We start from the raw sequence: 56662 nt of genomic DNA on the forward strand, positions 1-56662 counted from the left end.
TCACCGTTGCCGGTCATGATCGCCTGCGCGGCGGTGTGCAGCGCGCTCATCGACGAGCCACACAGACGGCTGACGGTCTGGCCGGCCGAGGTGTGCGGGATCTGGGTCATCAGCGACGCCATGCGCGCGATGTTCCAGCCCTGCTCCAGGGTCTGGTTCACACAGCCCCAGATCACGTCCTCGACTTCCGCCGGATCGACCTTGGCGTTGCGTTCCAGCAATTTGCTGATCAGGTGCGCCGACATGTCTTCGGCGCGGGTGTTGCGGTGCATGCCGCCCTTGGAGCGGCCCATCGGAGTACGACCGAAGTCGACAATCACGACGTCTCTAGGATTCAAGCTCATATATTCACTCTCGCTCTAGTAGGGGGCGCTTAACCGAAGAAGCTCTGGCCGTTCTTGGCCATCTCGCGCAGCTTCGCGGTCGGGTGGTACAGCGCGCCCAGATCGGCGTACTGGTCGGCCAGGGCAACGAACTCGGCAACACCGATCGAGTCGATGTAGCGCAGCGCACCACCACGGAATGGAGGGAAACCAATACCGTATACCAGGCCCATGTCGGCTTCGGCCGCGGTTTCGACGATGCCGTCTTCCAGGCAACGAACGGTTTCCAGGCACAGCGGGATCATCATCCAGTTGACGATATCCTCGTCAGTGACTTCACGCTGCTCGTACACGATAGGCTTGAGCACTTCCAGCACCGACGGGTCGGCCACCTTCTTCTGCTTGCCTTTCTTGTCGGCCTCGTAGGCGTAGAAACCCTTGCCGTTCTTCTGACCCAGGCGCTTGGCTTCGTAGAGCACATCGATAGCCGAACGACGGTCGTCTTTCATACGATCCGGGAAACCTTCGGCCATCACGTCACGACCGTGGTGACCGGTGTCGATACCGACCACGTCCATCAGGTACGCCGGGCCCATCGGCCAGCCGAATTTTTCCATGACCTTGTCGATGCGCACGAAGTCCACGCCGGCGCTGACCAGCTTGGCGAAACCGCCGAAGTACGGGAACAGCACGCGGTTGACCAGGAAGCCCGGGCAGTCGTTGACCACGATCGGGTTCTTGCCCATTTTCTTGGCGTAGGCAACGGTGGTGGCCACGGCCAGCTCGCTGGACTTCTCGCCACGGATGACTTCGACCAGCGGCATCATGTGCACCGGGTTGAAGAAGTGCATGCCGACGAAGTTTTCCGGACGCTTGAGGGCCTTGGCCAGCAGGCTGATGGAAATGGTCGAGGTGTTCGAAGCGAGGATAGTGTCCTCCTTGACCTGGTCTTCGACTTCGGCCAGAACCGCTTGCTTGACCTTAGGGTTCTCGACGACCGCCTCGACCACCAGGTCGACGTGGCCGAAGTCACCGTAGGACAGCGTTGGACGAATGCCGTTGAGCACTTCGGCCATCTTCGCCGCGGTCATGCGACCTTTATCGACACGGCCGACCAGCAGCTTGGCGGCTTCCGCCAGGCCTTGCTCGATACCGTGTTCGTTGATGTCTTTCATCAGGATCGGCGTGCCTTTGGACGCCGACTGGTAGGCGATTCCGCCCCCCATGATGCCGGCACCGAGTACGGCGGCCTGCTTCACATCGTGGGCGATTTCGTCGTAGGCCTTGGCCTTTTTCTTCAGTTCCTGGTCATTCAGGAACAGGCCGATCAGGCTCTGCGCAGCAGAGGTCTTGGCCAGTTTGACGAAGCCTGTTGCCTCGACTTCCAGCGCCTTGTCACGACCGAAGTTGGCGGCTTTCTGGATGGTCTTGATGGCTTCGACCGGCGCCGGGTAGTTCGGGCCAGCCTGGCCGGCGACAAAACCCTTGGCGGTTTCGAAGGACATCATCTGTTCGATGGCGTTGAGCTTGAGCTTTTCCAGCTTCGGCTGACGCTTGGCCTTGTAGTCGAACTCGCCGGAGATGGCGCGCTTGACGGTGGCCAGGGCCGCTTCATGCAGTTTTTCCGGAGCGACGACAGCGTCGACCGCACCGACTTTCAGTGCGTCTTCAGCACGGTTTTCCTTGCCGGCGGCAATCCATTCGATGGCGTTGTCGGCACCGATGATGCGTGGCAGGCGAACGGTACCGCCGAAGCCCGGGTAGATGCCCAGCTTGACTTCCGGCAGGCCGATCTTGGCGCTGGAGGACATGACGCGATAGTCAGCTGCCAGGCACATTTCCAGACCGCCGCCCAGCGCGATGCCATTGATCGCGGCAACGGTCGGAACGTTGAGGTCTTCGAAATCGCTGAAAATCTTGTTGGCTTCGAGGTTGCCTGCGACAAGCTCTGCATCCGGCAGCTTGAAGTTGTCGACAAATTCGGTGATGTCGGCGCCGACGATGAAGACGTCCTTGCCACTGCTGACGATCACACCCTTGACCGACGCATCTGCCTTGATGGCGTCCACGGCCGAACGCAATTCGTTCAGGGTAAGACGGTTGAACTTGTTGACGGACTCACCCTTGAGGTCGAAATTCAATTCGACGATGCCACTTTCAAGAGCCTTAACCGTGATGGCTTTACCTTCGTAAATCATCAACTGATCTCCACGATATGGAAGCTGAACAGTACACGTCGGACGCTAACTTCTGACTCGGCAACGACGTTTCCATCGATGCTACGCCAATCCGCCAGGCACACCCGCCAACGCGATAGTCGGGATTCTGGAAGAGCCGTCTGGTAATACAAACGCTCAATTCATACGCCCGTTTGATTTGGGTACGCCACATTCAGGCAAAATCCGACAATTGTCAATCGCCCAAAAGGTTGTTTGAAACGCGACTTCTTAGTCATTCCAGACGGGCACGCACCATCAACAAGCCTGCTCATCTCAGGACATTCATAGAATCAATCTTTAGAAAAGTCGCCCTAATACGTCGCCCCCATAACCGATTCGCGGCTACGCTGGCACAATCCTGGAGCAAAAATATGGATGCCTGGCCGAAAACCAGGCGTAAGATCAGCGACAACTCTCATCCCCCGCCGCTCAGAACCAGGGGATCAGAAAGGATTTACCGGCCTGCCTGGCCAACCCAGCCCGACCTTGTCGGGCTTTTTATTGCCTGCCTTTCAATAACCTGTGCCATTGCGGCGCAGGTCATGCTTCACGCCAGCGCCTTGAGCACCGCGGCAATGTCTTGCAAAACACTGGCTTCGCCACGTTCGCCCCAATACAAGACGATCATCTGCCGGTCGGCCTCGACCTTGAACACGTTGGCCGGCAGCGTGCGAAAGTGCTCGAGCAAGGCAGGATCCGCACAGGCTTCCCGCCATTGGTTGACCCACACGCCCGACGCACTTTGCCAGTAGGCCCAGCAGGCCGGTTGTGTGCCGCGCCGCGGCCGATGGTATTGCGCACAGGGGCTTGGAGGCTGCGGATCCATCCAGTGCGGCCACTCCTGAGGCGCCAGTTGCATGCCCAGGCCCATGCGGCGCGCCTCCATGCGCAGGGCGATCTGCCCGCTCTGGCGGCGCGACGGGCGCAGCCATGCCAGCGGGCTCAACACCACCGCGAGGATTGACACCACTATCCAGACCGTCATATCTGTACTCCCGATTCTTGATGAGCCGATTGATCCAGGTCGGAACCAATCCGCTTGAAACCAGCCATACTTGAAGCTATTGCAATCCTCAGGAGGAGCACCTCATGCCCTACCACCATATTCTGGTCGCCGTAGATCTAACCGAAGAGTGCGATCCTGTTATCCACCGGGCTCGCGAGCTGTCGGTCAGCAACAGCGCCAAATTGTCCCTGGTGCATATCGTCGAGCCGATGGCCATGGCGTTCGGCGGCGACGTACCGATGGACCTGTCCCAATTGCAACAGCAGCAGTTCGACCAGGCCAAGGAACGCCTCGATCGCCTCATCACCAAATACCCTGAGCTGTCCAAGGAATACAGCCACCTGACCTATGGCCAGCCACGCCAGGAAATCCATCATCTGGCCAAGGAACAGGAATGCGACCTGATCGTGGTCGGCAGCCATGGCCGGCACGGCCTGGCGCTGCTGCTGGGCTCGACCGCCAACGACGTGCTGCACGGCGCCCCTTGCGACGTGCTGGCCGTGCACCTGGTCAAACGCTGAGCCCGCCGGCGGAATTCTCCGCCCGCACCGGCCCTGCAAAAAGCCCGACATGAATGTCGGGCTTTTTTATTGCCGCCAGGTCACTCAGGCATCCAGCTCGGCCCAACGCTCGACCATCACATCCAGTTCAGCATTGAGCTGTTCCAACTGGGCGATGACCGCCGTGGTCTCGGCCGCAGGACGCTGATAGAAGCCAGCGTCGGCCATTTCCGCTTCCACGCTGGCGATCTGCTGCTCCATGGCTTCGATCTGGCCAGGCAACGCCTCGAGCTCGCGCTGCAACTTGTAGCTGAGCTTCTTCTTGACCGCAGGTGCTTCCTGTGCCGCGGCAGGTGCCGCCGCCACAGGCGCAACCACCGCCGAGTTCAGCTCGGCCTTGCCCGACTTGTTCTCGGTCACGCCCAGCAGGCGTGGCGAACCGCCTTGGCGCAACCAATCCTGATAACCGCCGACGTATTCGCGAACCTTGCCTTCACCTTCGAACACCAGGGTGCTGGTCACCACGTTATCGAGGAATGCCCGGTCGTGGCTGACCATCAGCACGGTGCCCTGGAAGGTCAGCAGCACTTCTTCCAGCAGCTCGAGGGTTTCCACGTCCAGGTCGTTGGTCGGTTCGTCGAGCACCAGCAGGTTGGCCGGTTTGCTGAACAGCTTGGCCAGCAACAAGCGAGCACGCTCGCCACCGGACAGCGCCTTGACCGGCGTGCGGGCACGCTGCGGGCTGAACAGGAAATCCCCCAGGTAGCTGAGCACGTGGCGGCTCTGGCCATCGATATCGATAAAGTCGCGACCTTCGGCGACGTTGTCGATCACGGTCTTTTCCAGGTCCAGCTGGTGACGCAGTTGGTCGAAGTAGGCCACGTCGATACGCGTCCCCTCCTCCACCTTGCCGCTGCTCGGCACCAGGCCGCCCAGCATCAGTTTGAGCAGCGTGGTCTTGCCGGTACCGTTGGCGCCCAGCAGGCCGATACGGTCGCCGCGCTGCAGGACCATGGAGAAATTCTTGACCAGGAACGGACCGCCCGGATGAGCGAAGCTCACGTCTTCAAGCACCATGACCTGCTTGCCGGACTTGTCGGCGGTTTCCAGCTGGATATTGGCCTTGCCGGTACGCTCGCGACGCTCGCTGCGCTCGACACGCAGGGCCTTGAGGGCACGCACGCGGCCTTCGTTACGGGTACGGCGGGCCTTGATGCCTTGGCGAATCCAGACTTCTTCCTGGGCCAGGCGCTTGTCGAACAGCGCGTTGGCCGTCTCTTCAGCCGCCAGCACGGCCTCCTTGTGCACCAGGAAGCTGGCGTAGTCGCCGTTCCAGTCGATCAGCCCACCACGGTCCAGCTCGAGAATCCGGGTCGCCAGGTTCTGCAGGAAGGAACGGTCGTGGGTAATAAAGAGGACGGCGCCCTGGAAGTCCTTCAGGGCTTCTTCCAGCCAGGCGATGGCGCCGATATCCAGGTGGTTGGTCGGTTCGTCGAGCAGCAGCAGGTCCGGCTCGGACACCAGGGCCTGGGCCAGCAGGACGCGACGACGCCAGCCACCGGACAACTCGGCGAGGGTCTTGTCGGCCGGCAACTGCAGGCGGCTCAGGGTGCTGTCCACCAGGGTCTGCAAGCGCCAGCCATCACGGGCTTCGAGGTCATGCTGGACGTGCATGAGCTTTTCCAGATCGGCATCGGTGACGATGTTCTGGCTCAGGTGGTGATACTGCGCCAGTAATTCGCCAACGCCATCGAGGCCCTGGGCGACCACGTCGAACACCGTCCGCTCGTCGGCCACCGGCAATTCCTGCGGCAATTCGCCGATTTTCAGACCGGGCGCGCGCCATACGGAACCGTCGTCGGGCTTCTGATCGCCCTTGACCAGCTTCAGCATGCTGGATTTGCCAGTGCCGTTGCGGCCGATGATGCACACCCGCTCACCACGGGCGATCTGCCAGGACACCTTGTCCAACAACGGCATAGCGCCGAACGCAAGGGACACATCGCTGAATTTGAGCAGGGTCATGAGCTTCTCCAAAAACCGGGCGCGCATTCTACCTGAGTTGAGGCCTCAGAAGGCCGGCATTTTCACTCCTGAAGCACCCTGAACAACATTTGCAGCGAACTGGCGACAAGAGGCCGGCAAAGCTTTCACCCGCTGCTGGCAAAAGGCTAAGCTAGGGAATAATCAGTGTTGGCATTGTCGGCACTTGTCATGATTTCTCTGCCCGGATGTCTCATGCGCAGTCGCCTTTTCAGCGTTTTATCCTGCCTGCTTCTTTCTGCCTCTGCCGTGCACACCGCTCAGGCCGCGGACCTCTCACTCCAGCGTCAATATTACGATGAAGCCAAGCGCGCCCTGGCCAAGGGCGACTCCGGTCCGTATTTCCGCTACAGCCAGGTCCTGGCCGACTACCCGCTCGAGCCCTATCTGGCCTATGACGAACTGACCGCCCGGCTAAAGACCGCCAGCAACGCCGAGATCGAAAAGTTTCTCCGTGAACACGGCGACCTGCCCCAGGCCAACTGGATGAAACTGCGCTGGTTGCGCTGGCTGGCCGAACGCGGCGACTGGGCCACCTTCGTCAAGTATTACGACCCCAAGCTCAACTTCACCGAGCTGGACTGCCTGAACGCGCAATACCAGCTGGGCCACAACCTCAAGGCCGAAGGTTACGCCGCCACCGACAAGCTCTGGCTCAGCGGCAAATCCCTGCCCGCCACCTGCGACGCGCTGTTCGCCCAGTGGGCCGCCGAAGGCCAATTGACCGAACAGAAGCGCTGGCAGCGCGCCAAGCTGGCCGCCGAGGCCCGCAACTATCCGCTGGCCAATAGCCTGGTCAACAGCATGACCACCCTCGCCCCTCAGGGCCGGCTGCTAGTAGACGTTGCCCAGAAGCCCGAACTGCTCAGCCAGCCGTCGCGCTTCACTCCAGCCAGCGAAGCCATGTCCGACGTGGTCGGCCTGGGTCTGCGCCGCCTGGCCCGCCAGGATCCGGACAGGGCCATGGCCCTGCTCGACGGTTATGCCAGCAGCATGCATTTCTCCCGTGACGAAAAAGTGGCGATCGCCCGGGAAATCGGCCTGACCCTGGCCCGGCGCTTCGACAGCCGAGGCCTTGAAGTGATGACCAAATACGATCCCGAGTTGCGCGACAACACGGTTTCCGAATGGCGCCTGCGCCTGCTGTTGCGTCTGGCTCGCTGGGAAGACGCCTACCAACTGACCCGCAAGCTGCCCCAGGACCTGGCGACCACCAACCGCTGGCGCTACTGGCAAGCGCGCAGCCTGGAACTGGCCCAACCGCAGAACCCCCAGGCCCAGACCCTCTACAAAGGCTTGGCCAACGAGCGCGACTTCTATGGTTTCCTCGCGGCCGACCGTACCCAACTGCCTTATCAGCTGAACAACAAACCGCTGGTGCTCAGCCAGCAAGTGATCAACAAGGTGCGCAATACGCCCGGCGTGCGGCGCGCCCTGGAGTTTCATGCCCGTGGCCAGATCGTCGATGGCCGGCGTGAGTGGTACCACGTCAGCCGTCATTTCAACCGTGACGAAATGGTCGCCCAGGCCAAGCTGGCCTATGACCTGAAATGGTACTTCCCGGCCATTCGCACCATCAGCCAGGCGAAGTACTGGGACGACCTGGACATCCGTTTCCCGATGGCCCACCGCGACACCCTGGTACGCGAAGCCAAGGTCCGTGGCCTGCACTCGAGCTGGGTCTTCGCGATCACCCGCCAGGAAAGCGCGTTCATGGACGACGCTCGTTCAGGCGTCGGCGCGGCCGGTCTGATGCAACTGATGCCCGGCACCGCGAAGGAAACCGCACGCAAGTTCAGCATCCCGCTGGCCTCGCCACAACAAGTGCTGAACCCGGACAAGAACATCCAGCTCGGCGCCGCCTACCTGAGCCAGGTGCACAGCCAGTTCAACGGCAACCGGGTGCTCGCCTCCGCCGCCTACAACGCCGGCCCCGGACGCGTGCGCCAATGGCTCCGTGGCGCCGACCACCTGAGCTTCGACGTCTGGGTGGAGAGCATTCCGTTCGACGAAACCCGCCAGTACGTGCAGAACGTGCTGTCCTATTCGGTGATCTACGGCCAGAAGCTCAATTCGCCACAACCACTGGTGGATTGGCATGAGCGGTATTTCGACGATCAGTAAGCGATAACGCCTCATAAAAATGCCCGCAGCGATGCGGGCATTTTCGTTTCCAGCGCAAGGTCAGGACACAGACTGGCCATCGCTGAACTGCAAGGCTGCCAGGCGCGCATACAGTGGATTGCTGGCGATCAGCTCCTGATGGGTGCCCACCGCCACCAGCCGGCCCTGATCCATCACCGCGATCCGGTCGGCGTTTTTCACCGTGGCCAGGCGATGGGCGATCACCAGGGTGGTGCGATTCTTCATCAGGCTCGGCAAGGCTTGCTGGATCAAATGCTCGCTCTGGGCATCCAGGGCGCTGGTGGCTTCATCCAGCAACAGGATCGGCGCATCCACCAGCAGCGCCCGGGCAATCGCCAGGCGCTGGCGCTGGCCGCCGGACAGTCCCAGCCCCGCGTCGCCGAGATGGGTCCGGTAACCCTCGGGCATGTTCTCGATGAAGTCATGGGCGTAGGCGATCCTTGCCGCCTCCCTGACCTGCTCCGCGGTGGCCGAGGGTTTGCCATAACGAATGTTCTCCTCGATGCTGCCGAAGAACAGCGCCGGGCTTTGCGACACCAGGGCAAAACAGCGACGCACATCCTGCGGGTCGAGCTGGGTCAAGGGCACGCCATCGAGCAGGATGCGCCCCTGCTCCGGGTCGTAGAAGCGCAGCAGCAGATCGTAGAGGGTCGACTTGCCCGCCCCCGACGGCCCGACCAGCGCCAGGGTTTCCCCCTCGTGGATAGTCAGGCTCAAGCCATCGACGGCGTAACTGTCCGGACGCGACGGATAAGAGAAGCGCAAGTTCTCCAGCACCAGCTCGCCCCGCACCCGCTCGGGCAAGCTGGCCGGGCCGTCGCTCGGCGGCTGGATCAGGTTTTCCGAACGCAGCAACTCGGCAATCCGCTCCGCCGCGCCGGCGGCCCGTTGCAGCTCGCCGATCACCTCGCTCAAGGTGCCGAAGGCACTGCCGACGATCAGGCTGTAGAAGACAAAGGCCGCCAGCTCGCCACTGGAAATACGCCCGGCGATCACATCCATGCCGCCGACCCAGAGCATCACCCCGACCGCTCCCAGCACCAGCACGATCACCAGGGTGATCAGCCAGGCGCGCTGGACGATACGCCGGCGCGCGGTGTTGAACGCCTCTTCCACCGTCTGGGCAAAGCGTTGCTCATCCTGGGGCTGGTGGTTATAGGCCTGGACGGTCTTGATCTGGCCCAGGGTTTCCGCCACGTAGCTGCCGACATCGGCAATACGGTCCTGGCTCAAGCGCGACAGGCTGCGCACCCGGCGGCCGAAAATCAGGATCGGCGCCAACACCAGGGGCAAGGCGATCACCACGATGCTGGTGAGCTTGGGGTTGGTGACAAACAGCAGCACGATGCCGCCGATGACCATCAGCGCATTACGCAAAAACAGCGAGAGCGACGAGCCGATCACCGATTGCAGCAAGGTGGTATCGGCGGTCAGCCGCGACTGGATCTCCGAGCTGCGATTGTTCTCATAGAACCCCGGGTGCAGGTAGATCAGATGGTTGAACACCTGCCGACGGATGTCCGCCACGCAACGCTCGCCAATCCATGACACCAGGTAGAAACGCACGAACGTCCCCACCGCCAGCCCCAGCACCAATAACAGAAACAGGCCGATGGACTGGTTGAGCAAATCCGGCGACCCGGTCATGAAGCCCCGGTCCACCAACAGGCGGATGCCCTGCCCCATGGACAAGGTGATGCCCGCGGTCACCACCAGCGCCAGCAACGCCCCCAGGGCCTGCCAGCGATAAGGCGCGATGAAACGACTGGCCAGGCGAATCGCCCGGCGTTGACGCGAAGAAAGCATGAAGTTCATCCGGGAGCACACCTGGGAACGGCCCCGCCCCATTCACCGCCGCGTGACCCAGCAAGGCGATGAGGTTGAGCGCTGTTTGTCGGAACCGATTTTCCTGGAAACTGTTTCTTGGAACCTGCATTTCCTGGAACTTGGGTAAATCAAAATGAGTCAGGTTAATTATGTCCGCCAACACTAGAGCCTAGATGCTATTGGTCTAAGGTCCGAGTGGAAGTCCACAGACATTTCTGTTGGACTGAGGACTCCCCGGATAGAAAACGCCGTAGTGGGACCTTGCAGGGAGTTGTCACAGCTTGGTCACCTGGCGGTTTTAAAGTAAGCGCACAACCTGATGAGGAGACAGGCCATGTCCTTGCAAAACAGCAGCAATGACAAGATTGAAGTGATTCGTACCCACCCCGACCAGTCTCTGGGATGCGCCATCATCGACGCCCAGGGTCGCGAAGTACCGATCACCGAAGACATGATCCAGAACGCCTGCCGCGAACTGGAAAAGCGACTGGTCAAGCCTGCGCAGCAAGATTGACACATAGCCTCACGTCCTCTTGACCCGGCCCTGAAGCCGGGTTTTTTATGCCTGCCGGATTCCTTGTCGCTCCGTCACAAACGACTGGGTTCGAGCCTTCAGCGAACCGACACCGCGCCCAAGGCCGAGACGATCTGCTGCAAGCCTGGCGCTTCGCCCTGGATGCGCACGGCCAACCCATCGATTTCACGGCGCGGCGGATAACCCTTGCGCAACGCATCGAAGGCCGCGCGCTGCTCGGCCACGCTGCCCACCAGGCTGCGGCGGAAATCCGCATCGTCGCGCCGCGGGTCGTAGACCGCTCGGCAGATCATCGCCAGGGACCAGGCCGGGTCGCTATGGGCATCGAGGCTCACCTCCGACAACCATGGCCGGGGCAGCAGGTCGCGCAAATGAATCGCTTGCGGCTGCCCAAGGTAATCGCACAGCGCCTGATAGATCTGCGCCGTCCCGCGCTGCCGACCATCGAGGCTGTAACCGGCGATGTGCGGCGTAGCCAGTACGCACAGCTCGGCCAGGGCCACGTCGACCTGGGGCTCGCCCTCCCAGACATCCAGCACCGCCTGCAAGTCCTCACGCTCGAGCAGCACTTCACGCAGGGCAGTGTTATCCACCACCGCGCCACGGCTGGCGTTGATCAGCCAGGCACCGGGGCGCAGTTGCCGCAGGCGCTGCTTGTCCAGCAGGTGCCAGGTCGGCAGCTCGCCGGCCTTGGTCAAGGGGGTGTGCAGGCTGATGACATCGCACTGGGCGAGGATCTGTTCCAGGCTGACGTAGTCGCCACCTTCCGCCACCTGCCGTGGCGGGTCGCAGACCAGGACCTTCCAGCCCAGGCCGCGCAGCACCTCGATCAGCCGTCCACCGACCTCGCCCGCGCCCACCACGCCGTAAGTGCGTTGCGTCAGGTCGGCGCCTTCGATTTCCGCCAGGGTCAGCAGGCTGCCCAGCACATAGTCGACCACCCCGCGCGCATTACAGCCTGGCGCGCTGGACCAGCGAATGCCCGCCTCCTGGAAATACTCGAGGTCCAGGTGATCGGTGCCAATGGTGCAGGTACCGACAAACCGCACCTGGCTACCTTCGAGCAAGGCGCGGCTGACCTGGGTCACCGAACGCACCAGCAGCACATCGGCGCCCTCGATGGCGGCGCGGTCGATGGCCCGCCCCGGGAAACGGCGGATCTCGCCGAAGCCGGCAAAAAAGGCATCGAGCAGGGGAATATTTTCGTCGGCAACAATCAGCATGGCAGGCTCCTTTCGCGGTGCCGCAGTTTAGGCGTAGAAGGCCATTTTCGGCCAGCGAGCAATCCACTCCGTCAACCGCCGCCGGCACTTACAAATCGACAACAGAGGTTTTTTCCTGACTCATCCGTCAATGCGTAGAATACGCCGCCCTGCGCATCAACCCTGTGGACGCTTCGCCTGTGAATTCCGTGATCAATACTCCCGCCACTTCCCTCAACCGCCCGGCCCGGGTGCGCCTTGAACTGCGCAGCCTGCTGGCCCTGGCCTTGCCGATCATGATCGCGCAGCTGGCGACCACGGCCATGGGCTTCGTCGATGCGGTGATGGCCGGACGGGTCAGCCCACGGGACCTGGCGGCGGTGGCGCTGGGTAACTCGATCTGGATCCCGGTGTTCCTGTTGATGACCGGCACCCTGCTGGCCACCACGCCCAAGGTGGCCCAGCGGGTTGGCGCCGGCACCTATGGCGAGATCGGCCCGATCGTGCGCCAGGCGCTGTGGCTGGCCCTGGCGGTCGGCCTGAGCGCCAGCCTGATTCTGGTCAGTGCCGAGCCGGTGCTGCACCTGATGAAGGTCGACCCGACGCTGATCGGCCCCTGCATGGAATACCTGCACGGCATCGCCAGCGGCCTGCCGGCGGTGGCGCTGTATTACGTGCTGCGTTGCTGCAGCGATGCCCTGGGCCGCACCCGGCCAAGCATGGTCATCGGCCTGTTCGGCCTGGCCCTGAACATCCCCATCAACTACGTGTTCATTTATGGCCACCTCGGCGTGCCGGCCATGGGCGGCGTCGGTTGCGGCTGGGCCACGGCCATCGTGATGTGGGCGATGATGCTGGCCATGGCGGGTTGGACCCGCTGGGCCCCGGCCTACCAGAGCAGCCAGCTGTTCAAGCGTTTCGACTGGCCGCAATGGGCGGTGATCAAGCGTTTGCTGAGCGTCGGCCTGCCGATCGGCATCGCGGTGTTTGCCGAATCGAGCATCTTCGCAGTGATCGCCCTGCTGATCGGCAGCCTCGGCGCCACGGTGGTGGCCGGGCACCAGATCGCCCTCAACATCAGTTCCCTGCTGTTCATGATTCCGTATTCCCTGGGCATGGCGGTCACGGTGCGGGTCGGCCAGGCCCTGGGCGCCGGCAACCCGCATCAGGCACGCTTCGCCGCCGGCGTCGGCCTGGGCGCGGCGCTGGCCTTCGCCCTGTTCTCCGCGAGCCTGATCCTGCTGCTGCGTGAGTCCATCGCCTCGATCTACACTCCGGACACCGCGGTGATCCAGGTGGCGGCGATGTTGATCGTGTATGCCGCGCTCTACCAATTCTCCGACGCGATCCAGGTGATCTGCGCCGGTGCGCTGCGTGGCTACCAGGACACCCGGGTGACCATGGTCCTGACGCTGCTCGCCTATTGGGGCATCGGTTTGCCGGTGGGGTATGTGCTGGGGCTGACCGACTGGTTCGGCCCTGCCAGCGGCCCGAGCGGGTTGTGGGAAGGCTTGATCGCCGGCCTGAGTTGCGCGGCGCTGATGCTGTCGATCCGCCTGGCGCGCAGCGCGCGCAAGCGGATCCGCATCAGCCAGGCGGTGGCTTAACCGGACTTCTTGCGAATCCAGTACAGATAGGTACCGGCCTCTTCCTGCTGGGCGACCAGCTCATGGTCGAGGAATACGCAGAACTTGGGGATGTCGCGGCGGGTCGAGGGATCGGTGGCGATCACCTTGAGCAGGCCGCCGGGCTGCAGGTCACGAATATGCTGGTGCAGCATCATGACCGGCTCCGGGCAATTGAGCCCGGTGGCGTCCAGCGTGCCGTCGACCGGCGTATCGATGATTTGACTCATAACTCACTCCTGAAACTGGCCGGCATTGTCGCGCAATGCCGGCATCGACGCTATCTGTGGCATTGCGCCGCAACCACGATCAACGGGCCTTGGGCTTCTTTTCATCCAGCCGGCGCAGGTGGCAGGTCACTTCTTCGCGGTCGTGGTACAGCTGCTTGCAGCCAATGGCCACACGAATGCCGCGGGCCTTGAAGCCGTCCTCGATCCGCTCGAGCAAGCGCTTCACTTCCGCGTAACGCTGCTTCATCGGCAGCTTCAGGTTGACCACCGCTTCGCGGCAGTGGCCCTCACCGATCCAGGTTTCCAGCAAGGCCGCGTTGCGCGCCGGCTTCTCGACGATGTCGCAGACCATCCAGTCCACCGGCTGCTTGGGCTTGAAGGTGAAACCGTCGGCCATCAGGTGCTGCACCAGGCCGGTGTCCATCAGGCTTTCGGCCATAGGCCCGTTATCGACAGCGGTGACCAGCATGCCGCGGTTGACCAGTTGCCAGGTCCAGCCACCCGGGGCGGCGCCCAGGTCGACGCCAGTCATGTCGCCGTGCAGACGCTCGTCCCACTGATCGCGAGGAATGAAATGGTGCCAGGCCTCCTCCAGCTTCAGGGTCGAACGGCTAGGCGCCTCACGGGGGAACTTCAGGCGCGGAATGCCCATCGGCCACATGGCCGAATTGCCTGCGTCCGCCAGGCCGACAAACACCTCGCGGCCGCTTTTGAAGGTCAGCAGCAAACGCGGCTTGCCGGCATCGTCCACCAGCTTGCCGGCCGCCGTCAGGGCCTTGCGCAGCGGTGCTTCGAATTTCTTGCAGAAGTTCGACAGCTCCTTGCCGTCATTGGTATCCAGCACTTCCAGCCACAGGCTGCCGCAGGTCGGGAAGCTCGCCAGGTGGGCCAGGATCACGCTGATGCGGTCGGTTTCCGGCAGATCGACGAAGACGCCCCGCGCCCATTGCCGCGGGAAGATCAGCTCGGCGAAACGCAGCTCGCGCATCAGGCGCTCGGCGCCGTCTTCCCCGCTGCACACAAACTCGGCACAGGCGGTGCTCGGCTTGGCCTTGGCGTACCCGGCCACGTTCAGGCGCGCGGCATGGTCGGCGATCTCGGAACAGACTTCGCCTTCGAAGCCCGGCCGGCAGTGCATAAAGAGGGTGTTCATCGAATCTCCTGGGCAATGGGCAATGAATCATGCGCAAACCTGCCCGAAGTGCGCGCAAAGCCTGTCACGAAAACCGGCGCATGATAGCCGAGTTCGGAACCTTGGACTTGTCCATAGAGTCCAGTTATTAGCCAGCTACTGAAAACAGGGCTAGGTTAAGAGCTCTGCCCGTCCCGTCAGGTCCGTAGCCGTGCGGACCAAAAGGAGTGATTCAATGCCGTCCCTCGATAGCCTGAAAACCCTTAAAACATTAAAAATCGACGACAAGACCTACCACTACTTCAGCCTGCCGGAAGCCGCCAAGCGCCTTGGCGATCTCGACAAACTGCCGATGTCGTTGAAAGTCCTGCTGGAAAACCTGCTGCGCTGGGAAGACGAAAAGACCGTCACCGGCGCCGACCTCAAGGCCCTCGCCGCCTGGCTCAAGGAGCGCCGCTCGGATCGCGAGATCCAGTACCGCCCGGCGCGGGTGCTGATGCAAGACTTCACCGGCGTGCCGGCGGTGGTCGACCTGGCGGCCATGCGCGCGGCCATGGCCAAGGCCGGCGGCGACCCGCAACGCATCAACCCGCTGTCACCGGTGGACCTGGTAATCGACCACTCGGTGATGGTCGACAAGTTCGGCAGCAACACCGCCTTCGAACAGAACGTCGACATTGAAATGCAGCGCAACGGCGAGCGTTATGCCTTCCTGCGCTGGGGCCAGAACGCCTTCGACAACTTCAGCGTGGTGCCACCGGGCACCGGGATCTGTCACCAGGTCAACCTGGAATACCTGGGCCGTACGGTCTGGACCAAGGACGAAGACGGCCGCACCTATGCCTTCCCCGACACCCTGGTCGGCACCGACTCCCACACCACCATGATCAACGGCCTCGGCGTACTCGGCTGGGGCGTCGGCGGCATCGAGGCCGAGGCGGCGATGCTCGGCCAGCCGGTGTCGATGCTGATCCCGGAAGTCATAGGTTTCAAACTGACCGGCAAGCTCAAGGAAGGCATCACCGCCACCGACCTGGTGCTGACCGTCACCCAGATGCTGCGCAAGAAAGGCGTGGTCGGCAAATTCGTCGAGTTCTATGGCGACGGCCTGGCCGACTTGCCGCTGGCCGACCGCGCCACCATCGCCAACATGGCCCCGGAATACGGCGCCACCTGCGGCTTCTTCCCGGTGGATGACGTCACCCTGGAATACCTGCGCCTGTCCGGCCGCCCGGACGCTGTGGTGAAACTGGTGGAGGCCTACAGCAAGATCCAGGGCCTGTGGCGCCTGCCAGGCAAGGAGCCGGTATTCACCGACAGCCTGGCGCTGGACATGGGCACGGTGGAAGCCAGCCTGGCCGGGCCGAAGCGGCCGCAGGACCGGGTCTCCCTGCCCAACGTCGGCCAGGCCTTCACCGACTTTCTCGATCTGCAGTTCAAGCCCACCAGCAAGGAAGAAGGCCGCCTGGAAAGCGAAGGCGGTGGCGGCGTGGCCGTGGGCAGCGCCGACCTGATAGGCGAAGTCGATTACGCCCACAATGGTCAGACCTACCGCCTGAAAAACGGTGCGGTGGTGATCGCCGCCATTACCTCCTGTACCAACACCTCCAACCCCAGCGTGATGATGGCCGCCGGCCTGGTGGCGAAAAAGGCTGTGGAAAAAGGCCTCAAGCGCAAGCCCTGGGTGAAGAGTTCGCTGGCGCCGGGTTCGAAAGTGGTCACCGACTACTACAAGGCCGCCGGGTTGACCCAATACCTCGACGCCCTCGGCTTCGACCTGGTGGGTTACGGCTGCACCACCTGCATCGGCAACTCCGGCCCCTTGCCGGAGCCGATCGAGAAAGCCATCCAGAAAGCCGACCTGACCGTCGCCTCGGTGCTGTCCGGCAACCGCAACTTCGAAGGCCGGGTGCACCCGCTGGTGAAAACCAACTGGCTGGCCTCGCCGCCGCTGGTGGTGGCCTATGCCCTGGCCGGCAGCGTGCGCATCGATATCAGCAGCGAACCGCTGGGCGAAGGCAAGGACGGCAAGCCGGTCTACCTGCGCGACATTTGGCCGAGCAGCCAGGAAATCGCCGAGGCCGTCACCCAGGTCAACACCCGGATGTTCCACAAGGAATACGCCGAGGTGTTCGCCGGCGATGCCCAGTGGCAAGCCATCGAAGTACCGCAGGCCGCGACCTACGTGTGGCAGGCGGATTCCACCTATATCCAGCATCCACCCTTCTTCGACGACATCGCCGGCCCGCTGCCGGTGATCAAGGATATCGAGGGCGCGCGGGTCCTGGCGCTGCTGGGCGACTCGGTGACCACCGACCACATTTCCCCGGCCGGCAACATCAAGGCCGACAGCCCGGCCGGCCGCTACCTGCGCGAGCAGGGCGTGGAACCGCGGGACTTCAACTCCTACGGCTCGCGTCGCGGCAACCACCAGGTGATGATGCGCGGCACCTTCGCCAACATCCGCATCCGCAACGAAATGCTCGGCGGCGAAGAAGGCGGCAACACGATCTACATCCCCACCGGCGAGAAACTGGCGATCTATGACGCGGCCATGCTGTACCAGCAATCGGCTACACCGCTGGTGGTGATTGCCGGCCAGGAATACGGCACCGGCTCCAGCCGCGACTGGGCCGCCAAGGGCACCAACCTGCTGGGGGTCAAGGCGGTGATCGCCGAGAGCTTCGAGCGCATCCACCGCTCCAACCTGGTGGGCATGGGCGTGCTGCCGCTGCAGTTCAAGCTTGACCAGAACCGCAAGAGCCTGAACCTCACCGGCAAGGAAACCCTGGATATCCAGGGCCTGACCGGTGTCGAGCTGACGCCGCGGATGAACCTGACCCTGGTGATCACCCGCGAGGATGGCAGCCAGGAAAAGGTCGAGGTGCTGTGCCGCATCGACACCCTGAACGAAGTGGAATACTTCAAGTCCGGCGGGATCCTGCACTACGTCCTGCGGCAACTGATCGCCGCGTAACGCCATGCCGCAACACCAACACCGCCTACGGGCGGTGTTTTTGTTTCACTTATTCATCGCCCGCGCCTCGTTATACTGGCCGCCCGCTCGTTCTATCCAGTAACCGCCGACGCAGGTTGCGCGAGCGGCTGATTCCATTCTTTTCGCAACAAGGATTTCACATGACTGTTCTGCCATGGATGTACCTGGCACTTCTCTCCATTGGTTACGCCCTGGCCCTGAGCTACGGCCAACTGGGCCTGCTGGCGGCGGTTTCCGTCGCCTTGCTGCTGTGCGCGGGCTTTGCCGTGCGCCAGCAGAAAAGCCCTTACGCGCGCTACCTGGGACACGGCCTGTTCGTGGTGCTGGCCCTGGCGCTGGCCATGCACTGGCTCCCCGGTTTCTACAATGGCCGGGCGATCGGCCCGCAACGCTTCACCGCCGATGCCGTGCCGTTTTCCATGTACCTGAACCAGGACAAGCCGCTGATCGGCTTCTGGCTGTTGCTGGTCTGCCCCTGGATCATCGGGCGCCGCTCGCTGCGCCTGTCCCTCTATACCACTGCCCTGGCCTTGACCCTGACCGCCCTGGCGGCCCTGGGCGGAGCGGTGTTGCTGGGCATCATCAGTTGGGCGCCGAAATGGCCGGACCAGGCCTGGCTGTGGGTGCTGAACAACCTGCTGCTGGTCACCCTGGTGGAAGAAGCGCTGTTCCGTGGCTACATCCAGGGCGGCCTGAGCCGTCGCCTCAAGCACCTGCCCTATGGTGAAAACCTGGCACTGATGTGCGCGGCCCTGCTGTTCGGCCTGGTGCATGTGGGCGCCGGCTGGCAATGGTGGCTGCTGGCGAGCATCGCCGGGGTCGGCTACGGCCTGGCCTACCGTTTTGGCGGCCTGGGCGCCGCGGTGGCCACCCATTTCGGCTTGAACCTGCTGCACTTCGGGCTGTTCACCTACCCGATGCTCGCGGGGTGACCCTGGCCAGGCCGGGGCTCCCTGGACGGGCCTCGGCTTCGCCGCGCCCCCTCGCCCCTGCTTGCAAAATAAGGCCTCTGTCAATGAGGCACTTCTCAAATTACTGAAAAAAACCTCAATAATTGGCGAAGGCCGCCGACAACCTATCAAAGCCTTGCGGATAGAAAAACCATGCGTAACAACCAGCCCGTCACCCAGCGCGAACGTACCTTTCCGACTCAGCAACGGTTGATCTCCACCACCGATGCCAAAGGCGTGATCACCTACTGCAACGATGCCTTCGTTGAAATCAGCGGGTTTTCTCGTGAGGAACTGGTCCGCGCACCGCACAACCTGGTCCGTCACCCCGACGTCCCGGCCGCGGTGTTCGCGCACATGTGGGCCACCCTGAAACAAGGCTTGCCATGGATGGGCATTGTCAAGAATCGCTGCAAGACCGGTGACCACTACTGGGTCAACGCCTACGTGACACCGGTCTTCGAAGGCCAGCAAGTGGTCGGCTACGAGTCGGTGCGGGTCAAGCCCACCGCCGAGCAGATCCGCCGCGCCGAAGCGCTTTACCAACGCATCAACCAGGGCAAGTCGGCCATTCCGAAACGCGACAAATGGCTGCCGATACTTCAGGACTGGCTGCCATTCATCCTGATCAGCCAGCTGAGCTTCCTGATTGGCGCCTGGCTCAACTCTTCCTGGGGCTTTGCCCTCGCCGCCGGCCTTTGCGTGCCGCTCGGCCTGCTCGGGCTGAGCTGGCAACAGCGCGGCCTCAAGCGTTTGCTGCGCCTGGCCGAGCAGACCACCTCCGACCCGCTGATCGCCCAGATGTACACCGACAGCCGTGGCGCCCAGGCGCGCCTGGAGATGTCGATCCTCAGCCAGGAAGCCCGCCTGAAAACCTGCCTGACCCGCCTGCAGGATACCGCCGAGCACCTCAACGAGCAGGCGCGGCAGTCCGACACCCTGGCGCACAACAGCTCCAGCGGCCTGGAACGCCAGCGCGTGGAAACCGAACAGGTGGCCACCGCGGTCAACCAGATGGCCGCCACCACCCAGGAAGTGGCCAGCCACGTGCAGCGCACCGCCGATGCCACCCAGGAAGCCAACCGCCTCACCGGGCGCGGACGCGACATCGCCGGGGAAACCCGCGAAGCGATCCAGCGCCTGTCGGTGGTGGTGGGCGAAACCGGCCTGACCGTGACCCAACTGGCCAAGGACAGCGACGAAATCGGTGGCGTGGTCGATGTGATCAAGGGCATCGCCGACCAGACCAACCTGCTGGCGCTGAACGCGGCCATCGAAGCGGCTCGCGCCGGGGAAATGGGCCGCGGCTTCGCGGTGGTGGCCGACGAGGTTCGCCAACTGGCGCAACGCACCAGCGAATCCACCGGGCAGATCCACACCCTGATCGCCAAGCTCCAGCAAACCGCCAGCACGGCGGTGCAGACCATGGACGCCGGACACCGTCAGGCCGAGGAAGGCGTGGCCCGGGTGCTGGAAGCCGACCAGGCGCTGGTGGGCATCAGCGAAGCGGTGGCCAACATCACCGACATGACCACCCAGATCGCCGCCGCCACCGAAGAGCAAAGCGCCGTGGCCGAGGAGATCAGCCGCAACATCAGCACCATTGCCCAGCTGGCCGACCAGACCTCGGAGCAGGCGCAGCATTCGGCGCAACTCAGCGAAGAGCTGACCCGCACCGCCAACACCCAGTACTCGTTGGTCGAACGCTTCAACCGCTAAGCCGAAACCAGACAAAAAACCCGGAAGGTTCGCCTTCCGGGTTTTTTATTGCCTGTTTTCCAGCACCACGCGCGTCTTCTGTATCTGTAGGGGCGAAGCTTGCTCGCGATGGAGCTTGGCAGCCGCCACCGTTGTCGCCTTGAAAAACAATCGCGAGCAAGCTTCGCTCCTACAGTCAAAAAAGCGTTCAGCCATTCAACTGGCGCAAGACCTCGGCAACTTTCTGCGCCGCCGCTTCCAGGTGCTGCTCATGGGTGAAGCCTGAGGCCTTGAGCGGTTTCAGGTCATGGTCGGCCGCCGCCAGCCAGAACAGCTCGATAGCCGGCGCCAGCGCATAGGCTTCGACCGCCGCCCGGTTGCCGAGGGCATCGCGCTCGCCCTGGACGATCAGGGTCGTGGTGCGCAATTCGGCCAGGTGGGCGACCCGCGGTTTCTCCGGCTTGCCGGCGGCATAAAACGGATACCCCAGGCACACCAGCGCATCGGCGCCCAGCTCGTCGGCGAGCAAACTGGCCATGCGCCCGCCCATGGACTTGCCGCCAATGGCCAACCGCCCAGCGACATGAGGTCGCACCTGGGCATACACCTCGCGCCAGCACTCCAGCAGCTTCGGCGCCGGGTTAGGCGGCCGTTTGCCACCATCAAGGCGACGCTGGGCCATGTAGGGAAACTCGAAGCGCAGGACGTTGACCCCATGCGCCGCAAGGCGTGCGGCCATATCGCTCATGAAAGCGCTGTCCATCGGCGCGCCGGCGCCATGGGCCAAGATCAGGGTCAGCGGTTCGCCGGCCAGCGACTGCTGCGCGACATCCCAGAGCCAGCCCCGTTCCCGCACGCACTGCACCCATTGATCCCCGTCAATAACAGCCCCTTGCCGTTTGCCCATGCTTACCTCGCTTTTAGTCTGCCTATAACTCCAGAAGAAGTGAGCGCGCCTTGCCGTGCGCAGTCGCTTTCACTTCAGCTGAACCGTGGATGGGGAACCATGAACACTTCTATCAGTACCGCCTACAACTACAAGGTGGTCCGCCAATTCGCCATTATGACGGTGGTGTGGGGCATCGTCGGCATGGGGCTCGGGGTTTTTCTCGCTGCCCAGTTGGTCTGGCCCGAACTCAACTTCAACCTGCCCTGGACCAGTTTCGGTCGCCTGCGCCCGTTGCACACCAACGCGGTGATCTTCGCCTTTGGCGGCTGCGCCTTGTTCGCCAGCTCCTTCTACTCGGTGCAACGCACCTGCCAGACCCAGCTGTTCGCGCCGAAAATCGCCGCGTTCTGCTTCTGGGGCTGGCAGCTGGTAATCCTCCTGGCGGCCATCAGCCTGCCGCTGGGCTACACCAGCTCCAAGGAATACGCCGAGCTGGAATGGCCGATCGACATCCTCATCACCATCGTCTGGGTGGCGTACGCCATCGTGTTCTTCGGCACGGTGATGAAGCGCAACACCAAGCACATCTACGTCGGCAACTGGTTCTTCGGCGGTTTCATCATCACCGTGGCCATCCTGCACATCGTCAACAACCTGGAACTGCCCGTCAGCCTGACCAAGTCCTACTCGGTGTATGCCGGTGCGACCGACGCCATGGTGCAATGGTGGTACGGCCACAACGCGGTGGGCTTCTTCCTGACCGCGGGTTTCCTGGGGATGATGTACTACTTCGTACCCAAGCAGGCCGAGCGTCCGGTGTATTCCTATCGCCTGTCCATCGTGCACTTCTGGGCGCTGATCACCCTGTACATCTGGGCCGGCCCGCACCACCTGCATTACACCGCGCTGCCGGACTGGGCGCAGTCCCTGGGCATGGTGATGTCGCTGATCCTCCTCGCACCGAGCTGGGGCGGCATGATCAACGGCATGATGACTCTGTCGGGTGCCTGGCATAAGTTGCGCAGCGACCCGATCCTGCGGTTCCTGGTGGTGTCCCTGGCGTTCTACGGCATGTCGACCTTCGAAGGTCCGATGATGGCGATCAAGACCGTCAACGCCCTCTCCCACTACACCGACTGGACCATCGGCCACGTCCACGCCGGCGCCCTGGGCTGGGTGGCGATGATTTCCATCGGCGCGCTGTACCACATGATCCCGAAAGTCTTCGGTCGCCAGCAGATGCACAGCATCGGCCTGATCAACGCGCACTTCTGGCTCGCCACCATCGGCACCGTGCTCTACATCGCCTCGATGTGGGTCAACGGCATCGCCCAGGGCCTGATGTGGCGCGCGGTCAACGAAGACGGGACACTGACCTACTCCTTCGTCGAAACCCTGGTGGCCAGCCACCCAGGCTTCATCGTGCGGCTGGTCGGTGGCGCGATCTTCCTCTTCGGCATGTTGCTGATGGCCTACAACACCTGGCGCACCGTGCGCGCGGCCCAGCCTGCCGAAATCACCGCCGCTGCGCAGATGGCCTGAGGAGTCCGCCATGAAACACGAAGTCATCGAGAAAAACGTCGGCCTGCTGATGCTGCTGATGGTATTTGCCGTGAGCATCGGCGGTCTGACCCAGATCGTCCCGCTGTTCTTCCAGGACGTCACCAACAAGCCGGTGGAAGGCATGAAGCCCTACACCGCCCTGCAGCTGGAAGGCCGCGACATCTACATCCGCGAAGGCTGCGTCGGTTGCCACTCGCAGATGATCCGCCCGTTCCGCGCCGAGACCGAACGCTACGGCCACTACTCGGTCGCCGGTGAAAGCGTCTGGGACCACCCGTTCCTGTGGGGTTCCAAGCGTACCGGTCCGGACCTGGCCCGGGTCGGCGCCCGCTACTCCGACGACTGGCACCGCGCGCACCTGTACAACCCACGCAACGTGGTGCCCGAGTCGAAGATGCCGGCCTACCCATGGCTGGTCACCCAACAGGTCGACAGCAGCCACACCGAGACCAAGCTGCGCGCCATGCGCACCCTCGGCGTGCCGTACAACGACGACGATATCGCCGGTGCCGTCGCCTCCCTCAAGGGCAAGACCGAGATGGATGCCCTGGTCGCCTACCTGCAAGTGCTTGGCACTGCGATCAAGAGCAAGAGGTGAGCCATGGTTCTTGAACTCGATAGCGGCATGATCCGCGGGCTCGGCACGCTGGTGGTGATGATTGCCTTCATCGGCCTGTCGATCTGGGTCTTCAACGCCAAGCGCAACCCGGAGTTCGCCCAGGCACGCCTGCTGCCCTTCGCCGACGAACCTTCGCCGCAAGTGCACGGCAATCCATCTGATGACGCTCAATCCGAAGAGCACGCGACAAGGAGCATTCGGCCATGACCACCTTCTGGAGTACGTACATCTGCGTACTGACCATAGGCAGCCTGATCGGCCTGACCTGGCTGTTGATCGGCACGCGCAAGGGCGAGACCAAGGGCAGCGTCGACCAGACCATGGGCCACAGCTTCGACGGCATCGAGGAGTACGACAACCCGCTGCCGCAGTGGTGGTTCATGCTGTTCGCCGGCACCCTGGTGTTTTCCGTCGGCTACCTGATCCTCTACCCGGGCCTGGGCAACTGGAAAGGCATCCTGCCCGGCTATGAGAATGGCTGGACCGGTGTGCACGAGTGGGAAAAGGAAATGGACAAGGCAGACGCCAAGTTCGGCCCGATCTTCGCCAAGTTCGCCGCCATGCCCGTGGAAGAAGTGGCCAAGGATCCGCAGGCGCTGAAAATGGGCGGACGCCTGTTCGCTTCCAACTGCTCGGTGTGCCACGGCTCGGATGCCAAGGGAGCGTTCGGCTTCCCTAACCTGGCCGACAACAACTGGCGCTGGGGCGGCAACGCCGACACCATCAAGGCCACCATCATGGGCGGTCGCATGGCGGCCATGCCGGCCTGGGGTGAAGTGCTGGGCGAGGACGGGGTGAAGAACGTCGCGGCCTATGTGCGTCACGAACTCGCCGGCCTGCCGTTGCCCGCCGACAGCAGCGCCGACCTGGTCGCCGGCAAGCAGGCGTTCAGCACTACTTGCGTCGCCTGTCACGGCGCCAACGGCCAGGGCACGGAAATCATGGGCGCGCCGAACCTGACGCAACCGGCGGGCTTCATCTACGGCACCAGCCTGACCCAGCTGCAACAGACCATTCGCCATGGTCGCCAGGGCCACATGCCGGCGCAGAGCGAACTGCTGGGCAACGACAAGGTGCAGCTGCTCGCGGCCTACGTCTACAGCCTGTCCCACAACGCGGCCAGCCAGCCGCAGACCGAGACCCCAAGCGAGCAATAGCCGCTCCACCCACTGCCGCATCGCTCGATGCGGCAGTTCCCTGCCTCTGCGCGACCAAGTGTCGCACCCTCTCTACCCTCTGCCTTTCCACTCTCCGGATTCAGGTCTAAGCTGCTTCGCAGTGGACTGGCAATGGCCGGTCACAGACCAGAAGTAGCCGTTCCATTCGAAGCCATCGTTCGAGGACAGGCCGCAAAGGCTGGTGTATACCGGCTGTCGTGCCACTTACCGTCTGTCGCTCGTTCAATGGCTTTCCACACACCCGGTTACAACTGACCTGTACCCCTCGCCTTTTTCATCCGCTGCGACATTTTGTCCTGGGCCGATTTTGTCCTTACTCCGCGCATGGAAAGGCCGCAGAATCAGCTTTTGAAAGCATTGACCCAGGTCATGGCGCGTTGCAATGACCCCCTGCTTTCTCCATACTTGCGGCCGATTTTTACTCCTAATAAAACACCCAAACCGTGGAACCTTAGAATGAGCACAGCAATCAGTCCGACTGCTTATAACTATAAGGTAGTCCGCCAGTTCGCCATCATGACGGTGGTCTGGGGGATCCTTGGCATGGGGCTCGGTGTCTTCATCGCCTCGCAACTGGTCTGGCCGGAGTTGAACTTCGGTCTGCCATGGACGACCTTTGGACGCCTGCGCCCGCTGCACACCAACCTGGTGATTTTCGCCTTCGGTGGATGTGCGTTGTTTGCCACTTCTTACTACGTCGTGCAGCGAACCTGCCAAACGCGACTGATTTCCGACAGCCTGGCGGCCTTCACCTTCTGGGGTTGGCAAGCCGTGATCGTCGGCGCGATCGTTACCTTGCCGCTGGGTTACACCACCACCAAGGAATACGCGGAACTGGAATGGCCCCTGGCTATCCTGCTGGCCATCGTCTGGGTCACCTACGGTCTGGTGTTCTTCGGCACCATTGTCAAGCGCAAGACCAAGCACATCTACGTGGGTAACTGGTTCTACGGTGCCTTCATCGTGGTCACCGCGATGCTGCACATCGTCAACCACGCTTCCCTGCCGGTCAGCTTCTTCAAGTCCTACTCGGCCTACTCGGGCGCGACCGACGCCATGATCCAGTGGTGGTACGGCCACAACGCCGTGGGCTTCTTCCTGACCACCGGCTTCCTGGGGATGATGTACTACTTCGTGCCCAAGCAGGCCGAGCGTCCGATCTACTCCTATCGTCTGTCGATCGTGCACTTCTGGGCGCTGATCACCCTGTACATCTGGGCCGGTCCGCACCACCTGCACTACACCGCGCTGCCGGACTGGGCGCAGTCCCTGGGCATGGCCATGTCGATCATCCTGCTGGCGCCAAGCTGGGGCGGCATGATCAACGGCATGATGACCCTCTCGGGCGCCTGGCATAAGCTGCGCACCGACCCGATCCTGCGGTTCCTGGTGGTGTCCCTGGCGTTCTACGGCATGTCGACCTTCGAAGGTCCGATGATGGCGATCAAGACCGTCAACTCGCTGTCGCACTACACCGACTGGACCATCGGCCACGTACACGCCGGCGCTCTGGGCTGGGTAGCGATGATCTCCATCGGCGCCCTGTACCACATGATCCCGAAAGTCTTCGGTCGCCAGCAGATGCACAGCATCGGCCTGATCAACACCCACTTCTGGCTGGCAACCATCGGCACCGTGCTCTACATCGCCTCGATGTGGGTCAACGGCATCACCCAGGGCCTGATGTGGCGTGCAATCAACGATGACGGCACCCTCACCTACTCCTTCGTCGAAGCCCTGCAGGCCAGCCACCCTGGTTTCATCGTGCGCGCCCTGGGCGGTGCGTTCTTTGCCGCCGGCATGCTGTTCATGGCGTACAACGTGTTCCGCACCGTTCGCGCCTCGAACCCGGCTGAAGCTGAAGCCGCCGCTCAGATCTCTGTAGTTGGAGCTCACTGATGAAGCATGAAGCAGTAGAGAAGAATATCGGCCTGCTGGCCTTCTTCATGGTCATCGCCGTCAGCATCGGCGGCCTGACCCAGATCGTCCCGCTGTTCTTCCAGGACGTCACCAACAAGCCGGTGGAAGGCATGAAGCCGCGCACCGCGCTGGAACTGGAAGGCCGCGACGTCTATATCGCCAACGGTTGTGTCGGCTGCCACTCGCAGATGATCCGTCCGTTCCGTGCCGAAACCGAACGCTACGGCCACTACTCGGTCGCCGGCGAAAGCGTCTGGGACCACCCATTCCTGTGGGGTTCCAAGCGTACCGGTCCGGACCTGGCCCGCGTCGGTGGTCGTTACTCCGATGACTGGCAGCGTGCGCACTTGTACAACCCGCGCAACGTTGTACCCGAGTCGAAAATGCCGGCTTACCCGTTCCTCGTAGAAAACAAGCTCGACGGCAAAGACACCGCGAAAAAAATGGAAGTCTTGCGCACGCTCGGCGTCCCTTACACCGACGAAGACATCGCCGGTGCCAAGGATGCCGTGAAGGGCAAAACCGAAATGGACGCGCTGGTGGCCTATCTGCAAGGCCTGGGCACCATCATCAAAAGCAAACGGTGATTTAGATGGATATCGGGATGATTCGTGGCCTGGGCACCGTAGTGGTGATGGTGGCCTTCATCGGCCTGGCGCTGTGGGTATTCAGCCCCAAGCGCAAGTCCGAGTTCGAAGACGCGACCTTGCTGCCGTTCGCGGATGATCCCGAAGCCATCAAGCACGTCGAGCAAGCTTCTAGGAGTAACAAAGAATGACTACGTTCTGGAGTCTGTACGTCACAGTCCTCAGTCTGGGTACCATTTTCGCCCTGACCTGGCTGCTGCTGTCGACCCGCAAGGGCCAGCGCGCCGAGCAGACCGACGAGACGGTCGGCCACTCCTTCGACGGGATCGAGGAGTACGACAACCCGCTGCCGAAATGGTGGTTCATGTTGTTCGTCGGCACCATCGTCTTCGCCCTGGGTTACCTGGTGCTCTACCCGGGCCTGGGTAACTGGAAAGGCCTGCTGCCAGGCTACAACTACCTGGACACCGAAAAGCAGACCCCCTTCGCCAACGGCCAGACCGGCTGGACCGGCGTGCACGAGTGGGAAAAGGAAATGGCCAAGTCGGACGCCAAGTTCGGTCCGATCTTCGCCAAGTTCGCCTCCATGCCGATCGAAGAAGTCGCCAAGGACCCGCAAGCCCTGAAGATGGGTGGCCGCCTGTTCGCCTCCAACTGCTCGGTGTGCCACGGTTCCGACGCCAAGGGCGCCTATGGCTTCCCGAACCTGACCGACGCCGACTGGCGCTGGGGCGGCGAGCCGGAGACCATCAAGACCACCATCATGGGCGGTCGTCACGCGGTGATGCCGGCCTGGGCCGAAGTCATCGGCGAACAAGGCGTCAGCGATGTGGCCGCCTACGTGCTGACCAACCTCGATGGCCGCAAGCTGCCGGAAAGTGCCAAGGCCGACCCGGCCAACGGCCAGAAGATCTTCGCCGCCAACTGCGTGGCGTGCCACGGTCCGGCCGGTAAAGGCACCCCAGCCATGGGCGCGCCTGACCTGACCCACCCGGGCGCGTTCATCTACGGCTCGAGCTTCGCCCAACTGCAGCAGACCATCCGTTACGGCCGTCAGGGCCAGATGCCTGCCCAGGAACAGCTGCAAGGCAACGACAAGGTTCACCTGCTGGCCGCTTACGTCTACAGCCTGTCCCACAGTGACAAGCCGGCGGACGCCGAGTAAGGCAGACACCTTCGGGTAACAGAAAAGGCCCCGCCAATGTCCATTGGCGGGGCCTTTTTATTTTCCTCTCCCCTCACGTCCGTCGCTCTGCCCCCGCTTGAGATTGCCGCCTCCCCGCCAAGAGTAGTAACGTTGCTACATGAAATTTTTGTCGAGGGTATGACGATGCCTACCACCACCATCTCCAGTCGCGAATTCAATCAGGACACAAGTGGTGCCAAAAAAGCCTCAAGAAACGGCCCGGTCATCATCACCGACCGTGGCAGGCCCGCCCATGTGCTGCTAAGCATTGAGGACTACGAAAAACTGAGCGGCCTGAACACCAGCATCGTCGACATGCTGGTCATGCCTGAAGCGCCTGAAATCGATTTCGAAACAGAGCGCGCAACCATCATTCCTCGCGAGATCGATCTGTCCTGATGTTTTTGCTCGATACCAACGTCGTGTCCGAATTACGTAAGCCCAACACTGATCGCAAGGTAGTGGCCTGGGCTCAGACCGTGGCGCCAACCAGCCTGTTTTTGTCAGTCATTACGTTATTGGAACTGGAAACCGGCATCCTGCGATTGGAACGCCGCGATCGCACCCAAGGGGCGCTGCTGCGTGCCTGGCTGGAACTGCACGTGATGCCCGCTTTCAACGGACGAATACTGGCCATTGACCATGCTGTCGCGATGCGCTGCGCCCGATTGCACGTTCCTGATCGCAGTAATGAATGCGATGCCCTGATTGCGGCGACCGCCCTGGAACATGGGCTGACAGTCGTTACCCGCAACATCGCCGACTTCCAGTCCAGCGGTGTGCAACTGCTCAACCCGTGGAACGATTGAACGCGGTCGCGGCGAAAAGCGTCCATAATTCACAAGTCAATTGATTCAAGTCATTACACCATCATTTGATTTCCCCCAACGCGACCAAAGGTCGCACCCTTGAGCTAGAGCGACAGGCGTATCATTGCGCCACTGCAACACCCCTACTTGATCGCGGTCGGCACGTACTGACCGGGGCATTTCTCCACTGCCGTGGGATGCAATGATGAGCAACCAGATTCCGGTACATGACGTCACCCCTCCTGCCAAGAATTCGAACAACAGCGTAGACCTCTACGCCTCTCGGGAAAAAATCTACACACGCGCTTTCACCGGCCTCTTCCGCAACTTGCGGATGGTTGGCGGTGCGGCCCTGTTCCTGCTGTATTTCGGTACGGTGTGGCTCAACTGGGGCGGCCACCAGGCTGTCTGGTGGAACCTGCCGGAGCGCAAGTTCTTCATTTTCGGCGCCACCTTCTGGCCCCAGGATTTCATCCTGCTGTCCGGGCTTTTGATCATCGCCGCCTTCGGCCTGTTCTTCATCACCGTGTATGCCGGGCGCGTCTGGTGCGGCTATACCTGCCCGCAAAGCGTCTGGACCTGGATCTTCATGTGGTGCGAGAAGGTCACCGAAGGCGACCGCAACCAGCGCATCAAGCTCGACAAGGCGCCGATGAGCGCCAACAAATTGCTGCGCAAGTTCAGCAAGCACAGCCTCTGGCTGCTGATCGGCTTCGTCACCGGCATGACCTTCGTCGGTTACTTCTCGCCGATCCGCGAGCTGGTCATCGACTTCTTCACCGGCCAGGCCGATGGCTGGTCGTATTTCTGGGTCGGCTTCTTCACCCTCGCCACCTATGGCAACGCCGGCTGGCTGCGCGAACAGGTGTGCATCTACATGTGCCCGTACGCCCGCTTCCAGAGCGTGATGTTCGACAAGGACACCCTGATCGTCTCCTACGACCCGCGTCGTGGCGAAGGTCGCGGCCCGCGTAAGAAAGGCGCCGACTACAAGGCCATGGGCCTGGGCGATTGCATCGACTGCACCATGTGCGTGCAGGTCTGCCCGACCGGCATCGACATCCGTGACGGCCTGCAGATCGAATGCATCGGCTGCGCTGCCTGTATCGATGCCTGCGACAACATCATGGACAAGATGGACTACCCGCGCGGCCTGATCAGCTACACCACCGAACACAACCTGTCCGGGCAGAAAACCCATAAACTGCGTCCACGCCTGATCGGTTATGCACTGGTGCTGCTGGCGATGATCAGCCTGCTGGTCACGGCCTTCTTCATGCGTTCGCTGGTGGGCTTCGATGTCAGCAAGGACCGCGTGCTCTATCGCGAGAACGCCGAAGGCCGGATCGAGAACGTCTACAGCCTGAAGATCATGAACAAGGACCAGCGCGACCATACCTACGTCCTGGACGCCGCCGGCCTGCCGGACCTCAAGCTGCAAGGCCGGCGCGAGATCAAGGTGGCGGCCGGCGATATCGTCAGCATGCCGGTCGAGCTGTCGAGCTCGCCGGAACAACTGCCGTCGAGCACCAACGAGGTGAAGTTCATCCTCAAGGACGCCGACGACGAAAGCGTCCACGTTGAAGCCAAGAGCCGGTTCATCGGCCCACAAATTCGTTAAGAGAAGTCATCATGCCCGCAGCGACCGCCACAAGCCCCTGGTACAAGCACCTCTGGCCCTGGATCATCATCGGCATCCTGGCCTGCTCGGTGACCTTGACCCTGTCCATGGTGACCATCGCGGTGAACAACCCGGACAACCTGGTCAACGACAACTACTACGAGGCCGGCAAAGGTATCAACCGCTCCCTGGACCGCGAGCTGCTGGCCCAGACCCTGCAACTGCGCGCCAGTGTGCATCTGGATGACCTCACCGGCGAAGTCGACCTGCGCCTGAGCGGCAACAGCGCGCCCGCCACCCTGGAGCTGAACCTGATCTCGCCGACCCAGCCGGAAAAAGACCGCAAGATCACCCTCGCCCGCAGCGAAACCGAACAAGGCCGCTACATTGGCCAGTTGAGCGACAAGGTCGATGGCCGCCGGTTTGTCGAACTGCTGGGTGTCGAGGGCGACAAGACCTGGCGCATGTTCGAAGAGGAACAGGTCAGCCACGACAAGGACCTGCTGCTGGGTGACGAACCGCTGCAAGGTGCGGAACACCTGGACAAGTAAGCGCCCTCCGAACATCGCCGGCAGGCTGCTGCTTCCCAGGCAGCGGCCTGCCGGCGATGAGGTCCGCCCCTGGAACAAAGACCCGCGATGACCACGCCACTGCCCTGCTACCACTGCGCCCTGCCCGTTCCCGCCGGCAGCCGCTTCACCGCCGTCGTGCTCGGCGCCCCCCGCGAGTTCTGCTGCCCGGGCTGCCAGGCGGTGGCCGAAGCCATAGTCGCCGGCGGCCTGGAGAGCTACTACAGCCATCGCAGCGAAGCCTCGGCCAACCCGGAGGCGCTGCCGGTGCAACTGGTGGACGAACTGGCGCTGTACGACCGGGCGGACGTGCAGCAACCCTTCGTCCGGCATGAGGGCGAGCTGGCCGAAACCACCCTGCTGATGGAAGGCATCAGCTGCGCCGCCTGTGGCTGGCTGATCGAGAAACACCTGCGCAGCCTGCCGGCGGTGGCCGAGGCGCGGCTGAACCTGTCCAACCATCGCCTGCATGTGCGCTGGGCCGACAGCCAGTTGCCACTGAGCCAGGTGCTCAGCGAGCTGCGCCTGATCGGCTACGCCGCGCACCCCTATCAGGCCGACCGTGCTGCCGAGCAACTGGCCAGTGAAAACCGCCTGGCCCTGCGCCAACTGGGCGTGGCCGGGCTGCTGTGGTTCCAGGCGATGATGGCGACCATGGCCACCTGGCCGGAATTCAATATCGACCTGAGCCCCGAGCTGCACACCATCCTGCGCTGGGTCGCGCTGTTTCTCACCACGCCGATCGTGTTCTACAGCTGCGCGCCGTTTTTCAAGGGTGCCCTGCGCGACCTGCGCACCCGCCACCTGACCATGGACGTTTCCGTGTCGCTGGCAATTGGCGCCGCCTACATCGCCGGGATCTGGACCTCGATCACTGGCGTCGGCGAGCTGTACTTCGATGCCGTGGGCATGTTCGCCCTGTTCCTGCTGGCCGGGCGCTACCTGGAACGCCGTGCCCGCGAGCGCACCGCCGCCGCCACCGCACAACTGGTGAACCTGCTGCCGGCCTCATGCCTGCGCCTGGGCGCCGACGGCCAGAGCGAACGCATCCTGCTCAGCGAACTGCGCTTGGGGGACAAGGTGCTGGTGCATCCCGGCGCCATCCTGCCGGCCGACGGCAAGATCCTCGATGGCCAGTCGAGCATCGACGAATCCCTGCTCACCGGTGAATACCTGCCGCAACCGCGCAACATCGGCGATGCGGTTACCGCCGGCACCCTCAACGTCGAGGGCGCGCTGACCGTGGAGGTCCTGGCCCTGGGTCAGGACACGCGCCTGTCGGCCATCGTCCGCCTGCTGGACCGGGCCCAGGCGGAAAAACCGCGCCTGGCGGAGATCGCCGACCGCGCCGCCCAATGGTTCCTGCTGTTCTCCCTGATCGCCGCGGCCGCCATCGGCCTGCTCTGGTGGCAGCTGGACGCCTCCCGGGCCTTCTGGATCGTCCTGGCCATGCTGGTCGCCACCTGCCCCTGTGCGCTGTCCCTGGCCACCCCGACCGCGCTCACCGCTGCCACCGGCACCCTGCACAAACTCGGCCTGCTGCTGACCCGCGGCCATGTACTCGAAGGCCTGAACCAGATCGACACGGTGATTTTCGACAAGACCGGCACCCTCACCGAGGGGCGCCTGGCCTTGCGCTCGATTCTTCCTGTGGGCGACCTCGACAGCCAGCAGTGCCTGGGCCTGGCCGCCGCCCTGGAAAACCGCTCCGAACACCCGATTGCCCGAGCCTTCGGCCGTGCGCCGCTGGCCGCGGAAGAAGTGCTGAGCATGCCCGGGCTGGGCCTGGAAGGGCTGGTGGGCGAACAGCGTCTGCGCATCGGCCAGCCCGCCTTCGTCTGCGAGCTCAGCGCCTGTGCGGTCCCGGCGATGCCGGACGAAGCCGGCCAATGGCTGCTGCTGGGCGATAGCCAAGGGCCGCTGGCCTGGCTGGTCCTCGACGATCGCCTGCGCAGCGATGCTCCGGCGCTGCTGGCCGCCTGCAAGGCGCGCGGCTGGAACACCCTGCTGCTCTCGGGCGACAGCTCGCCGATGGTCGCCAGCGTCGCCGCCGAACTGGGCATCGACGAAGCCCGCGGCGGCCTGCGTCCCGACGACAAGCTGCAGGTGCTGCAACAACTGCATCGCCAGGGCCGCAAAGTGCTGATGCTCGGCGACGGGGTCAACGATGTGCCGGTGCTGGCCGCCGCCGATATCAGCGTGGCCATGGGCTCGGCCACCGACCTGGCCAAGACCAGCGCCGATGCGGTGCTGCTGTCCAACCGCCTGGATGCGCTGGTGCAGGCCTTCGGCCTGGCCCGCCGCACGCGTCGGATAATCATCGAGAACCTGCTGTGGGCCGGGCTGTACAATGGCCTCATGCTGCCGTTCGCCGCCCTCGGCTGGATCACTCCGGTATGGGCCGCCATCGGCATGTCCATCAGTTCGTTGACCGTGGTGCTCAATGCCCTGCGCCTGACTCGCCTGCCGGGCCAGCCCCAGGCCGAGGCCACGACCCAAACCCGCCCGCTACCGGCCTGAGCCGCGCGGGCATGGAGCCTACCCATGCCAGCTCTCTACGTGATGATCCCGGCGGCGCTGCTGATCGTGGCCATCGCCATCTACATCTTCTTCTGGGCGGTCGACAGCGGTCAGTACGACGACCTCGACGGCCCCGCCCACAGCATTCTGTTCGACGACCAGGACCCCAAGCACACCGCCGCGATCGATGAGGCCAAAGGCCAACCGACGGCCGAGCAGCCACCACACAAAGACCAGGCGCCGCCCCATGCTTGAGCTGGCACCGCTGCTGGTTTCCGCGGTGATTCTCGGCCTGCTCGGCGGCGGTCACTGCCTGGGCATGTGCGGCGGCCTGATGGGCGCCCTGACCCTGGCCATTCCCCCGGAGCAGCGCAGCCGGCGTTTTCGCCTGCTGCTGGCCTATAACCTGGGGCGCATCCTCAGCTATGCCACCGCGGGCCTGCTGATCGGCCTGGCCGGCTGGGCCGTGGCCAGCAGCCCGGCGGCCATGGCCATGCGCGTGCTGGCCGGCCTGCTGCTGATTGCCATGGGCCTGTACCTGGCCGGCTGGTGGAGCGGCCTGACCCGCATCGAAAGCCTCGGACGCGGCCTATGGCGCCATATACAGCCGGTGGCCAACCGCCTGCTGCCAGTGTCGAGCCTGCCACGCGCCTTGCTGCTGGGCGCGCTCTGGGGCTGGCTGCCGTGCGGCCTGGTCTACAGCACCCTGCTGTGGTCCGCCAGCCAGGGCAATGCCCTCGACAGCGCCTTGCTGATGCTGGCCTTCGGCCTGGGTACCTGGCCGGTGCTGCTGGCGACCGGGCTCGCAGCGGAACGGGTCACCGCGCTGCTGCGTCGGCGCAGCGTGCGCATGGCCGGCGGCCTGCTGGTGATCCTGTTCGGCATCTGGACCTTGCCCGGTCCGCATCAGCATTGGTTGATGGGGCACTGAGGCAACCCTTCCCGCTGCCTCCGGCCTTCGGCAGCGACGACGCAAGACTCGTATGACAAGCTCCGCGCGCCCGCCAGCCTTGATGCAAATCAAGATGGCCCGGGCGCCAACCCCCTAGACTCGCGAACACTGCCTGCCTACCGGGGGAATTCCCGCATGCTCGACGCCATTCGTTGGGACACCGATCTGATCCGCCGTTACGACCTGGCGGGACCGCGCTACACCTCCTACCCCACCGCTGTGCAATTCCACAGCCAGGTGGGCACCTTCGACCTGCTCCACACCCTGCGCGAGAGCCGCAAGGCGCTACGGCCGCTGTCGCTGTACGTGCACGTGCCGTTCTGCGCGAACATCTGCTATTACTGCGCCTGCAACAAGGTCATCACCAAGGACCGCGGGCGCGCCCTGCCCTACCTGCAGCGCCTGGAACAGGAAATCCAGCTGATCGCCTGCCATCTCGACCCCGGGCAAAAGGTCGAGCAACTGCACTTCGGCGGCGGCACCCCGACCTTTCTCAGCCACGATGAACTGCGGCAGCTGATGAGCCACCTGCGCCAGCACTTCAACCTGCTGGACGACGATTCGGGCGACTACGGCATCGAGATCGATCCCCGCGAAGCCGACTGGTCGACCATGGGCCTGCTGCGCGAGCTGGGCTTCAACCGCGTCAGCATCGGCCTGCAGGACCTCGACCCGGCGGTACAGCGCGCGGTCAATCGCCTGCAGAGCCTGGAAGAAACCCGGGCGGTGATCGAAGCGGCGCGCACCCTGCAGTTTCGCTCGATCAACATCGACCTGATCTACGGCCTGCCAAAACAGACGCCGGACAACTTCGCCCGCACCGTCGAGGAAGTCATCAACCTGCAACCGGACCGGCTCTCGGTGTTCAACTACGCGCATCTGCCGGAGCGCTTCATGCCGCAACGGCGGATCAACAGCCACGAGCTGCCGGAGCCGGCGGAAAAACTGCAGATGCTGCAGCGCACCATCGAACAGCTGACGGCCGCGGGCTACCGCTACATCGGCATGGACCATTTCGCCCTGCCCGACGATGAGCTGGCGATCGCCCAGGAAGAGTCGACCCTGCAACGCAATTTCCAGGGCTACACCACCCATGGCCACTGCGACCTGATCGGCCTGGGCGTCTCGGCCATCAGCCAGATCGGCGACCTGTACTGCCAGAACAGCAGCGACCTGACCCAGTACCAGAACCTGTTGGGCGGCGCGCAACTGGCCACCAGTCGCGGCCTGGTATGCAATCAGGACGACCGCGTCAGGCGCGCGGTGATCCAGCAGTTGATCTGCAATTTCAGCCTCGACTTCGAGGCCATCGAGCAGCAGTTCAACATCGACTTTCGCGGTTACTTCGGCGACCTCTGGCCGCAACTGCAAGCCATGGCCGAAGACGGCCTGATCACGCTGAGCAACGAAGGCATTGAAGTGCTGCCGGCCGGGCGCCTGCTGGTGCGTTCGGTGTGCATGGTGTTCGACACGTATCTGGAGCAACAGAATCGACAGCGTTTTTCCCGGGTCATCTAGGGCGTCATGAGCCACGACCCGACCGTTCGGCGCGACAACTTGTCGCAGGTAGCGGACAAAAACTGTCGGGACAGACAAGGCGCAAACAAGCCTGATACTTGACGCTGGGATAATCGGCGGCTGCAAGTGACGGTCAGCGCTGGAAATACCCTGAATGGACTGCACGAGCGCATTTTTCCGCAGTGGCCTGGAAGCTACAAACGGACAGCTTTACGACTAAGCGCCAATACGGCACGGACTGGCCGGAACCTCCTCCCGTGAGTTACCCTTACGGCTTATGTGTGTTTTCCCACAAGGATTCTATTGAATGTCCGAGCCAGTAAAACTGCGCGCTCACAACCAGGCCCATTGCAAGGATTGCAGCCTGGCCCCCCTCTGCCTGCCACTTTCTCTGAATCTGGAAGACATGGATGCGCTGGACGAAATCGTTAAACGCGGCCGCCCCCTGAAAAAAGGCGAGTTCCTGTTTCGCCAGGGCGACGCCTTCGACTCCGTCTATGCAGTGCGCTCCGGTGCCCTGAAGACCTTCAGCCTCAGCGACGGCGGCGAAGAACAGATCACCGGCTTCCACCTGCCCAGCGAACTGGTCGGCCTGTCCGGCATGGACACCGAGATCCACCCGGTTTCCGCCCAGGCCCTGGAAACCACGTCGGTCTGTGAAATCCCCTTCGAACGCCTCGACGAACTGGCCCTGCAGCTGCCCCAACTGCGCCGCCAGCTGATGCGGGTGATGAGCCGCGAGATCCGCGACGACCAGCAGATGATGCTGTTGCTGTCGAAAAAGACCGCCGACGAGCGCATCGCCACCTTCCTGGTCAACCTGTCGGCACGCTTCCGCGCCCGTGGCTTCTCGGCCAACCAGTTCCGCTTGAGCATGTCGCGTAACGAGATCGGCAACTATCTGGGCCTGGCGGTGGAAACCGTGTCCCGGGTGTTCACCCGCTTCCAGCAGAACGCGCTGATCGCCGCTGAAGGCAAAGAGGTGCACATTCTCGACCCGATCCAGCTGTGCGCCCTCGCCGGCGGCTCCCTGGAAGGCTGAAGCAGAGCCCCGCGCCCGAGCCAAGCGGCTCGGGCGGGGCTATACTGGCGCGCTCCACTTCATGCCCGCCAGGACACCGCCACGATGGCCTTCGACTCCTTCGACATCAAATCCCTGATCCGCCCAGTCATCGACTTCCCCAAGCCGGGCGTGATCTTCCGTGACATCACTCCCCTGTTCCAGTCGCCCAAGGCCTTGCGCCTGGTCGCCGACACCTTTGCCCAGCGTTATGTCGAAGAAGACTTCACTCACGTCGGTGCCATGGATGCCCGCGGCTTCCTGATCGGCTCGATCATCGCCTACCAGCTGAACAAACCGCTGATCCTGTTCCGCAAGCAAGGCAAGCTGCCGGCCGATGTGCTTGCCGAGGGTTACCAGACCGAATACGGCGAAGCCTTCCTGGAAGTGCATGCCGACAGCCTGTGCGAAGGCGATTCGGTGCTGATGTTCGATGACCTGATCGCCACCGGCGGTACCTTGATCGCCGCGGCCAACCTGGTGCGCCGCATGGGGGCAAAAGTCTACGAGGCCGCCGCCATCATCGACCTGCCTGAGCTGGGCGGCTCGCAACGCCTGCGAGACATGGACATTCCAACTTTCTGCCTGACGCAGTTCTCGTTGAGCGAGCGGTAAATCACTCCGCCCTTGAGTAGTCAGGCCCGACGCTATCGCGAGCAAGCTCGCTCCTACAGTCGCTTGCATTCCCCTGTAGGAGCGAGCTTGCTCGCGAAGCAATAGCCCTACAGCCCCATCTGCTTGCTGATGATTTCGTTCATCACTTCCCGGGTGCCGCCGCCGATGGACAGGATGCGGTTGTCGCGATACAGCCGCTCCACCAGGCTTTCGCGCATGTAACCCAGCCCGCCGAGAATCTGCACGGCATCGTGGGTGATGCGGTCGGCGGTATCGGTGGCGAAGTTCTTGGCCATGGAAATCTCCTTGATCACGCTCTGGCCCGCCGCCATCTTCGCCGCCTGGCGATAAGTGAATTCGCGGGACACCTCCAGCGCGGTCGCCATCTCCGCCAGGCGATGCTTGATCACCTGGAACTTGCCGATGGGCTTGCCGAAGGCCTCGCGCTCCCGGGCCCACTTCAGGCTCTCCTCCAGCGCCAGCTGCGCGGTCATGTTGGCCATCAGGGCCAGCGCCAGGCGCTCGCTCTGGAAGTTGCCCATGATGCAGGCGAAGCCCAGGTTCTCGACGCCGATCAAGTGGCTGGCCGGCACCCGGCAATCGTCGAAAAACAGCTCGGCGGTATCCGACGCCCACCAGCCCATCTTCTTCAGTTGCCGGCCGACGGTGAATCCCGGCGTGCCCTTGTCGATCAGCAGCAGGCTGATGCCGCCGAAACCGGGCTCGCCGGTACGCACCGCCACCGTGTAGAAATCGGCGCGCACGCCACTGGTGATAAAGGTCTTGCTGCCGCTGACGCGGTAGAAGTCGCCGTCACGCAGCGCCCGGGTCTGCAGATTGGCCACGTCCGAACCGCCGCCGGGCTCGGTGACCGCCAGGGCGCTGATCTTCTCCCCCGCCAGTACCTGTGGCACCACCCGCTCGCGAACCTCGGGCCGCGCCCATTTGACGATCGGCGGCAAACCGATGTCCAGCGAGCCCAGGCCCGCCACCAGGCCTCCGGAGCCACAGCGCATCAGCTCCTCGCTGGCGGCGATCTTGGCGAACAGGTCGCCCTCATGGCTGCCCCCCAGGGCCTCGGGATAGCCGATACCGAGGATGCCGGCCGCGCCAGCCTTGAGGTACAGCTCGCGGGGGAAGCCTTGCGCCTCCTCCCATTGATCGATGTCCGGGAGGATTTCCCGCTCGACGAAACGTCGAACGCTGTCGCGGACCAACTGATGGCTAGGGTCGAAGTATTCCTGGCAGGCAGACATCGGCAAGCTCCTCTGAAGGTTGAGGAAACTTACCTAGCGCTTGCTTGGTTTTCAAGAAGGACCGCGCGAACCGCCCTGTAGGAGCCAGCTTGCTGGCGATGCAAGCGACGCGGCGCGCCAGGTCGGGTGGCCATCGCGAGCAAGCTCGCTCCTACAGTAGTTTTTTGCTCACAGCCGAAACACTTACAGCGCGATCGGCTTGCGCCCGGCAAACGAGTGCGCCAGGGTGCCGCCGTCCACCAGTTCCAGCTCGCCGCCCAGGGGCACGCCATGGGCGATACGCGAGGTGATCAGGCCTTTGTTGGTCAACAGCTGGGCAATGTAATGGGCGGTCGCCTCGCCTTCCACCGTCGGGTTGGTGGCCAGGATCACCTCGGTGAAACTGCCTTGCTCTTCGATCCGCGCCAGCAGCTGGGGAATGCCGATGGCTTCCGGGCCCAGGCCGTCAAGAGGCGACAGGTGGCCTTTGAGCACGAAATAGCGACCGCGATAACCGGTCTGCTCCACCGCGTAGACATCCATCGGCCCTTCGACCACGCACAACAGCGTGTCGTCGCGCCGTGGATCGGCGCATTGCGGGCACAGGTCGTCCTCGGTCAGGGTGCGGCACAGGCGGCAGTGGCCGACGCCCTCCATGGCCTGGCTCAGCGCCTGGGCCAATCGCGTACCGCCGCTGCGGTCGCGCTCCAGCAGCTGCAAGGCCATGCGCTGGGCGGTTTTCTGACCCACGCCCGGCAAAGTGCGCAGGGCATCAATCAGTTGGCGAATCAGGGGGCTGAAGCTCATGGGTAAAGGTCCGACAAAACGACGAGACGCGGTTTATACCCGCGCCTCCGATTAGCGTCAAATGCTCAGTCCGGGGCGACCCGCACCACCAGCTTGCCGAAGTTGCGCCCTTCCAGCAGCCCGATGAAGGCTTGCGGCGCGTGCTCCAGGCCGTCTACCACATCCTCCTTGAACTTGACCTTGCCCTGCAGCACCCAGGGCGCCATGGCGCTGACAAACTCCGGCTGCCGATCGCCGTAGTCGTCGAACACGATAAACCCCTGGATGCGCACGCGCTTGGTCAACAGCTGACGCTGCAACAGTGGCAGGCGATCAGGTCCTGGCGGCAACTCCTGAACGTTGTACTGGGCGATCAGCCCGCACAGCGGAATCCGCGCCTTGGGGTTGAGCAACGGCAACACCGCATCGAACACCTTGCCACCGACGTTTTCAAAGTAGATGTCCACGCCCTCGGAGCAGGCCTGCGCCAGTTCGTCGGCAAAGTCCGGACTGTGATGGTCGATACAGGCATCGAACCCCAGCTCCTCGACCACATAGCGGCACTTGTCGGCACCGCCCGCCACACCGATCACCCGCAGCCCCTTGATCTTGGCCACCTGCCCCACCACCGAGCCCACGGCGCCCGACGCCGCGGCCACCACCAGGGTTTCCCCGGCCTTGGGCTGGCCGATGTCCATCAGGCCCATGTAGGCGGTCATGCCCGGCATACCCAGCACGCCCAGGGCCATCGAAGGGCTGGGCAAACCCGCCGGCACCGGTATCAGGTTACGCCCGTCGCAAATGCTGTGGCTCTGCCATCCGGTGGCGCCCACCACCAGGTCACCCTCCTGGAATTTCGGATTCAGCGAGCGCTCGACCCGGCTGACTGCGCCGCCGGTCATCACTTCGTTGATTTGCACCGGGGCGGCGTAGGACGGCGCATCACTCATGCGCCCGCGCATATAGGGGTCCAGCGACAGGTAAAGGGTCTTGAGCAGCACCTGGCCGTCCGCCAGGTCCGGCAGCGCCACCCGCTCCAGGCGGAAGTTTTCCGGCACGGGCGCGCCCTGGGGCCGGGAGGCCAGAACAATGCGCTGGTTGAGGGTCAATGCTTGCGACATCAGAGCAACTCCTTATCGAGAATTGAATCGGGCCATACAGAGTGCAGACCATCGTACTGCGATCGGCGTTCGATATTTCTCTTCCCTCGCCGCTGCCGCAGGCTGCGATCGATTGCACGGCAACCGCAATCATCCAGCCAGACCCCATCGCCTGAATGACGACCGCTGCGCGCTCGATCGCAGCCCGCGGCAGCGGCTACAGGGGCCACAAACAAAAATGCCAGGCGCGATGCCTGGCATTTTCGAGTCCGACCGATGCGCGGGCGCGAATCAGAACGGCAGTTTCATACCCGGTGGCAGTTGCATGCCAGCGGTCACGCCGGACATCTTGTCCTGGCTGTTGGCTTCGATCTTGCGCACGGCGTCGTTGACGGCGGCGGCGAACAGATCTTCCAGCACTTCGCGGTCATCTTCGCTGACGCCTTCCAGCAGGCTTGGGTCGATGCTCACGCGCTTGATGTCGTGACGACCGGTCATGACCACGGTGACCATATCGCCACCGGCCTTGCCGGTGACTTCGGCGTTGGCCAGCTCTTCCTGCATCTTGGCCATCTTTTCCTGCATCTGCTGCGCCTGCTTCATCAGGCCGGCCATGCCACCTTTCATCATGGGAATCACCTCAAAGTACTTGGATAAAAACAGCGCCCGACCTCAAGGCCCGGCGCCCTTCAGTTATTAACCCTGGCTGACCAGGGCCTCGACAGGTTCAATAGTATCGTGACGGACCACCGCGCCGAACTCCCGCACCATCTGCTGGATGAACGGATCGCCGTGGATCGACTCCTCGGCCTCGCGCTGGCGATTGGCCCGGCGGCGCGACGCGGCCTGGGCCGGGGTCTCCTGCTCGGGCTTGATCAGCTCGATGCTCACCGTCAGCGTGCGCTGGTGGTACTGGTTCAGGGCATCGTTCAGGCGCCGCTGCTGAGTGGCGTTGAACAAGGCGCTGTGGGCCGGGTCCAGGTGCAGCAACCAGTTGTCGCCCTCGGCGGCGATCAAGGTGCAGTTGGCGGCAATGCTCGCCGTCATCCCGGAAATCGGCAGCTTCGGGAACAGCTCCAGCCACTCCAGCGCCAGGCCGGTGGCCGGCTGGGCGGCTGGCAACGGCTCGGGTTCCGGCTCGGGATCGGCGGCGTGCTCGCTGGCCAGTTCGTCCAGGTAGCTGTAGGCCGAATCCATGTCCGGCTCGATGTAGTCTTCGTCTAGCGGTGGCTCGTCGTCCAGGTCGATCCCCGGTGTCGCGGCATCGACCTCGGCAACGCTGGGCTCCGGCACCGGGGCGCTGACCCATTCCGGCGCGTCCGGCACCACGCTGTCCGGGGTTGGGGTCGGCATCGGAGTCAGCTCAGGCTGCTCTGCGGCGGTCTCCAGCACGGGCTCGACGGCCGGTTGCTGCGCGACGACCGGTTCGACCGGGTCGTTCCACGGCAGGTCGATCACCTCTTCGGCGACGATAGGCGCTGCCTCTGGCGGCGTCTCGACCACAGGTTGCGGTGCAGGCGCCACCGGCGCTGCTGAAACAGGTGCGGGCGTTGCAACCGGGGCTGCGGCAGGTACGGCCACGGGAGTGGCCTCGACCACCGGCGCCGCAACCGGCGCGGCGGCGGCAACTACCGGCGCAGCAACGGCTGCGCCAGCCACGGATTGGGCGGAATCAACTGTGGCCTGGCTGATCCCCACTGGCTTTAGCGGTTGTCTCGGCGCGTCTGCCGAGTCCGCTGGCCGGAAGGCCAGCATCCGCAGCAGGACCATCTCGAAACCGCCCCGAGGATCTGGCGCCAGCGGCAAGTCGCGCCGGCCGATCAGGCCCATCTGGTAATAGAACTGCACATCTTCGGCCGGCAACGCCTGGGCCAGGGCCAGCACCCGGTCGCGGTCGCCATGCCCGTTGTCGACACCGTCCGGCAAGGCCTGGGCAATGGCCACACGGTGCAGGACATTGAGAATCTCCGACAGCACGCCGTTCCAGTCCGGGCCCTGTTCGGCCAGGTGGCGCACGGCCTCCAGCAAGGCCTTGGCATCGCCGTCGATCAGCGCATGCAGGACGTCGTAGACCTGGCCGTGATCAAGGGTGCCGAGCATCGCCCGCACATCGGCGGCCATGACCTTGCCTTCGCCGAAGGCGATGGCCTGGTCGGTGAGGCTCATGGCATCGCGCATCGAACCGTCGGCAGCGCGGCCCAACAGCCACAGCGCGTCGTCTTCGAACGGCACGTTCTCGACGCCCAGCACGTGAGTCAGGTGCTCGACCACTCGCTCCGGGGTCATGTTCTTCAGGGAGAACTGCAGGCAGCGCGAAAGAATCGTTGCCGGAAGTTTCTGCGGGTCGGTGGTCGCCAGAATGAATTTGACGTAGGGCGGCGGCTCTTCCAGGGTCTTCAGCAAGGCGTTGAACGAGTGGCTGGACAGCATGTGCACTTCGTCGATCAGGTAGACCTTGAAGCGTCCGCGGCTCGGGGCGTATTGCACGTTGTCCAGCAGCTCGCGCGTGTCCTCGACCTTGGTCCGGCTCGCGGCGTCGATCTCGATCAGGTCGACGAAACGCCCTTCGTCGATCTCGCGGCATACCGAACAGGTGCCGCAGGGCGTGGAAGTAATGCCTGTTTCACAGTTCAGGCATTTGGCAATGATCCGCGCGATGGTGGTCTTGCCCACCCCGCGGGTGCCGGTAAACAGATAGGCATGGTGCAGCCGCTGGCTGTCCAAGGCATTGATCAGAGCCTTGAGCACATGGGTCTGGCCGACCATTTCGCGGAACGAGCGCGGACGCCATTTACGTGCAAGAACCTGATAACTCATCGAAAACCGTCGCAACTGGGAAGCGGAAGCCCGTAATGCTAGCGGAGCAAGGGCGAAATTGCATCCGGTGCGCTCGTCTAATCTGGCTAAGCTGCTCTTTGTCGGGCTCGTCAGTGACCTTTTCCTGCGTGGAGACTCTATGCGTTTAGCCTTGGGCGCCTTTCTGCTGGTTGCCATGAATGGTTTTGCCGCAGAACCGGCCCTGCGCTTCTCGATCCCCGACAGCTGGGCCATGCCCGTGGTACAGATCGAACGTGGCCGGCCCACCCAGGGCATTCTCCACGACCTGATGGCCAGCCTCGCCACCCAGGTTGGCAACCCGGCCGAATTCCATGTTCTGGCCCGGGCCCGCGTACAAGCGGCCATGGATCATGGGGAAATCGATATCCGCTGCTATGCCGCCCAGTCCTGGCTGTCCAACCCGTCCGGCGATTACATCTGGAGTATCCCGCTGTTCGTCCAGCGCGACCTGCTGATCAGCCGCGAGCAGCCCCCGCTCCCGGTCATTCCCAGGGACCTGCCGGCGCAGCCCATCGGCACCGTCCTCAGCTACACCTACCCTTCCCTGCAACCCTTGTTCGACAGCCGCCAGTTGATCCGCGACGACGCGCGCAACCAGGAACAGGTGCTGCAAAAACTCTGGGCCGGCCGCTACCGCTACGCGGTGAGCAACCAATGGACGCTGGACTGGTTCAATCAGACCCTGCCACCCGACCAGCAGTTGCACGGCGTGGCCATCCTCCAGGAACAGGCGGTCGGCTGCGTCATCCGCAACGATCCGGCGCTACCGGTGCAACGAGTGCTGCGCACCTTGTTGCGCATGAAGATGTCAGGAGAGATCGACGACATCATCGGCCTGTACACCGGCCGCAGGCCGACCGAGAGCGTCCCGCAAAGCTATGGGGCGCCATAGCTGTCAGCCGGCTTCGTCCTGCGGACACCACTCCAGCGGCGGCAGGAAGGTCGCCACCCAGCCCGGCACCTCGCTGGCCGGCATGGGCGGGGCGATGAAATAGCCTTGCGCCACGTCGCAGCCCAGCGACATCAGCAACTCGCCGTGCTCCATGGTTTCCAGGCCTTCGGCCACCACCTGCCGGTCAAACGCCCGGGCCAGGCCGATCAGGGCCTGGGTCAGCGCCAGGTCGCCCTTGTCGTGCAGCATGTCGCGCACGAACATGCGGTCGATCTTGATGGTCTGGGTGCGCAAGCGCTTGAGGTAACTCAGCGACGAATGCCCGGTGCCGAAATCCCCCAGGGAGAATTGCACGCCCAGCGCCTGGCAGGCCTCGAGGCAAGCGCTGACGTGCTGGAGATTCTCCACCGCCACCGCCTCGACGATTTCCAGGTCCAGCAACTGCGGGGCAATCTGCGGATGGCGCTCGAGCACCGCCTTGAGCCGGTCGACGAAATCCCCCCGCTGGAAATGCCGCGCGGCGATATTGACGCTGACCGGCCAACGCTGTCCGGCCAACTGCCATTGCCGCAACTGGGCCATGACCTGCTCCATCACCCACTCGCCGATATCGACGATCAGGTCGGTCTCCTCCACCAGCGGCAGGAACTCCCGAGGCGCAACCATGCCCCGCTGCGGATGCTGCCAACGCAGCAACGCCTCGAAACCCACCACCTCGCCGCTGCGCATGTTGACCTTGGGCTGAAAGTGCAGGCACAGCTCGCCGGCCGCCAGCGCCTGCCGGACTCGCTCCACTGTCTGGTGGGTGGCCTTGACCTCGCGGTCCCGCGACACATCGAACAAGTGGAAGCGATTGCGCCCGCTCTGCTTGGCCACGTACATCGCCTGGTCGGCATGCCGCAGCAAGGTGTCGGCATCATCGTTATCGGCGGGAAACAGCGTGACGCCGATGCTGGCGCAGACATTGATCTCCTTGTCCTGGATCAGATAAGGCGTGGCGATCACCCCCAGCACCCGGTGCAGCGCCGCCCGCAACTCGCGAATGTCACGCACATGACGCAGGATCAGCACGAACTCGTCCCCGGCCAGCCGCGCCACCACGTCTTCGCCGCGAATGATCGAGCGCAGGCGCGCCGCTACCTCCACCAATAACAGGTCGCCACTGGCATGCCCGTAGCCATCGTTGACCGCCTTGAAGCCGTCGAGATCGAGCATGCACACCGCCAGCGCAATGTTCTCCTTGCGCGAGTAATCCAGCGCCTGGTTGAGCAGGTCGGACAGAAAGGAACGGTTGGGCAAACCGGTCAGCACATCGTGCCCGACCCGCCATTGCAGCGAGTGCAACAAGCGCCGTTTTTCGCTGATATCGAAACGGATCGCCACATAACGCTGGACCCGACCAGTGGCCTCATCGAGCAAGGGCACGACAGTGCTGTCGACCCAATACAAGGTCCCATCCTTGGCCCGGTTGCAGATCTCGCCCTTCCAGACCTGGCCCAGGGCAATGGTGCGCCACATGCTGCTGAAAAATTCGGGAGGGTGCAGGCCGGAGCCGAGGATCCGGTGATTGGCGCCCAGCAGCTCTTCACGGCTGTAGCCGGAAATCGAACAGAACTGGTCGTTGACGTAAGTGATCCGGCCGGTCAGGTCGGTCTCGGAAAAAATGGCGGCTGCGTCCACGGCCCTGCGGTATTTCTCATCCATGAGTCTGGCTCACTGTCGCTAGCGGTTGAACCGCTCGACCAAGGCACGAGGCCCGGAAGAGATGTTTGGGCGTTCATCCTCACTCACTTCGCAAACCCAGGCAGGCTTAGGCTGCTGGTCCGAAGGTATCTGCTGAACAGAGATGACCGGCACATTCAGACGCACGTTAAAACTCCATAGACAGCATTCGACAATGCCAGCCCAGACAAGCCGGCAAGAGGCCGACCGAGGAAAATGGCGCACCGTCTCGCCCCACCTGACGCAATTGCAACCGTACAGCGATCGGCACCGTCATTGACCTTCGAATCGACGAAGATCAACTAAAATCAGTTAGGGATCAGCCGAATTTGGCGGGTGGGACACTGGCAATCATCAGCGAGACGTTCGCGCCTGCGCCATACCCTCGATTCTGGTGAACAAGGAAAATGCAATGAGTTCTTGTTTCATCAGTTCATCTTCTGAAACTAGATCACCAAATGCCTGTCCGAAGCGTCGATTCTACGAATTGCATCACATTTTGCAAGGCAAGGTGATGAATCATGGCGTTGCCTAATGCAAAGATTTATCGTTAAGTTCTTGATTCTAAATGGGAATTGAGCGATGCAAATTTCAAGTTTGGGTCCAGCCATCAGGCGTTACCGCAAGGTAGCGGGGCTTACTCAGGCTGAACTAGGCGAAAAAACCGGTTTTGACCCTAAAACCATCAGCCGCTTCGAAACCGGCACCTACACCCCCAGTGTGGAAGCCCTGTTCCTGCTGGCCGATGTACTCGGGGTGAAGCTGAAAGCCTTTTTCGCAGATCTGGGCGACGAAGACGAACAGCGGGCGTATCTGTTCGGTGTCATTCACAAAGCCACCCCGAAGGACCTGGGAAAGCTGATAGCAGCGGTAGACCTGGCCTTGTCCAAGCCTTAGAGCCGAGCAACACGCAGAGGAGGCAGACCTATCGAAGCCGATAGCCTGCCTCCTCTTCATTTACGCCAGACGACTCCTGACAGGAACTGACAGCGGCGCCCCTTAAGCTGGCGTGCGCAGCCCAACCTTCCCAGGAGTCCAGATGATCGCTACCAGCACTTACCTTCTGCTTTACGTCGACAGCCCCGCCACCAGCGCCAACTTTTATAGCCGCCTGCTGGACAGGCCACCGGTCGAGCTGTCGCCGACCTTTGCCCTGTTCATTCTTGATTCGGGGCTCAAGCTCGGCCTCTGGTCCAGACAGGATGTCGAGCCAGCCACCCAAGTCACCGGCGGTGGCGGCGAACTGGCCCTGGCCGCGGCCGATAAGCAGACCGTCGACCTGCTGCACGACCAATGGGCCGAATCCGGCGTAAACATTGCCCAGGCCCCGACCACCCTGGACTTCGGCTACACCTTCGTCGCCCTGGACCCGGACGGGCATCGGCTCAGGGTGTTTTGCCTCGCCCCGGACTGAACAGGAGCCATGCCGATAGTGCCCGGCAGTACGGAGCGGCGCTGCGCCCAGCGCCCCTCCAGTTGCATCGCCATTACGCTGCCGAGGACGATCGCCGCGCCCACGATCACCGCGCCATGCACCCGCTCATGCAGGACCAGCGCCGCCAGCAGCATGGCGATCGGCGGTATCAGGTACATGGCGATGGATGCCCGGCTGACTTCGACCCGCGCCAGCACATAGGCCCACGCCAGGTAAGCCAGCGCACTGGGAAACAGCCCCAGCAACAACACCGCCAGGTTCACCCGCCACGGCGCCTGGACCACCGCGACCGCCAGCCCCGGCCAATACAGGCTCAACAGCAAGGTGCCAGCCCAGACCATGTAGCACACGGTGGTCAGCAGGTCGTAACGCCCCGAATAGCGCCGCTGCAAAACGAAGTACAAGCCCCAGGAGAAGGCTGCCAGCAGCACCAGCAATCCCCGGGGCTCGATCGACGCCACACCCTGGTCGCCCCAGACCACCACGACCGCCCCCAGCAACCCCAGCCCGACACAACCCCAGCGCCAACCGCTGACCGGCTCCCTCAACCAGAAAAACGCAATCAGGGTGCTGAAGATCGGCGCCGACTGCGCCAGCACACTGGATGCCCCCGCGCTCAACCCCTGCTGGCCATAGTTGAGGCTGACGTGATGCAGGGCGATGGCGAAAAAGCCCAGCACCAGCAACCTGGGCAGATCGCGCCAACGCGGCAGGGAGATTCTTTTCACCAGGGCGATTGCACCCATGAACAGCGAGGCAATCAGAAAGCGCAGCAACGCCAGATGGCCAGGTTCGTAGCCTTCCAGCCCGATGTGGATACCCACCGGGGAGTAGGCCCAACACAGAATGACCGCGGCGGTCGCCAGGACCAGCTTCAACGCAGGAGAGATGTTCAAGACACAAGCACTCGGCAGCACAAGGAAGGCCTTCAGTCTCCCGCCTGCCACAACTCACCACAATTAACGGATACTGAGACCAGACCTCACTGGAAATGAGCAATGGAACTGAGCCAACTGAAAATGGTGAAAGCGGTCGCCCGCACCGGCAGCATTGCCCGAGCGGCCGAACAACTGCATTGCGTGCCCTCCAACATCACCAACCGCCTCAAGCAACTGGAAGGCGAGCTGGGCACCCGCCTGTTTATCCGCGCCGGCCGCGGGCTGAAAATCAGTCCGGACGGGGAAATCTTTCTCGGCTACAGCGAGCGCATCCTGGCCCTGGTGGATGAGGCCAAACGGGCGGTCGACCGCAAGGCCGAACCCAGCGGCATCCTGCGCATCGGCGCCATCGAATCCTGCGCCGGCGGGCGCTTGCCGCCCCTGCTGGCGGAATTCCATCAGCGCTTTCCACAGGTCACTCTGGAGCTGGTAACCGGCACCTGGTCGCAGCTGTTCGAGGAACTGCAACATCACCGGATCGATGGCGCACTGGTCGCGGTCGACACCCTCCCCCCGAAACTGGAGCGCACCGCCCTCTACAACGAGCCACTGGTACTGGTTACCAGCGCCGACGCCGCGCCCGTGCTGAACCCGTGGGACCTGCAAGGCCAGACCCTGTTCATGTGGCCCGGCGGCTGCCCTTACCGCCGCGCCCTGGAGCACTGGCTGAACGCCCATGACGTGACCGCGACCATCATCGGCTACGCGAGCTGGGGCACCATTATCGACTGCGTCAGCGCCGGTGCCGGCATGACCCTGGCCCCGGAAGGCGTGCTCGACCGCTACACCCTATCCACGGGCCTGGCGCGCCACCGCTTCGCCGATCTGCAGCCGATCGACATTCGTTTTGTCTGGAACAAGGAAATACAACGCCACACCGCACGGGACGCGTTTGCGCAGTTGTTGCAGGAACGATTGGGGAAATGAAACGAGCGACCGGCGAGTGGCCAGATCAGGATAAAACAGAGGGGAGAACTCAGAATATTCGTCGAGGACCGACAGAGGGCGTTATGGAGGCAACCCCACCAGCCACACCCCGGCACACAATGTCACCGCTGCGGCTGCTCCCTTCCAGGCCTGACCGAGGTGGCATGCAAGCATGCTTCGCAGTTCGCTGAAAGGCTCACTGCGTCTGGGCTGACGGGGTTTTGCTCGGGGACTATCGCACTTGGAATCAGGTGCGAAACACGCCACTGAAAGACGTCAAAAACTCGGGGTGTAGCCAGCACTGTCACACATTGCTGTCACACACGAGTGTCACACATGACCTACATTGTCCGTCGCGGCGCCTTCTATTACTTGAATCTCCGCCTTCCCAAACATCTGTTCCCACGCTGTCACACATTGCGTTTGAGCTTGAACATTCGCGAGCGTCAGAGCGCCTTGTTCCTCGCTGCCTCCCTTGCCCAGCAGATACACGGACACCTATCCGAACACCCTCTGGCAGACATCCCAACGCTGCGTAGGCTTTGCACTGGATGGAGAGATACGTGCCCTGCCCCGCTCTCAATACGCCGCTTACACCAGCCCATAGCCAAGCCAGCAAGATCAGCCGCTAATGGCCCGACTCTGTCTAGTCTGTCGAAGCTCTATATAGAAGAAGGTAAGCGTGGCGGCACGTGGCGAACTGTCAGCACCTTCGAGGTGGAGCGTGCTCTACGCGATTTATTCGAGTTGATGGGTGACATGCTCGTCGAAGACTTCGATACCCAGCAAGCTCGACTACTGAAGGAACGGTTGAGTCGATGTCCTCAATACTTTGGCCTACGCCCCGAGTTCGAAGGTAAGACACTGCGACAGGTTGTCGAGTCGGCTAGCACGTACAAAACCATCTCTGCGGTAACGGTGAACAACCGACTACGCAAACTCTCTGCCTTTCTCAACTGGTGCAAGGCCAATGACTACATTGCGGATAATCCATTAGCAGGTCTGAAGGTAAAGACAGGACCAGCCAAGGACGCTCGACTTTCATTTGAACAACACGACCTGATGACCCTGCTCAATCCGGATGGACTCAAGGCGGAGTCTCATAAACACCCTTGGCGGTACTGGATACCATTGCTAGGCCGCTACACAGGTGCAAGATTGGAAGAGTTATGTCAGCTGCGCGTCGATGACTTCACCCAGCAACAGGGAATCCAATGCATTCGGATCGATGACAGCAACGAGGGTCAGAACTTGAAGAACTCCAGCAGCCGACGCTTACTGCCCCTCCACCCCACTTTGTTCGAACTTGGCCTGCTGCGACATGTTGAGTCGATCAAGGCCAGCGGGATAGACCGGTTGTTCCCTGAGCTTGAGCCAGTACGGGGAAAGCTTGGCCATGCCGTTTCAAAATGGTTCGGACGCTACAAGACAAAACGAGGGATTACCGACCCAAAGAAGACCTTTCACTCTTTTCGCCACACACTGATAGATGAACTACGGGATGCTGGCGTGCAAGACTCGCTGATCAAACGGATCGTTGGCCATGAAGACAGTGCGGTGACATTCGGCGTCTATGGCAGTAGAGCGCCACTGAAAGCGATGGCAGAAGCTCTACAGCACATCGCCTGACCAACCAACGATAACTAACTGGGCGACTGACTAGCACGTCAGTGCCCAACATTGACGTTTAGGCACGGAAAAAACCTTCGAATACCGGCAATTAACCTCGGTAAAACGTGCATCAGATTTGCCGCTACTTGGACGCCAGCTGGCCACTCAATCCAATGTTTATTGGGCTACATGGCCTTTTGGACTAAGCAAAGGGCCTTTCTCATTCCGAAAGTAGGTTCCCTGAAAATCCAGTCGATTGAAAAGTCAATAGCGGGATTGACTTATTATCTAGAAAGTGTATGATGATCGCCTGTCTCAACGGACAGATCGACAACTCGAAGAGCCTCACGCGAACACTGTTACGACAGGGTTTTAGATGAGGCTTTTTTGTGGGCGTCGAATAACTAACCGGCACAACCCGAGAGGAATGCCTATGCAATGAACTGACTAAAGGAGAACCATAATGAGCAGCATGCCCCCCACTATCACCTCAACTAATCTGATCACCGTTGAAGGCCTTGTCGTAGACAAGCTCACGGGAGAAATCCATGGTCATGATGATAAACCATCGATCTTTTCCACCCCAGTCGACTATCAGTCCAGTCTTAGCCTCTGCCGAAGCGTGGACGACTTTGAACGCTACTTGAAGTTTGTTGATCGCCGCACACTGCCTCCACATACTTTGCATTCGCTGCGTGATGAAGTGGACCATGCCCATGGTGTGTGGTGTCGATATGGCGTCGATTGCCGCGTCACACTACCCCAGCAACGACTGCTGGAAAGACTGCATCAACTGGTTGTGTACCGCAATGTCATCTTCATGACTCAAGCCGATTTGGCGAAGGCTTTAGGTACTGCTGAATCGAATCTGATAAAGAAGCTGAAGGTTCTGGAAGCGGCGAATATGTTGCGTATCACAACCTCGCGAAATGGCCACATTCGCCAAGGTGAAATCAAGCTCGCTATCAACCCACGATTCGTTTTCAGGGGGAGTGACTACACACGTGGAGAGTACGTTATGGACTGGTATCGTCCGACGGACGGGCTGTCTTCGAGACTGGAGTACGCAATGGCGATGGATCAATGCATCAACATGGCTGCGTAGATTTTCTGAGAAAGTTACGCAAGAAATCGCCTGTAGGCCACGTAACTCAAGGGGCTTGATAAAAATCTATTATATAAGAAGGCTCTTCGGTGACTGTCGTCGAAGGAAACTGTTGGGACGGAACGTTCACAGCTACACACTGGGAATTAGCATCTACCTGCATCGTCCCGATTCTGGATCAGCACACTAATAAATAAATGAAATCAACACACATCCAAGCTCTTGCTCTGCTCCACCGGAGGTAACGTGTAATAACTGTCAGCATCCGCTGATGAGATATTACCGAATACGTCCGTATTGTGTCTGCACCAACAAACAAGATCAAGATCACAAGCAAAGAGCTGGATTTGTGTAATTTTTTTGTTGGAGTACATCCGAAGGAATGTCGGCGATCACGCCGGCGCTGACCATTGTTGAAAACTGACGTTTTCAGTGCAAACACTCACTTCAGCGGAGCGAGGAGATTATTCCAACCAACTCCGCTTTCAGTGGGAGACAACTAGCGCAGGTAGAAGTACAGAAAGACTACAACCAGAACCACGAATATCACCCTTCCTTGGAGGACATCACTGTTCAGCTTGTCCGACTTGATCTGCTGGTAGGTGTCGGAATCGCTTAAACCCTGTGTCTTGTAGTGCATGATCTGATTGATTTGCTTGTCGAGTTTCTTGTTGTGGCTTTGATTGCTCGAAGCAACGATGAACCACACGATCAGCCACAGGCCAAAAGTTGGGATACAGAGCAGCAGGTGCAGGATGTGGTTTGTAGTCTTCTTTTGACTGCTCAGGAAGTAGAACTGGTCGTTCATGATTGTCCTTGTTCGGTCGATGGATAGCGCGTGTACCTGTGATCGATAATATCTGAAATTCAGATATCTGAAAACCGGATATAGGTTGAGAGGCTACCCACCCGTAGCCAGTCAACCATGTCAAAGACGATCTATAGACCCGAACACGCTGTGCTTTTGTCACTGTTGAAGAAGTACAGGAAAGCTGCTGACTTGACTCAAGTACAGTGCTCCAAGGCCCTGGGCCGTCCACAATCCTTCATGAGCGACGTTGAAAGCGGAACCCGTCGCTTGGACATTGTGCAGCTTCGCGACCTGTGCAAGGTCTTGGGGATTGGTCTTGCAGAACTGGTAGAAGAGTTTGAGTTGTCTCTGCTGGCAGAGAGTTCAATTGCCGCCCATGACTCTATCTAGAAAAACGACCTTGCAGAGCTGCGATCAGCACCACAAATCCGCAAGATCGATCAGTTTCAGCTAGTTCTGCTGGACAGGATACACCAGCAGCTGCCATGCAATTCTTGCCCCAGTGTTGTGTTGCCGATGATTCTGGGGTGGCAAGGTATGCCCACCAGCAATTGCGATCTCATCTCCGCAACCGGTGCACTTATAGATTCCTGGGTGAGGGGCAGCGGTTCCGGGGGGGTGAGTTCCATCAAATGCGTTATCGAGCGTGTGGGTCAGTGCCCCGCCATTTTTATACAGTGCCATAACGTCTCCTTGTCCCTCCATCGCCAGCAATTCGTGGCGTCTTGACTATAGCCGTTAGCCATCATCGTTCCACTGTCCCACGAATGAATGGGCGCTATCACAGAAGTAGACCTATCCGGTAGTTCGATAGTCGCCCATGAGCTGCTATCAAATAACTATTTGAGATACCTATTTGATTCAATTATCATTGATCTATTGAATTAAAGATCAAAGGATAGTCTTTCAATGAACGCTCACCTTTACCTCCGTGCATCGACCAAAGACCAAGATGCCAATCGTGCAAAAGTCGCATTGGAATTGTTCGCTGGTGAGAAGGGATTGAAAATCGTTGGCGTATACGCCGAGAACATCAGTGGCACCAAGCTCAACCGTCCTGAGCTGCTTGCTCTGCTCGACACTGCCGAGAGTGGAGACGTGCTATTGGTCGAGTCTGTAGACCGCCTGAGTCGCCTCTCACAAGCGGACTGGGACACTCTTAAGGCCACTATCAAGGCCAAGGGGCTTCGGCTGGTTGTGGCTGATCTTCCCACCAGTCACATGTTGGTTGAAGCGAAGGGCATCACGGGGCAAATCATGGATGTGATCAACAACATGTTGATTGACCTGATGGCCACCATGGCCAGACTCGATCAAGAGAAGCGTGTGGAGCGTATCATGCAGGGTTTAAAGAACAAGAAAGCTGCTGACCCTGAATGGAAGCCAAAAGGAAAAGGAAAGAATACTGCCAAGTGGGAAGAAGTTCAGTCGCTGATGCGGAAGCATCCAACAATGTCCGCTGACGAAGTCGCCAAGCTTGCTGGCTGTGGTGTTGCCACCGTCTACAGGATCAAGAAAGAAACGAAGGCCGCATAACCCGCGACTCTCTGTAAAGGTTTACACGACGCCCTAGAGCCCCGCCAACGCGGGGCTTTGTCGTCTCTGTGTTTGAGAACGCTTCAACTTATTTTAGAGAAGCAGCGGCCCTCATTCGCCCCCCTCGCACTTAGCTAAGCACCCCGAATAGGTCGCCAGCTTATTTTTTGCCAGTGACAAACCAAACCACTATCGAAGTGCACCGAAAATTTTGGCGGGGCATGGTGGATTTTCTGGCGTGCCTTGGCCGTCCAGGAAGCAGAGAAAAATGATGCTACAGTAGTGGCTCATTCATCGCGAAGTTGAGGAACAATGCCTATCCGTAGAAGTGGGAATTTTGACTTGGGTGCCGGCGTACTGCGGCTGACGCAAGAAAAGATAGCTGGTTTCCTGAGCGAGGAAGAGCTTGCTCAAACAGAGGTGAAACTCGTTGACGGGAAACTCACATTCAACGCCCCCGATTCTGTGTTGAAAAAGATTACGCAGCATTTTGGTCAGCCAGCCGGCTGAGTTGCTTTGCGAGAATTGCCCATGCTCTTTTACGTGGGCAGCTTGGAGGGGAAAACGTGGGTGAAACGGATACGCCAGATTTCAACAAAGCCCGAGGCTACTTGATCGGTTTTTCAACTGTAGTCCTGCTGCTGTGGTACTTCGGCGCTGACCTTTCGACTTTCAAACTGCTCGGGAATGAGATCAGACTCAAGAAAAACGTTCAAAACGTCTGGATGGTTCTGGCTGGTATCAACGCCTATCTGTGGTTGAGGCTGTATCAACGAACCCCCGAAGGCAGCTTCCGCTTTGATCTTGCAATGCACGACCTGTATGAGAAGGCGCTCATCGGAGTCGTCAAACGTCTAGGCAAGAAAGAGATGCGAAATCATGTTTTGGAGCTAATTGAAAAGTCACCCGGCACTGTTGATGGCGAGTTCAAACTCATCAGCTTCAATCCCAAGGGAAAGATGACTCATCACGAGAGAAACCCACCAAAGGGCACAGCCCTCCCAGACAAACTCGCGATAGTTCGAAAGCTGGACAGCAGAACGAGAAACGAAATTCGCTATTCTTTTTACATTCACTACACGGTGGGCGGAAACGAGCACCATCAGAGTGGTGGTCAAGCATTCACGACAACTCCTTCTCGCCTCGTTGCAACGCTAGTCAAATGGTATGTTTTCGCCAGAGGCGCGATTGTATCGCCTTGGTTCTTCGACCACGTTACTCCCTTTGTATTGGGTGGCATGAGCATATGTGTTGCTTTGTTCAACTGGTGGCAGATTAACTACCCACACCTGTGAATGCTTGCAGCTTGGGTAGAGGGCTTGTATTTCGTAGTTTGCGTGCCAGTTCAGTGCATAGGCGTATGCCCTTGCAAATGAGCATACAAGCTCTGACACATACAGTAACTTACATCAGCGATGCAAAAAAACAAACCATTTATTAGCGCAGATAGTGCCCCACTGCCCTTCACAAGAACAATTTAAACCCACCAACCAGCTTATCTTTTCATCTGCAAAAATACCAGAATACTCGATTAACCACTCATCAGCAGAAACAAGCCCCAAACACTTAGATCTGCCTAACTCGATCTCACAAAAAACCTTAGAGGCGTCAATAAAACCTGAGGATGGGCGACATACGCTCCTAACACAGTCACTTAAACAGGGCTGGAGAACATCAACAGCTATGC

Annotated in this window: 52 protein-coding genes (1 of these 52 running past the window's edge); 35 read left to right on the forward strand and 17 right to left on the reverse strand. The window is 61.6% G+C overall.

What is annotated here, in order from left to right:
* From fadA to AC07Y9_RS01090, 3 genes are all read right to left on the reverse strand, one after another.
* Positions 1-344, reverse strand: the 5' end (the start) of a protein-coding gene (gene fadA, locus AC07Y9_RS01080) for an acetyl-CoA C-acyltransferase FadA (RefSeq protein ID WP_053260302.1). The gene continues 832 nt to the left of window position 1, outside the view; 344 of the gene's 1176 nt are visible here — the first part of the coding sequence; it begins with the start codon at positions 342-344; its stop codon lies off the left edge, out of view.
* A 29-nt stretch (positions 345-373) separates the two neighbouring features.
* Positions 374-2521: a fatty acid oxidation complex subunit alpha FadB gene (fadB, locus tag AC07Y9_RS01085; RefSeq protein ID WP_096373502.1), complete on the reverse strand. Its 2148-nt coding sequence runs from the start codon at positions 2519-2521 to the stop codon at positions 374-376.
* Between the two features lie 568 nt (positions 2522-3089).
* On the reverse strand, positions 3090-3527 hold the full coding sequence (locus AC07Y9_RS01090) for a hypothetical protein (protein ID WP_102678835.1): 438 nt from the start codon (positions 3525-3527) through the stop codon (positions 3090-3092).
* A 104-nt stretch (positions 3528-3631) separates the two neighbouring features.
* On the opposite strand from AC07Y9_RS01090, the gene AC07Y9_RS01095 reads away from it, so the two are divergent.
* Positions 3632-4069 carry a universal stress protein gene (locus AC07Y9_RS01095; protein WP_007921319.1) on the forward strand — a complete coding sequence of 146 codons (438 nt, stop codon included), beginning with the start codon at positions 3632-3634 and terminating at the stop codon, positions 4067-4069.
* 84 nt (positions 4070-4153) lie between these two features.
* Here AC07Y9_RS01095 and AC07Y9_RS01100 read toward each other — a convergent pair whose 3' ends face one another.
* A complete protein-coding gene (locus tag AC07Y9_RS01100; RefSeq protein WP_009047958.1) occupies positions 4154-6073 on the reverse strand; it encodes an ATP-binding cassette domain-containing protein in 1920 nt (639 codons plus the stop codon).
* 213 nt (positions 6074-6286) lie between these two features.
* Between AC07Y9_RS01100 and AC07Y9_RS01105 the strand changes: the two genes are divergently transcribed.
* Positions 6287-8215: a transglycosylase SLT domain-containing protein gene (locus AC07Y9_RS01105; RefSeq protein ID WP_102678834.1), complete on the forward strand. Its 1929-nt coding sequence runs from the start codon at positions 6287-6289 to the stop codon at positions 8213-8215.
* A 60-nt stretch (positions 8216-8275) separates the two neighbouring features.
* Here the strand turns inward: AC07Y9_RS01105 and AC07Y9_RS01110 are convergent, their stop codons facing one another.
* On the reverse strand, positions 8276-10051 hold the full coding sequence (locus AC07Y9_RS01110) for an ABC transporter transmembrane domain-containing protein (RefSeq protein ID WP_173679755.1): 1776 nt from the start codon (positions 10049-10051) through the stop codon (positions 8276-8278).
* A gap of 346 nt (positions 10052-10397) precedes the next feature.
* Here AC07Y9_RS01110 and AC07Y9_RS01115 point away from each other — a divergent pair, with 346 nt between their 5' ends.
* On the forward strand, positions 10398-10577 hold the full coding sequence (locus AC07Y9_RS01115) for a PA1571 family protein (protein ID WP_007921326.1): 180 nt from the start codon (positions 10398-10400) through the stop codon (positions 10575-10577).
* 98 nt (positions 10578-10675) lie between these two features.
* On the opposite strand, the gene pdxB is transcribed toward AC07Y9_RS01115, so the two are convergent.
* Positions 10676-11821 (reverse strand): 4-phosphoerythronate dehydrogenase PdxB, encoded by a 1146-nt coding sequence (pdxB, locus tag AC07Y9_RS01120; protein WP_102678833.1) that lies wholly within the window; start codon positions 11819-11821, stop codon positions 10676-10678.
* Positions 11822-12000: 179 nt separating this feature from the next.
* Here pdxB and AC07Y9_RS01125 point away from each other — a divergent pair, with 179 nt between their 5' ends.
* Complete coding sequence (locus tag AC07Y9_RS01125; RefSeq protein WP_102678832.1) at positions 12001-13407, forward strand: MATE family efflux transporter; 1407 nt, start codon at positions 12001-12003, stop codon at positions 13405-13407.
* Here the strand turns inward: AC07Y9_RS01125 and tusA are convergent.
* The gene (gene tusA, locus AC07Y9_RS01130) at positions 13404-13655 is read right to left on the reverse strand and encodes a sulfurtransferase TusA (RefSeq protein WP_007921329.1); all 252 of its coding nucleotides are present in this window, start codon (positions 13653-13655) and stop codon (positions 13404-13406) included. The two genes, AC07Y9_RS01125 and tusA, sit on opposite strands and share 4 nt — an antisense overlap.
* A 79-nt stretch (positions 13656-13734) precedes the next feature.
* Positions 13735-14808 (reverse strand): 23S rRNA (cytidine(2498)-2'-O)-methyltransferase RlmM, encoded by a 1074-nt coding sequence (gene rlmM / locus AC07Y9_RS01135; RefSeq protein WP_102678831.1) that lies wholly within the window; start codon positions 14806-14808, stop codon positions 13735-13737.
* Between the two features lie 214 nt (positions 14809-15022).
* Here rlmM and acnA point away from each other — a divergent pair, with 214 nt between their 5' ends.
* The 3 genes from acnA (at position 15023) to AC07Y9_RS01150 (ending at position 20454) form a co-directional block, all read left to right on the forward strand.
* The gene (acnA, locus tag AC07Y9_RS01140; RefSeq protein ID WP_102678830.1) at positions 15023-17764 is read left to right on the forward strand and encodes an aconitate hydratase AcnA; all 2742 of its coding nucleotides are present in this window, start codon (positions 15023-15025) and stop codon (positions 17762-17764) included.
* Positions 17765-17925: 161 nt separating this feature from the next.
* Entirely contained in the window at positions 17926-18717 is a 792-nt protein-coding gene (locus AC07Y9_RS01145; RefSeq protein WP_053260294.1) for a CPBP family intramembrane glutamic endopeptidase, read from the forward strand.
* Positions 18718-18888: 171 nt separating this feature from the next.
* Complete coding sequence (locus AC07Y9_RS01150; RefSeq protein WP_007921342.1) at positions 18889-20454, forward strand: methyl-accepting chemotaxis protein; 1566 nt, start codon at positions 18889-18891, stop codon at positions 20452-20454.
* Positions 20455-20641: 187 nt separating this feature from the next.
* Here the strand turns inward: AC07Y9_RS01150 and AC07Y9_RS01155 are convergent, their stop codons facing one another.
* Positions 20642-21340, reverse strand: coding sequence for an alpha/beta family hydrolase (locus tag AC07Y9_RS01155; protein ID WP_102678829.1), 699 nt, complete (start codon positions 21338-21340; stop codon positions 20642-20644).
* Between the two features lie 99 nt (positions 21341-21439).
* Here AC07Y9_RS01155 and ccoN (AC07Y9_RS01160) point away from each other — a divergent pair, with 99 nt between their 5' ends.
* From ccoN (AC07Y9_RS01160) to AC07Y9_RS01245, 18 genes are all read left to right on the forward strand, one after another.
* Positions 21440-22864, forward strand: a complete 1425-nt coding sequence (gene ccoN, locus AC07Y9_RS01160) for a cytochrome-c oxidase, cbb3-type subunit I (RefSeq protein WP_009042964.1) — start codon at positions 21440-21442, stop codon at positions 22862-22864.
* Positions 22865-22874: 10 nt separating this feature from the next.
* Positions 22875-23483, forward strand: a complete 609-nt coding sequence (gene ccoO / locus AC07Y9_RS01165) for a cytochrome-c oxidase, cbb3-type subunit II (RefSeq protein ID WP_007921349.1) — start codon at positions 22875-22877, stop codon at positions 23481-23483.
* Between the two features lie 3 nt (positions 23484-23486).
* Complete coding sequence (locus AC07Y9_RS01170; protein WP_007921351.1) at positions 23487-23711, forward strand: cbb3-type cytochrome oxidase subunit 3; 225 nt, start codon at positions 23487-23489, stop codon at positions 23709-23711.
* Positions 23708-24661, forward strand: coding sequence for a cytochrome-c oxidase, cbb3-type subunit III (gene ccoP / locus AC07Y9_RS01175; RefSeq protein WP_007921353.1), 954 nt, complete (start codon positions 23708-23710; stop codon positions 24659-24661). Before AC07Y9_RS01170 ends, ccoP (AC07Y9_RS01175) begins: the two co-directional genes overlap by 4 nt.
* Positions 24662-25138: 477 nt before the next feature.
* On the forward strand, positions 25139-26581 hold the full coding sequence (gene ccoN, locus AC07Y9_RS01180) for a cytochrome-c oxidase, cbb3-type subunit I (protein ID WP_007921354.1): 1443 nt from the start codon (positions 25139-25141) through the stop codon (positions 26579-26581).
* On the forward strand, positions 26581-27189 hold the full coding sequence (ccoO, locus tag AC07Y9_RS01185; RefSeq protein WP_009042961.1) for a cytochrome-c oxidase, cbb3-type subunit II: 609 nt from the start codon (positions 26581-26583) through the stop codon (positions 27187-27189). The genes ccoN (AC07Y9_RS01180) and ccoO (AC07Y9_RS01185) overlap by 1 nt, the downstream gene beginning before the upstream one ends.
* Before the next feature lie 5 nt (positions 27190-27194).
* On the forward strand, positions 27195-27380 hold the full coding sequence (locus AC07Y9_RS01190) for a CcoQ/FixQ family Cbb3-type cytochrome c oxidase assembly chaperone (RefSeq protein WP_003175465.1): 186 nt from the start codon (positions 27195-27197) through the stop codon (positions 27378-27380).
* Positions 27377-28354: a cytochrome-c oxidase, cbb3-type subunit III gene (ccoP, locus tag AC07Y9_RS01195; RefSeq protein ID WP_007922407.1), complete on the forward strand. Its 978-nt coding sequence runs from the start codon at positions 27377-27379 to the stop codon at positions 28352-28354. The genes AC07Y9_RS01190 and ccoP (AC07Y9_RS01195) overlap by 4 nt, the downstream gene beginning before the upstream one ends.
* A 165-nt stretch (positions 28355-28519) precedes the next feature.
* A complete protein-coding gene (locus AC07Y9_RS01200; protein WP_007922405.1) occupies positions 28520-28774 on the forward strand; it encodes a type II toxin-antitoxin system Phd/YefM family antitoxin in 255 nt (84 codons plus the stop codon).
* Positions 28774-29184 (forward strand): type II toxin-antitoxin system VapC family toxin, encoded by a 411-nt coding sequence (locus AC07Y9_RS01205; protein WP_102678828.1) that lies wholly within the window; start codon positions 28774-28776, stop codon positions 29182-29184. Before AC07Y9_RS01200 ends, AC07Y9_RS01205 begins: the two co-directional genes overlap by 1 nt.
* Positions 29185-29389: 205 nt before the next feature.
* Entirely contained in the window at positions 29390-30805 is a 1416-nt protein-coding gene (gene ccoG, locus AC07Y9_RS01210; RefSeq protein ID WP_007922401.1) for a cytochrome c oxidase accessory protein CcoG, read from the forward strand.
* A gap of 11 nt (positions 30806-30816) precedes the next feature.
* Positions 30817-31356, forward strand: coding sequence for a FixH family protein (locus AC07Y9_RS01215; RefSeq protein WP_007922399.1), 540 nt, complete (start codon positions 30817-30819; stop codon positions 31354-31356).
* Positions 31357-31443: 87 nt separating this feature from the next.
* Entirely contained in the window at positions 31444-33894 is a 2451-nt protein-coding gene (locus AC07Y9_RS01220) for a heavy metal translocating P-type ATPase (protein ID WP_102678827.1), read from the forward strand.
* A gap of 24 nt (positions 33895-33918) precedes the next feature.
* On the forward strand, positions 33919-34149 hold the full coding sequence (ccoS, locus tag AC07Y9_RS01225) for a cbb3-type cytochrome oxidase assembly protein CcoS (protein WP_102678826.1): 231 nt from the start codon (positions 33919-33921) through the stop codon (positions 34147-34149).
* On the forward strand, positions 34142-34825 hold the full coding sequence (locus AC07Y9_RS01230; RefSeq protein WP_007922394.1) for a sulfite exporter TauE/SafE family protein: 684 nt from the start codon (positions 34142-34144) through the stop codon (positions 34823-34825). Before ccoS ends, AC07Y9_RS01230 begins: the two co-directional genes overlap by 8 nt.
* A 156-nt stretch (positions 34826-34981) precedes the next feature.
* Entirely contained in the window at positions 34982-36364 is a 1383-nt protein-coding gene (gene hemN / locus AC07Y9_RS01235; protein WP_102678825.1) for an oxygen-independent coproporphyrinogen III oxidase, read from the forward strand.
* 307 nt (positions 36365-36671) lie between these two features.
* Positions 36672-37406, forward strand: coding sequence for a fumarate/nitrate reduction transcriptional regulator Fnr (fnr, locus tag AC07Y9_RS01240; RefSeq protein WP_009042954.1), 735 nt, complete (start codon positions 36672-36674; stop codon positions 37404-37406).
* An 84-nt stretch (positions 37407-37490) separates the two neighbouring features.
* Positions 37491-38039, forward strand: a complete 549-nt coding sequence (locus AC07Y9_RS01245) for an adenine phosphoribosyltransferase (protein ID WP_007922389.1) — start codon at positions 37491-37493, stop codon at positions 38037-38039.
* Positions 38040-38146: 107 nt separating this feature from the next.
* Here AC07Y9_RS01245 and AC07Y9_RS01250 read toward each other — a convergent pair whose 3' ends face one another.
* The 5 genes from AC07Y9_RS01250 to dnaX all read right to left on the reverse strand — a co-directional run bounded on the left by AC07Y9_RS01250 (position 38147) and on the right by dnaX (position 43977).
* On the reverse strand, positions 38147-39295 hold the full coding sequence (locus AC07Y9_RS01250; RefSeq protein WP_092418177.1) for an acyl-CoA dehydrogenase family protein: 1149 nt from the start codon (positions 39293-39295) through the stop codon (positions 38147-38149).
* Positions 39296-39478: 183 nt separating this feature from the next.
* A complete protein-coding gene (gene recR / locus AC07Y9_RS01255) occupies positions 39479-40081 on the reverse strand; it encodes a recombination mediator RecR (RefSeq protein WP_007922386.1) in 603 nt (200 codons plus the stop codon).
* A gap of 65 nt (positions 40082-40146) precedes the next feature.
* Complete coding sequence (gene curA / locus AC07Y9_RS01260; RefSeq protein WP_102678824.1) at positions 40147-41181, reverse strand: NADPH-dependent curcumin/dihydrocurcumin reductase; 1035 nt, start codon at positions 41179-41181, stop codon at positions 40147-40149.
* 270 nt (positions 41182-41451) lie between these two features.
* Complete coding sequence (locus AC07Y9_RS01265) at positions 41452-41790, reverse strand: YbaB/EbfC family nucleoid-associated protein (protein ID WP_007922383.1); 339 nt, start codon at positions 41788-41790, stop codon at positions 41452-41454.
* 66 nt (positions 41791-41856) lie between these two features.
* On the reverse strand, positions 41857-43977 hold the full coding sequence (dnaX, locus tag AC07Y9_RS01270; RefSeq protein WP_102678823.1) for a DNA polymerase III subunit gamma/tau: 2121 nt from the start codon (positions 43975-43977) through the stop codon (positions 41857-41859).
* 139 nt (positions 43978-44116) lie between these two features.
* Here dnaX and AC07Y9_RS01275 point away from each other — a divergent pair, with 139 nt between their 5' ends.
* A complete protein-coding gene (locus tag AC07Y9_RS01275; protein WP_053260282.1) occupies positions 44117-44890 on the forward strand; it encodes a substrate-binding periplasmic protein in 774 nt (257 codons plus the stop codon).
* A 3-nt stretch (positions 44891-44893) separates the two neighbouring features.
* On the opposite strand, the gene AC07Y9_RS01280 is transcribed toward AC07Y9_RS01275, so the two are convergent.
* A complete protein-coding gene (locus AC07Y9_RS01280) occupies positions 44894-46594 on the reverse strand; it encodes a putative bifunctional diguanylate cyclase/phosphodiesterase (RefSeq protein ID WP_102678822.1) in 1701 nt (566 codons plus the stop codon).
* Positions 46595-47194: 600 nt separating this feature from the next.
* Between AC07Y9_RS01280 and AC07Y9_RS01285 the strand changes: the two genes are divergently transcribed.
* Positions 47195-47509, forward strand: coding sequence for a helix-turn-helix domain-containing protein (locus AC07Y9_RS01285; protein ID WP_007922376.1), 315 nt, complete (start codon positions 47195-47197; stop codon positions 47507-47509).
* Positions 47510-47651: 142 nt separating this feature from the next.
* Entirely contained in the window at positions 47652-48026 is a 375-nt protein-coding gene (locus AC07Y9_RS01290; protein ID WP_102678821.1) for a VOC family protein, read from the forward strand.
* Here AC07Y9_RS01290 and AC07Y9_RS01295 read toward each other — a convergent pair.
* Positions 47960-48943: a DMT family transporter gene (locus tag AC07Y9_RS01295; RefSeq protein ID WP_102678820.1), complete on the reverse strand. Its 984-nt coding sequence runs from the start codon at positions 48941-48943 to the stop codon at positions 47960-47962. The genes AC07Y9_RS01290 and AC07Y9_RS01295 overlap by 67 nt on opposite strands.
* A 102-nt stretch (positions 48944-49045) precedes the next feature.
* Here AC07Y9_RS01295 and AC07Y9_RS01300 point away from each other — a divergent pair, with 102 nt between their 5' ends.
* From AC07Y9_RS01300 to AC07Y9_RS01310, 3 genes are all read left to right on the forward strand, one after another.
* Positions 49046-49912, forward strand: a complete 867-nt coding sequence (locus tag AC07Y9_RS01300; protein ID WP_102678819.1) for a LysR family transcriptional regulator — start codon at positions 49046-49048, stop codon at positions 49910-49912.
* 336 nt (positions 49913-50248) lie between these two features.
* A complete protein-coding gene (locus AC07Y9_RS01305) occupies positions 50249-51541 on the forward strand; it encodes a site-specific integrase (protein WP_102678818.1) in 1293 nt (430 codons plus the stop codon).
* Between the two features lie 445 nt (positions 51542-51986).
* Positions 51987-52628, forward strand: coding sequence for a replication/maintenance protein RepL (locus AC07Y9_RS01310; RefSeq protein WP_102678817.1), 642 nt, complete (start codon positions 51987-51989; stop codon positions 52626-52628).
* Positions 52629-53127: 499 nt separating this feature from the next.
* On the opposite strand, the gene AC07Y9_RS01315 is transcribed toward AC07Y9_RS01310, so the two are convergent.
* Entirely contained in the window at positions 53128-53436 is a 309-nt protein-coding gene (locus AC07Y9_RS01315; RefSeq protein WP_102678816.1) for a hypothetical protein, read from the reverse strand.
* A gap of 117 nt (positions 53437-53553) precedes the next feature.
* Between AC07Y9_RS01315 and AC07Y9_RS01320 the strand changes: the two genes are divergently transcribed.
* From AC07Y9_RS01320 to AC07Y9_RS01335, 4 genes are all read left to right on the forward strand, one after another.
* On the forward strand, positions 53554-53829 hold the full coding sequence (locus tag AC07Y9_RS01320; protein WP_102678815.1) for a helix-turn-helix domain-containing protein: 276 nt from the start codon (positions 53554-53556) through the stop codon (positions 53827-53829).
* A gap of 519 nt (positions 53830-54348) precedes the next feature.
* Complete coding sequence (locus tag AC07Y9_RS01325) at positions 54349-54975, forward strand: recombinase family protein (RefSeq protein ID WP_102678813.1); 627 nt, start codon at positions 54349-54351, stop codon at positions 54973-54975.
* 342 nt (positions 54976-55317) lie between these two features.
* A complete protein-coding gene (locus AC07Y9_RS01330; RefSeq protein ID WP_256580870.1) occupies positions 55318-55485 on the forward strand; it encodes a hypothetical protein in 168 nt (55 codons plus the stop codon).
* Between the two features lie 56 nt (positions 55486-55541).
* Positions 55542-56270, forward strand: coding sequence for a hypothetical protein (locus AC07Y9_RS01335; protein WP_102678811.1), 729 nt, complete (start codon positions 55542-55544; stop codon positions 56268-56270).
* Positions 56271-56662 lie beyond the last annotated feature (392 nt).

This window comes from Pseudomonas sp. GW456-L12 (assembly GCF_059424045.1).

What these genes read in the sequence shown, in the direction of transcription:
- fadB (WP_096373502.1), bottom strand. Translation starts at nt 2,521, where the DNA reads ATGATTTACGAAGGTAAAGCCATCACGGTTAAGGCTCTTGAAAGTGGC.
- AC07Y9_RS01090 (WP_102678835.1), bottom strand. Translation starts at nt 3,527, where the DNA reads ATGACGGTCTGGATAGTGGTGTCAATCCTCGCGGTGGTGTTGAGCCCG.
- AC07Y9_RS01095 (WP_007921319.1), top strand. Translation starts at nt 3,632, where the DNA reads ATGCCCTACCACCATATTCTGGTCGCCGTAGATCTAACCGAAGAGTGC.
- AC07Y9_RS01100 (WP_009047958.1), bottom strand. Translation starts at nt 6,073, where the DNA reads ATGACCCTGCTCAAATTCAGCGATGTGTCCCTTGCGTTCGGCGCTATG.
- AC07Y9_RS01105 (WP_102678834.1), top strand. Translation starts at nt 6,287, where the DNA reads ATGCGCAGTCGCCTTTTCAGCGTTTTATCCTGCCTGCTTCTTTCTGCC.
- AC07Y9_RS01110 (WP_173679755.1), bottom strand. Translation starts at nt 10,051, where the DNA reads ATGAACTTCATGCTTTCTTCGCGTCAACGCCGGGCGATTCGCCTGGCC.
- AC07Y9_RS01115 (WP_007921326.1), top strand. Translation starts at nt 10,398, where the DNA reads ATGTCCTTGCAAAACAGCAGCAATGACAAGATTGAAGTGATTCGTACC.
- pdxB (WP_102678833.1), bottom strand. Translation starts at nt 11,821, where the DNA reads ATGCTGATTGTTGCCGACGAAAATATTCCCCTGCTCGATGCCTTTTTT.
- tusA (WP_007921329.1), bottom strand. Translation starts at nt 13,655, where the DNA reads ATGAGTCAAATCATCGATACGCCGGTCGACGGCACGCTGGACGCCACC.
- rlmM (WP_102678831.1), bottom strand. Translation starts at nt 14,808, where the DNA reads ATGAACACCCTCTTTATGCACTGCCGGCCGGGCTTCGAAGGCGAAGTC.
- acnA (WP_102678830.1), top strand. Translation starts at nt 15,023, where the DNA reads ATGCCGTCCCTCGATAGCCTGAAAACCCTTAAAACATTAAAAATCGAC.
- AC07Y9_RS01145 (WP_053260294.1), top strand. Translation starts at nt 17,926, where the DNA reads ATGACTGTTCTGCCATGGATGTACCTGGCACTTCTCTCCATTGGTTAC.
- AC07Y9_RS01150 (WP_007921342.1), top strand. Translation starts at nt 18,889, where the DNA reads ATGCGTAACAACCAGCCCGTCACCCAGCGCGAACGTACCTTTCCGACT.
- AC07Y9_RS01155 (WP_102678829.1), bottom strand. Translation starts at nt 21,340, where the DNA reads ATGGGCAAACGGCAAGGGGCTGTTATTGACGGGGATCAATGGGTGCAG.
- ccoN (WP_009042964.1), top strand. Translation starts at nt 21,440, where the DNA reads ATGAACACTTCTATCAGTACCGCCTACAACTACAAGGTGGTCCGCCAA.
- ccoO (WP_007921349.1), top strand. Translation starts at nt 22,875, where the DNA reads ATGAAACACGAAGTCATCGAGAAAAACGTCGGCCTGCTGATGCTGCTG.
- AC07Y9_RS01170 (WP_007921351.1), top strand. Translation starts at nt 23,487, where the DNA reads ATGGTTCTTGAACTCGATAGCGGCATGATCCGCGGGCTCGGCACGCTG.
- ccoP (WP_007921353.1), top strand. Translation starts at nt 23,708, where the DNA reads ATGACCACCTTCTGGAGTACGTACATCTGCGTACTGACCATAGGCAGC.
- ccoN (WP_007921354.1), top strand. Translation starts at nt 25,139, where the DNA reads ATGAGCACAGCAATCAGTCCGACTGCTTATAACTATAAGGTAGTCCGC.
- ccoO (WP_009042961.1), top strand. Translation starts at nt 26,581, where the DNA reads ATGAAGCATGAAGCAGTAGAGAAGAATATCGGCCTGCTGGCCTTCTTC.
- AC07Y9_RS01190 (WP_003175465.1), top strand. Translation starts at nt 27,195, where the DNA reads ATGGATATCGGGATGATTCGTGGCCTGGGCACCGTAGTGGTGATGGTG.
- ccoP (WP_007922407.1), top strand. Translation starts at nt 27,377, where the DNA reads ATGACTACGTTCTGGAGTCTGTACGTCACAGTCCTCAGTCTGGGTACC.
- AC07Y9_RS01200 (WP_007922405.1), top strand. Translation starts at nt 28,520, where the DNA reads ATGCCTACCACCACCATCTCCAGTCGCGAATTCAATCAGGACACAAGT.
- AC07Y9_RS01205 (WP_102678828.1), top strand. Translation starts at nt 28,774, where the DNA reads ATGTTTTTGCTCGATACCAACGTCGTGTCCGAATTACGTAAGCCCAAC.
- ccoG (WP_007922401.1), top strand. Translation starts at nt 29,390, where the DNA reads ATGAGCAACCAGATTCCGGTACATGACGTCACCCCTCCTGCCAAGAAT.
- AC07Y9_RS01215 (WP_007922399.1), top strand. Translation starts at nt 30,817, where the DNA reads ATGCCCGCAGCGACCGCCACAAGCCCCTGGTACAAGCACCTCTGGCCC.
- AC07Y9_RS01220 (WP_102678827.1), top strand. Translation starts at nt 31,444, where the DNA reads ATGACCACGCCACTGCCCTGCTACCACTGCGCCCTGCCCGTTCCCGCC.
- ccoS (WP_102678826.1), top strand. Translation starts at nt 33,919, where the DNA reads ATGCCAGCTCTCTACGTGATGATCCCGGCGGCGCTGCTGATCGTGGCC.
- AC07Y9_RS01230 (WP_007922394.1), top strand. Translation starts at nt 34,142, where the DNA reads ATGCTTGAGCTGGCACCGCTGCTGGTTTCCGCGGTGATTCTCGGCCTG.
- hemN (WP_102678825.1), top strand. Translation starts at nt 34,982, where the DNA reads ATGCTCGACGCCATTCGTTGGGACACCGATCTGATCCGCCGTTACGAC.
- fnr (WP_009042954.1), top strand. Translation starts at nt 36,672, where the DNA reads ATGTCCGAGCCAGTAAAACTGCGCGCTCACAACCAGGCCCATTGCAAG.
- AC07Y9_RS01245 (WP_007922389.1), top strand. Translation starts at nt 37,491, where the DNA reads ATGGCCTTCGACTCCTTCGACATCAAATCCCTGATCCGCCCAGTCATC.
- AC07Y9_RS01250 (WP_092418177.1), bottom strand. Translation starts at nt 39,295, where the DNA reads ATGTCTGCCTGCCAGGAATACTTCGACCCTAGCCATCAGTTGGTCCGC.
- recR (WP_007922386.1), bottom strand. Translation starts at nt 40,081, where the DNA reads ATGAGCTTCAGCCCCCTGATTCGCCAACTGATTGATGCCCTGCGCACT.
- curA (WP_102678824.1), bottom strand. Translation starts at nt 41,181, where the DNA reads ATGTCGCAAGCATTGACCCTCAACCAGCGCATTGTTCTGGCCTCCCGG.
- AC07Y9_RS01265 (WP_007922383.1), bottom strand. Translation starts at nt 41,790, where the DNA reads ATGATGAAAGGTGGCATGGCCGGCCTGATGAAGCAGGCGCAGCAGATG.
- dnaX (WP_102678823.1), bottom strand. Translation starts at nt 43,977, where the DNA reads ATGAGTTATCAGGTTCTTGCACGTAAATGGCGTCCGCGCTCGTTCCGC.
- AC07Y9_RS01275 (WP_053260282.1), top strand. Translation starts at nt 44,117, where the DNA reads ATGCGTTTAGCCTTGGGCGCCTTTCTGCTGGTTGCCATGAATGGTTTT.
- AC07Y9_RS01280 (WP_102678822.1), bottom strand. Translation starts at nt 46,594, where the DNA reads ATGGATGAGAAATACCGCAGGGCCGTGGACGCAGCCGCCATTTTTTCC.
- AC07Y9_RS01285 (WP_007922376.1), top strand. Translation starts at nt 47,195, where the DNA reads ATGCAAATTTCAAGTTTGGGTCCAGCCATCAGGCGTTACCGCAAGGTA.
- AC07Y9_RS01290 (WP_102678821.1), top strand. Translation starts at nt 47,652, where the DNA reads ATGATCGCTACCAGCACTTACCTTCTGCTTTACGTCGACAGCCCCGCC.
- AC07Y9_RS01300 (WP_102678819.1), top strand. Translation starts at nt 49,046, where the DNA reads ATGGAACTGAGCCAACTGAAAATGGTGAAAGCGGTCGCCCGCACCGGC.
- AC07Y9_RS01305 (WP_102678818.1), top strand. Translation starts at nt 50,249, where the DNA reads ATGACCTACATTGTCCGTCGCGGCGCCTTCTATTACTTGAATCTCCGC.
- AC07Y9_RS01310 (WP_102678817.1), top strand. Translation starts at nt 51,987, where the DNA reads ATGAGCAGCATGCCCCCCACTATCACCTCAACTAATCTGATCACCGTT.
- AC07Y9_RS01315 (WP_102678816.1), bottom strand. Translation starts at nt 53,436, where the DNA reads ATGAACGACCAGTTCTACTTCCTGAGCAGTCAAAAGAAGACTACAAAC.
- AC07Y9_RS01320 (WP_102678815.1), top strand. Translation starts at nt 53,554, where the DNA reads ATGTCAAAGACGATCTATAGACCCGAACACGCTGTGCTTTTGTCACTG.
- AC07Y9_RS01325 (WP_102678813.1), top strand. Translation starts at nt 54,349, where the DNA reads ATGAACGCTCACCTTTACCTCCGTGCATCGACCAAAGACCAAGATGCC.